This window comes from Lewinella sp. (genome assembly GCF_050633125.1).
GTDB lineage: Bacteria > Bacteroidota > Bacteroidia > Chitinophagales > Saprospiraceae > Lewinella.
Window position 1 is genome coordinate 1 of the sequence record NZ_JBOEFX010000102.1, and the last position, 57,671, is coordinate 57,671.

A 57,671-nucleotide genomic window follows, 5' to 3' on the forward strand; every position below is an offset into this window, starting at 1 on the left:
TGATCGTTTCGGTGTTGCCACAACCAGGTACGGAACTGTCGCTGAAGGTGATCGCTACCGTGCCGCATATGTCCGAACCAGTGGCCATGCCCGTAGCTGATGGATCAGTAGCATCACCACACTCTACCGTAGCGTCTGCCGGGCAGGTGATGTTCGGTGGCGTCGTATCTACGATCGTGATGATCTGCGTGCAATTCGATGGGTTGCCTGCTTCATCCGTAGCTGTCCAGATTCGGGTAAGTACCCCCGTATTGCCACAAGCTGTAGCAAAATTATCAACCCAGGAAATAGTGGTCATCCCACAGTTGTCGATACCAGTAGCCACGCCGGTGGCTGAGGGCAATGTAGATTCATCACACTCCACGGTGGCGTCCGCCGGACAATCAACGCTAGGTGGTGTGGCATCAATTACCGTCACCGTAGTCATACACTGGCTCGAAAGTATTCCGTCGCTTACCGTTAGGGTGACGTTGGTGGGACCCAGCCCATAAGGGCCCTCCGGGCTGGCGGTAAAAGTCAGTATATCCATATCTGGATCGGTAGAACCGTCATCGAATTCCATGGCGACGACCTCGGCCTGGCAGTTGGCGTCGGCGTTAACGGTTACGGGTTGGCAAACAGCGACAGGGGGCCGATTACAAGCCATCAACGGGTCTTCGATGGTAATCGTAATATCACAGGTTCCCTGGTTACCGTTGACGTCGTTTGAAATGATCGTGTATGCATTATCCCCGAGATCATCGCAGGTAAACTCAAACTTTACCGGCTGTATGCCTATTCCTCCTTGTCCGGTAATCACGTCACAATTATCTGTCCTACTTTGAATAATAATATTTTCAATCACACCAAGGAATAACATATAGCGACCGCTTGTATCCAAGTTGAACGTTATATCCTGGCAGACGAGCACCGGGCTAATCGTGTCGCGCACAGTGACCTGGGCCATGCAGGAAGCCCAATTGCCCACACCGTCAAAAACGGTCAGGGTAACCTCGTTGGGGTTGTTGGCTGTATCGTCGCAATCGAAGGTATTAGGCTCAACCGTCATGGAAGCTACACCACAATTGTCATCAGAGCCGCCGTCTACGTCGGCAGCAACAATACTGGCATCGCCATTGGTGTCCAGGAACACTTCAATATTTTGGCAGACAGCCGAAGGTGCTACGGCGTCAACAACAACTATTACCTGTGTGCAGGCTTCGTCGACCAAACAACCACCCTCAGCGCGGACAAAATAGGTGGTAGAAAACGATGGGGTTACCATGACACTTACTCCTGTGCCTACGATTGTAGGTGGAGAAGGAGCCCCAAGTGGACATTCCCCTTCGTACCATACCCAAGTGGTACCATCCCCCAAGTCACCAACGACACTCAGTGTTACCTCATCACCGGGGCAAATGCTAGCAGGGCTAAACATGGTGCTGGTAATACTGGATGCTGTACAACAAACATTGTTATCATCCGCTACCGTGAAGCTACAAGTAACAGTCTCTGTATTCATAAACTGGTCGGTCACTTCTAGCGTCACCGTTTGCGGACCTACGTCATCGCAGTCAAAAGAGAGACTGCTTTCACCGTCGATCAGGAAAGAGAGCGGGCCACAGCCGTCGCTAGAATCCACTATTTGTGCTACTGTGACGGTAGCGGTGAGGTTCGCGTCGAGCTGTACGGTCAAGTTGCTGGCACAAACTGCTGTAGGATCAGGTGTAGCACCTTGGAATTCGTAGGCACCTATATCGAAATTGCCTGGCTGGCCAGGAGCAGCATCTACGGGGCGGGAGTTGCCGTATAAATCGTCATTGGGAGCCCCCGCAGCCGTTCCGGCATCAATAGCCGGTGAACATTCTTGCAAGTAAAAATCGGCACCACTGACAAAGAGCGGGTCGATGTCACCATTGCCATTCGGGCAATCGATACAAGCAGCATAACCGCCTTGTACGATAGATCGGGTGACTGCTGGGCTCGTTCCGCTATTGATAATACTTCCTCCCGTGTTAGACCATACAATACAGTTGGTAAAACTAGGGTTGCCGTTTTCATTAAAAACGCCACCACCCTGACTAGCAGAATTCCCTGAGAAAGTGCAATTGATTACAGCTGTAGTATTGTTGAGGAGGCTCATTCCACCACCATCACCAGTCGCCGAGTTTCCGAAAAAGAGACAATTGCTGATCGATAAACTACCATTGCTAAACACTCCACCTCCTTCATTTGCCGTATTCGTGATAAAACGACAACTGCTGATCGTGGCATTACTGCTAAAGCTATTGTAAACAGCACCACCAATTCCAGCTTGATTGCCGGAGAAGGTACAGTTGGTAACGGAGGGGTTCGCACCAGCAGAATTGTTCATTCCGCCACCAAAGGCAGCGGTATTTCCCATAATAAAGCAATAGTTAATCACCGGAGAGGAGCCGTTATCATTAAACATTCCTCCGCCGTAGCTCGCAAGATTGTTTGTAAAAGCACAATTAGTAATGGTCGGAGAAGAAGCCTGATTAAGCATTCCTCCCCCCCTAGTGTTGATGCCGGAACCACTATCATTAGCGTTTCCTTCCGAGATGGTAAAGCCATCCAAACGGGCCGTAGCGTTTAATCCAATATTATTTACTACATGGTAACTATTATCGAAATTGCTACTGCCATTTCCAATGTTTCCACTGAGTAGAGTACCGTTTGCAGCAGGATTAGGATTACGATCACCCAATCCAGGGTTTCCTAAATTTGGAAAACCACCGTAGATAGCGAGGTTGTTTTTCATCACAAAGGCATCGGTGCGGGCGGTCCCGGGGTAGTAAGTACCTTCCGCTACCCAAATTTCGGTGATGCCAGGGCAGGTAAGTGCTAGCGCATCCTGCAAATCGGTAAAGGCATCCGCCCAGGAGGAGCCATCATTGTTTCCAGAAGCATCATCGTTCACGTAAAGGATATTACCGCTAGGGCAACAAATGTCGTTTTCGTCAATCCCATCAATACAGTTATTGTCTACGCCGTCGCAGACTTCCGGGGCGTCGGGGTTGATATCAGGATCATTGTCGTCACAATCACCGGCTTGCAGTGCCCAGCCGGGGCCGGGGTCTTCGCAGAAATCTTGTCCGGTGCCAGTGCCGTAGTCGTCGCCATCGGTGTCTGTGTAGTAAGTGGTGATCGTAAGTGTCGCCTGGTATTCGTAAGCCCCCACATCGATGGTTGGTGCACCTGGAATAGCTTCGAAGGTACGGTCGTTGCCGTCGAGATCGGTAGAGGTTGTATTGGCACTGTCATCACCAGCGTCAATAGCGGGGGAGCATTCCTGGAGCTGAAGGTCACCATTTGCCTGGTCAACGAAGAGGGGATCAACATCCAGCACATTGGTACAGGTATAAGCGAGTGAGCCAGTAGGACACCCCCCTTGCACGATGGAATTAGTAATGTCGGCACTGCCGCCAATGATTAAAAATTCACTTCCCCCATCACCCCAGAAGATGCAATTTTTTACGATTGGATAGACACCGATAAATCCGCTCAAACCACCAGCATTGTTTCCAGAATAAGTGCAATTGACCAACGTTGGATTAGAACCGGAAGAGAACGCTGTTCCAACATTTCCGTTTCCGAAGAACGTACAGTTGGTATAAATGGATTCGTCTCCATAGGTGTTCAAGCCATTTTCAACATTATTGGTGAATGCACAATTCGTTACTTCCATGCCCGCACCACCATCTATTCCGTCGCTGCCATTTTCGGTAAAAACACAATTAGCGATTGTTGGTGAGACAAAATATACAGACATGCCATCAGCATTGGCGTCCCTGATGGTAAATCCATCTAATACTGCTGTTGCACCAATGATGACGTTGGTGCAATTATCACCCAATCCCGCCGTGCCGATTTCACCACTTAAGGTGGACACATTGGTCACCCAGTCCCTTACGCCAAAGTCTCCTTCTTGCCCTGGTGACCCCGGGAAGCCGCCGTAGATGTCGACGCCGTCTTTCATCTCAAACTGATCCGCTTGGTTGGTGCCGGGTACGTAGGTGCCTTCCGCCACCCAAATTTGGTTAATACCCGGACAAGTACTTGTCAGTGCATCCTGCAAATCCGTGAAGGCGTCGGTCCAGGAGGAGCCATCATTATTACCCGTCGCGTCGTCGTTTACGTAGAGGATACTGCTACAAGGTGGGGCGGCTATCGACTGATCATTGGAATACAGGATCGTGCCATTTGCGCCCGTTACCCAGACGTTATCGGCATTGCTACCCCATATGCTCACCAGGATTTGCGTCGTTCCCGAGGTTTGCGGCGTCCAGGTGATTCCGTCCCATTTATGGACATTACCATTTTCACCCACTGCCCAAACGTTGTAGGGGTCAATTCCCCAAACGCCACGGAAGAATTGATTGGGAGGGGTTGGCTGCACCGTCCAAGCGTTGCCATCCCATTTCAGGATGGCCGCACCGGTCGCAGCCCAGACATTGCTGGCGTCGCTGCCCCAAATATCATAAAATGCTCCCCCAGCGCCCAGTGGTTGTGTCTGTGTTGCCCAGGTGCTGCCATCCCATTTGGCGATAGTGCCGAACGCGCCCCCCGCCCAAATGTTATTGGCGTCAGCTCCCCATATAGAATTAAAATTCTGCGTGGTGCCAGAAGCCTGGGGCGTCCAGCTGCTCCCATTCCATTTCAAGATGGTGCCGTTGCCGCCCACAGCCCAGATGTTGTTGGCGTCGCTGCCCCAGATATCCAAAAGGGACTCTGTAGTACCTGATACTTGGGTCGTCCAGCTGCTGCCATCCCACTTCAGGATGGTACCGTTGGACCCCACTGCCCAGACGTTGTTGGCATCAATGCCCCAGACATCCCAGAGCAATGCAGTGGTACCTGAGTTTTGGCCCGTCCAACTACTGCCATCCCATTTTAGGATAGTCCCCCCCCAGCCCGCAATCCACACATTGTTGGCATCAATACCCCAACTGGAAGGGAGGTATTGTGTGGACCCCGAGGCCTGGGGCGTCCAGGTTTGCGTGGTACCGAAGAAAGGAAATAGCAGTAGAACTGCCCATAACAGTGCAATGCGGCCAAAGAGGCTGCCAGCTTTTTTTGTGGTGGATAGTAATATCATTTGGATGAATTTTTTAAGATTAGTGTTTGTTAGTATCCAGTATCAAGACCGTAGGGTTTCCGGTTACCCCGGCCGCTCGCATGACTTTTTCTGTTTCGGGATCGGTGAAATAGGCTTGGAAGGCTTCCAAGGAAATCCATTCACTGAGGACGTACACCGTTTTAGGGTCATCGTATAGCGTGCCGAATTCAACGTCGATTTCTCCGGCAGCGGAACGCCTGGACGCTCCGGCAGCAAAGTCAGACTTCCAGGTAGCAAAATCGGCTACCTGATGATGCACAAGCACTTTGACGAGTGGACTAAACGCCGACCTGGCAATTTTCCATTCGCCATTGTATTCCACCATCGTATGGGCATAAACTCCGGTGGAGTAGATGTTGATGTCATAGACATTCGTTCTGCCATAAATTTCATAGGTGCCCATAGCAATTAAGGCCTCTTCAATATCCGACCAGACGATCTGGGTTTGCCGGAGTAGCAGTGTGACATTATTGGCTTTGAATTGCTCGCCAAAAGCGGCAGCGATTTGCTCAGGACCATAGAATTCTTCACCGTCGGTAGCTACGTAGGTCGCAGCATCCGTATACATTTTTTGAAGTTCGGCTAGGTCTTGCTTATTATAAGCTGCCATGAAATTTCGGGTAAAGACCTGTATCCCGAATTCATCCGATGCCGTTTGGGCCTGTAGACCAATGAAAGAGAAAGCACAGCATAGCACTGTGCAGAAAAAATAATTCCTCATAGGTGAATGTTGAGTGGTCAAACCTGGAATATTTCCAACCTCCCAAAGGTCAGCGTAAGCGAGGAAAAAGCCTTTCACTTATTTTTCAAAAGCCCGGACTTATTTTACAAAAAGGAATAAACGACTAGGACTTATTTTACATACCCTTGTAATATAAGTGCCAAAACACTGATTTTTATCGGTTTACTTAGATCGCTTTGGATCAATCCTTACGTCAATGAAACACCATAAACTCTTGCACCATCGGTTCCCTGCGCTTCGAGCGCCCAGGACATATTTTATAAACGTTAGGACATTTCCTGCACAGGTAGTGCTTTTTGTACACGGGGCTTATTTTTAGAAATAAATAGTGATACCTTTCTTCTATCATGAAGGCATCTACCACAACATGGGCGGTTATATTTGGTCTGTTGCTCCTTTTTCCTTTAGCGTCAATGGCGCAAAAAGATTTATTTGTAGAGCACATCTCTACCGAGCAAGGTCTTTCTCAGGGGCTGATCTTCGATATTCTCCAGGATAGAGAAGGTTTCCTTTGGTTGGCGACCAAGGATGGGTTGAACCGCTACGATGGCTATCAATTCAAAGTTTTTACGAATGACCCCGACGACCCTTCATCTATTGCAGGGAATACCGTGACCTCGTTATTCGAAGATGCTGCGGGTAGAATTTGGGCGGCAGTAGACAACGCCGGACTCAGCATTTATGATAAGGCAAGTGGACGCTTCCATCACATCAAGCACGCCCCGGAAGACCCCCAAAGCTTATCGGCTAATTTCGTCTCTACCATTATTGAGGACACATTGGGCTATTTTGTTCTGGGAATAGAAGAAAGCGAGATCAACATTCTCCGGTTAAACGAAGAATTCTTTCGCTCTGAGAAAGCCCCTTCGGTCGTACGTTTATCCATGCCTACTTCCGATGAAGAACAACGTGGGTTGCATACCGAACTTAAAGGCATCGCACGGGATGCCAAAGGACGCGTCTGGGTGGGTGGAGAGAATGCCCTTTTTCAATTAAATGTACAAACAGCCACTTTAACGCCAGCCTTTTCAGGGTACTCTATTGGCACGGTCTTTTCTCCACCGGATGGCTCATTATGGTCTTGTGGATTTCGTCAGCCATTGTTTCATTGGGATGGAACGAATGCCCATCGCTTTCCCATTCCCTTTAGGAAGGCCGTAACTATCACAATGGACGACCAAGCAAACATGTGGCTCGTGACACCCGACACTTTATTCCTCCTGCAACTTACAGATTGGCAAGCTGAGGAATCTGCAGAACAAGCGACCGAGCGTATCCTTTACCAATGGAAACTCAATACTCCTTCTAACGACGATTACCCCATACGGTCAATGATCATCGATCAGTCCGGTCTCATTTGGTTAGGCACCAACGGTCATGGCTTGTACAAGATTAATCCGAACCGGATGCTTTTTAAGCATTACCTGTCGGGAATTTCGATTCGCCAAATCACCCAAATGCTCGATGACGACATCTACGCATTGAGCTATGATGCTGCGTGGTATCAGGAAAATGGTACGAAACTAGGAGGTAATCCCTTCCAGCCAGAGAATGAATCTCTTTTTGTTGACTTTTTAATTCTTACCAAATCAGGGCACTACTGGCTCCGACAACCCTCCCCTGAGCTGGATGATTTTAGCATAAAAAGCTACGACCCCGGCACCGGAGCTACGCATATTTATGAATTGGACTGGCACCACTATGACACCCAGCCGATGATAGAAGGCCAGGATGGCATGATCTGGATGGCTGGCTACAATGGAGTACTCACGAGTATTGATCCTCAAACGAAAAAGATCGAATCTTATCAGCTAACGGATGGCAAAAATCACGGCCCTAGAGTCATGGACAAAAAGATTTTCTCGCAAGAAAGCTCTAGTGCACTTTACGAGGATGCCCAGGGAGTTCTATGGGTGGGCACCAAACAGGGAATTACGAAATGTGTCCGTTCTTTACCGTCTGGAGGCGACCTCCAGGTAACCAGGTACGCTAACCTTCCCGGAGATAAAAGCTCTCTAAGCTACAATCACGTCACCTGTTTTTTAGCCGATCCCCACCAGCCCGATCGTTACCTTTGGGTAGCAACCAAAGGGGGAGGGCTTAATCGTTTAGATAAAAAATCCGGCACCTTTTTACGCTTATCTCAAGAAGATGGCTTACCAAACAATGTGATCTATGGCCTCCTGTCTGATGATGAGGGTAATTTGTGGGGAAGTACCAACAATGGTATTTTTTGCCTGAGTTTCGACACTGCCTCACCTAAAGGTGATGAGTTAGCAGGAAATAAGCACCTTTCCCCCGAAGCATCCACCTATGTTTTTCGCAATTTCTCCACTACTGATGGTTTACAAGCGCTCGAGTTCAACATCGGTGCCTATGCACGTCTCGCGAATGGTGACTTGGCATTTGGAGGGGTCAATGGAATCACTATTTTCAATCCTAGCGAGGTCGTAGCTGGTGATTTTAACCCACCAGTTTACATTACCGATATTCTGATCAACAATAACCCTATCAGTCCCAAGGATAAGGTGGAGATCATAAAAAACACGCCGGAAACCACGCAAAAAATTACGCTTACCCATTTACAAAACATCCTAACTATTGAATTCGCTGCCCTCGACTTTAATACTCCAGCCCTCAATCGCTATCGCTATCAACTGGTCGGTGTAGATGATAGCTGGGTAGAGTCTTCTACTCACCGTTCGGCCACCTTTCTTAATCTTTCGCCCGGTAGTTACACTTTCCGGGTTCAGGGCACCAATAGTCGCGGGATCTGGAGTGACAAAACAGCCACCTTATCCATTATCGTCTTACCGCCCTGGTGGAAAACCTGGTGGGCCTATGCCTCCTATTTGTTAATCTTAGGAACGATTATCTGGAAGTATTTTCAGTTTTCTATTAATCGTGCCCGCTTGCACCAACAGCTTACTTACGAAAAAAAAGAGGCTGAGCGGATGAAAGATTTAGATGCGCTCAAGACCCAGCTTTATACTAACATGACACACGAGTTCCGTACCCCACTGACGATCATCCTGGGCATGGCCCAACAGATCAAAGAGCAGGCACCCTCAAAAAGAGAAAACGGGCTGGATCTCATTATTCGTAATGGTCAAAACCTCTTGGGATTGGTCAACAAAATGCTCAACTTATCCAAGTTGGAGAACGGAAAGATGACCCTCGAATTAGTACAAGGGGACGTCATCACTTTTTTACGAAACCTTATCGAATCCTTCCTCTCATTAGCAGATAATAAAGATATTCAACTGCATTTTCTACCCGAAGTAGATATATTAATGATGGACTTCGATGCGGATAAATTGCAGCAGGTGATCTCTAACTTAATCTCTAATGCGTTTAAGTTTACGCCGGAAGGCGGACACATTTATTTTAGCATCAGAAAGGAAGAAGCCGTGGTCACCATCAGGATCAAGGATACGGGGCGGGGCATCCCTCAGGAGGAATTAGATCAGGTCTTTGAACGTTTTTATCAAGTGGACAATACCATCACCCGCGCATACGAGGGCACAGGCATCGGGTTGGCGTTGGTGAAAGAGCTGGTTACGTTAATGAAAGGAAAAATCACCGTGCAAAGTCCGCCAATAGGCTCTAATCGGGGTGCAGAATTTATCCTGGAGTTTCCCTACGACCAGCCATCAGAGGAGAGTAGCAAAGAACGACTTTCTACACCAGCGAATAAGGGGGTAGCAAAGGCTGTGGGGACTACTCAACCAACCGAGTCCCGTGTTGCAGCATTAACCATTACGCCCGCCACGCCACGGCAGTCCCCAAAGCCCGCTCAAATCTTACTGGTAGAAGACAATATTGATGTGGTGGCCTACGTGGCCTCTTGCTTGCCAGACCACAAGCTCGCAGTTGCCGAAAATGGGCAAGAAGGCCTCGAAGTCGCTATGGAAATGATCCCTGACCTCATCATCAGCGACGTAATGATGCCAGTTATGGACGGTTTTGAGCTTTGTCGTCGCCTTAAAGCAAATCAGCTTACGGATCACATTCCCGTAATTCTCCTTACGGCCAAAACAGATTTTAGCAGTAAAATAGAAGGCCTTGAATTAGGTGCCAGCGCTTACCTGCCCAAACCATTTGATAAGCAAGAGCTACTCTTGCTCATCAATAATCTTCTGGATCTTAGAAATAAACTACGCCGGCATCACCAACAACAAGCAGGTTTGGCACCCCCAGAAACATCTATTGAAAGTGCTTCCGTTGAAAACACTCCAAATGCCCCCTTTGTAAACAAGGTAATAGCCATCGTTGAAGAACACATCGGAGACTTGGACTTTACCGTAGAACAGCTGGCCAGAGAACTGCACCTCAGCCACTCCCAACTAAGAAGAAAACTAGATGCGCTAACAGGCGTTTCTCCCAATCATTTCATTCGCTTTCTGCGCTTAAAAAAGGCAAGGAAACTACTCCTTACATCAGATCTGAGTATAACCGCTATTTCCTATGACTGTGGATTCAATGACCCCAGTTATTTTTCCCGAGTCTTCAAAAAAGAATATGGCACAACGCCGATGGCCTGGAGGTCGGCAGAAACCCGATAGGTGATAACCTCATAGTAGGGGTCGGCCATTTTTCCTCGTCCAGCTCCGCTGGCATGTAACTCAAATCGGAATGCTTATAAAGCGGTTGGGCAGGCTCTTCTATCACCATGCTACGCACGGTTTCCAGTTCGGTATAATAACCAGTAATAACACTGGTTGGGCAATACTGTTCTGCAAGCGGCAGCTGTAGTAGGTGTTGTTCAGGTCGATCACGGTGCCTTCCAGAAAAGTATTGATCGTCCAGTTTTTGGTTACTTCAACCGGGTAGCTGAGCGATGTTCATGACTTTTATAATTTAATAGGGGTTCTAGGTTGACTAAGAAGGGCAGCACACCTACTCCCAGCCTGATTTTTGTTCTTCTACGATACTATTAAGCTGTTCATCACGAGCGGCGGCGGCGCGCTCTTGTGCCCGCTCCATGCCCAATGCGGTAGCTTGATCAAAGTATTGAGCAGCTTTGTCATACTCTTTGGTCACCAGATAGTACTCGCCCATACTGTAGTAAGCGTAGGGATCTTGGGCGGCCATCGTCAGGTAGATTGAAAAAGCCTGCTTGGCTTCTTCCAACTGCTGGTTTTCCAGGTAGTAGTAACCCATGCTGTTGAAATCGGGATAAAAGTCAGAACTAGTTTCTATCAGCTTGGAATTCAACTCAATCGGAGCGATATATCCAGTTTCGGTCAGCGTTAATCGTTCTTCCAAGGCGGCATCTATATTGCCTTCCATATAAGCCTGGTGCAATTCTGCCCTCGAGGCAGCAGAGGGATGAGACTGAGAAAAGCGAACTTGTTGGGCAACTAGTGTAGTAGTAAGGCCCAGAAAAAGAAGCATTGATGATAATAGGAGTTTCATAATAATAGGTTTTTAATAGTTAAAGATTATTGACGATCTAGGATCAGAACCGTCGGCTTTCCGGTCACACCAGCTTGCTGCATGGCTTTCCCCATTTCCGGGTTAGCCATCAGGGCCTGAAAATTCTCAAGGGAGGACCATTCACTAAGGATGTACACCATATTAGGATCATCGCGCAGGGTACCGATTTCGGAGCTGATTTCACCAGCTTCTATCCGGGAAGCTTCCCCGGCTTCGAAGCCCGACTTCCATTTGTAAAAGTCTTCTACCTCATGATGGACAAGCGTTTTGACGAGAGGGGCGAGTACGGATTTAGCAATTTGCCAGCGGCCATCGTACTTTACCATGGTATTGGTGTAGGTGCCTATGGTGTGAATATCTATGTCATAAACAATTGTCTTTCCGACAATCTCGTAAGTCCCACGAACGACATAGCCACTCTGGCCCTGCACCCTAATGACCATTGTTGGCCGCAACCGTAAGTTGACATTCTTGGGCTGCCCTGGATCCATCAGGTGGGAGACAATCTGGTTACCTCCAACCATTTCCTTGCCGTCTCTATCTATCCGGACAGCGTATTCATTGTACATTTTTCTCAGACTAGCAGCATCTTGCTCATTGAAAGCAGATACATAGCCCTGGGAAAAGATTTCCAGCTCTTTTATAGCCGAGATTGTCTCCGGTTTTACCCCATGTATGGTCGTATAATTCAGTAAGTTGGCGGGATAATCTAGGTTGTTCATTATTATGATATTTATATGGTTGTTTATAAAATTTTTTGGTCTTTAATGCCAATGGTTGTCGCTCATGACTTGGTGTTTGTTCATTTCAGGAGAGCAACTATTTACTGGCGGCATCTGCCAACTGCTTGGTATCGACGTATTGCTGAAAAGCCGTAACCTTGCCATTCTGGAGTGTCCACAGGTGAGCCACCTGAGCGTCGATGAGCGCTCCGTTGCTTTTGCGTTTGGCATCATAGCGGAGGGTAGCGAGTACCTGATTGCCGACCATTTCGTGCAGCTGGATATCTTTGAGGTTGAAGTACTCGTGTTCCGCACCAATCTTTGCAAAAACACCGTTCAGAACGGCATCGGGGCCTACGTAGGGGTTACCCACTGCTAAGGCATTGCCCTCCGCCTCGTTCCATACTACCTGAGCATCCAGTACTCCGAGTACCCCCGGTATATCTCCACTTGCGAATGAGTTATACAAGCCCTCGACAACAGCTACATTGCCGGGGTCAGACAGGATACCCAGCTGCTGCATGAAAGCCATATTATCGAAAAAGTCCTGCTCCTGAGTAATCTTCCCGTCTTTCATGATGGCCAGCGTGGTGCCTTCCAAATCAACCATTCTGCCTGTGGCAGGAATACCGAAGAAATCCCCCGTATGCCTACCTTTAAAAGTCCAGTGCTTGACGATTTTATCGCCCTCTCCAAAGGCATCTACAACCTTAAATCTGACTTCAGAGAAGCCCGTTACAAAGTTGCTGTAGTATGCTTTGAAAGCGGCAACACCCACCACATTCTCCGGGCTGGCTATCATCACAATGTTCTCATCAAAGTTGTCGGCATTGATCTCGTCTATTTGGCCGCCGTTCACAATTCTGTCCCAAAGGGCTTCGTAGTATTCTATATTTCCTTCCATTTCGGTTTGGCCCGTTTCCTCGGTCTCCAGTGGCAGGTGCACAGATTTGGCGATCAGCCAGCGGCCTTTATCTTCAATCATAGAATTGTAATATCTACCAGTGAAATGGATGGCACTACCATCTGATTTAAGGTTGCCGAAAACCTCGTAAGTACCACTGGCTACAAAGGCGTGTTCCCGATCAGACCAACTAATTTGTGAATGCCGGACGAATACGGTAGCGTCGTTCTGCTTGAATTGTTCGGCAAAGAAAGCAGCAATTTGGTTGGCCCCCACCAGCTTTTCTCCCTCCTGATCAATCCGGGTCGCAAATTCGGTGTAGAGCTTTTGCAGGGCGGTAGCATCTTGCTGGTTGTAGGCCCGCATAAAATCGTAGGCAACGGTCGCCATCGCAGCTTCATCCGCCATTGATTGAGCTTGTAGATGGGTGTAGAAGGTGGTGCATAGCAGCAGCAGGAAAAATGAGCCCTTTTTCATTAGAATATTTTTTAAAGATTTCATAGGTGAGGCTTTAGTAAAATCGTGTTGAGTAATATGGAAGAAATCGTATTCCTTCCTGACACTACAAAGGTGTAGGCCAGACAGTGAGATGCCTTTCACCTATCTTACAAAAGCAGGGACTTATCTTACGAGAAGGAAAAAAAGAGATGGACTTATCTTACAAGAGTTCGCAAAATAAGTGCTAAACAAATGACTATCAAGTATTTAAAAAACCACTAGGATTTTTCCTGAACTCCTTCTGAAAGGTTCTGGAAAAGTAGCTGGGGTCGGAAAAACCTACCTCGTAAGCCACTTCGGAAACGGTTAACTGGCCTTCTTTTAGCAATTCAAGACCTTGATTCAGGCGATAAGAACGGATAAATTGAGAAGGTGTCTTGCCCGTCAGCGCTTTGAGTTTGCGGTAGAGTTGCATTTGGCTGAGATGGCTGGCAGCTGCCAATTGGGGCACTCCAAACTCAGAATTATTAAGCTGAGCATGAATGTGCTCATGCAACTTTTGCAGAAAGGTGTCTTCTATGGAAGGAGCTGCAGCATTGGCAGCTATACTTGCGGCACTCTCGCCATAGCGTCGTTGCAACTGTTGGCGTACTGCTACTAAAGTTTTCAGCCGGATAATCAGTTCTTCTTTGTCGAAAGGTTTAGTCAAGTAGGCATCCGCGCCGAAGGATAGGCCCTGCACTTTGTCTTGTTGGGTAGATTTTGCGGTCAGCAAAATGATTGGGATGTGACTGGTGCGTTCGTCCTTTTTTAATGTTTCGCACACCTCATAACCATTTTTTTCGGGCATCATCACATCGCTGATAATGATGTCTGGAATAATTTCACGTGCTTGTTCGATGCCCAATACTCCATTCTTGGCTGTATGGAAAATATACTGCCCTCCCAAAATGGTTTTAATGTAGGTAATGATATCCTTATTGTCTTCGATGATCAACAACTCAGGAAGTTCCGAAGTACCGGCTCCTGGTGTTTCGTCTGGCAGCTCAACTGAAATAGCTAAATCCAGGGTCTCCTCTCCCGGTAGCAGAGAAGCTGCTTTAGGCGCGCGCGTTGGTGTAGCTGCTATTTTAGCTTCAATGGGCAGATAAAGGACAAATTCGGTACCAACACCTTGCTCACTCTCTACGGTTATCCAGCCGTTCAGCAACTCCACCAACTCTTTGGTCAAGGCCAGGCCAATACCCGTTCCTTCCGCTTCCCGGTTGTCAGCATGATTCACTTGATAGAAACGGTCGAAAACATGGTCGATATTTTCGGGAGAAATCCCCAGCCCCGTATCCTTGACTTTCAATTTAAGCAAAGGCTGCCCTTTATGCTCGATTTTACTAGCGTGGAAGATGATCCTACCGCCTTCAGGCGTAAACTTCAACGCATTGGAAAGTAGGTTATAAACGATTTGCTGGATGATCCCCTCGTCGTAATCCATCCTTGCCTCGTTTTCTTCTGAATGAAAAACCAGACGAATTTTTTTCTGAGCAGCGTTGGAATAAAAAGATTCGGTCAAATATTGCAGATATACAATGATATCCTGATGTACCGGGTTCAATGTCAGGCTACCGGACTCTAGTTTCGATAAGTCCAACAATTGATTGATGAGCCGCAAGAGATTAGCACTATTACGCTTGATCAGTGTTTTTTCTTTTGGATGGCCTTGGATATTCTCACTCATCCCCATGATTACCGTTAGCGGAGTGCGAAATTCGTGAGTAATATTCGTATAAAAGCGGGCTTTGAACTCGTTGAGTTCTTTCAGGCGATCAGCCTCCAGTTGCTTTTTCTCCTGGATGAGTTGGCTCTCCTTGAGCGCAAAATTGGCTTGCTCCCCCGCTTGAACCTGCTGTCGTTGACGATAAGCTAAACCCAATGAAAAGACGATCACCTCAATAATTGCTCCTATTTGTAAATAGAAAATAGAATAAGGTGTGGGCAGCAATCGCGAGAGCAGCGTCAGGAAGAAACCTAAGGTGATGATCGCAATTCCCACCACCACAAACCGGCCTTTTGTATCCCTGGTTTTGTACAAAGGAAAAAGAAATAACAAACAAGAAAGTGTCACTAAGGCGATGTAGAACATACTCACCTTATCTTCCACTTTATAGCTAAAATTAGAATAAAAAGATAGCACCACAGACAGTACTATTAGCGGAGCTCCTAAATAAACAAGGCCTTTAAAATAACGATCCCACCGGGGTAATAACTGCTCCAAATCCAAAAAAGTACGTATAAACGCGAGATAACACATCAACCCCAAAAACAAGACCAGCTTGAATAAACTGTAATACGCCGGATACTCGGTAAATAAGACATTTTCCAACCAATCGGTTAGGTCACTGGACGAGAAACTGACGTATAACACCACCGCCAGGATATAACCAGAATAGAAGATAAAACTGCGGTCGCGGTCAAAGAAATAGACAATCAGGTTATAAAACAGCATCATCAATAAAAACCCAATAAAAATCGAGTTGCCCGTTTTGTCGACCACCAGTTTATCATAAAAATCATCAAGCGGTTGAGCAAAGAGATAAAAAGAAGGGATAATTTCTTCCTGTTTACTGATACCGCGAAAATACACGGTCACGATCTCTCCGGGCGGTAAGATTATTTTGACCAAATTGCCTCTTGTTGTAGGCACAAATTCTTTTTGTGAGTAAGGCGTAAAAGCACCACTAGGTTGTCGTTCCCAAGAACCGTCATTGGTGGGGAGGTAAACATCCAGAACAGACCAGGTATCGGAAAAAGAAAAAACCCATTCAGCATATTGATCCGCTTCTGACAGACGGTTTTCCACCTGAATTTTTCCCCAGTAGTACTGGTAATTCTGCATGGGAAGAGGATAGTCCTCATAAAGCAAGAATTCACTTTGTCGGGCGGGCTGCAATACATCGTCCAACGTATACTTCCCCGTGCTATCGGCTAAGACCTGAGTGAATGTTCGTAGCTTGTAATTCGTCTGATCCTGCTCCAGCAACGCCACTGGCGGGATACTACTAGGTACAGCCAGCGAAAAATCAGTCTTCTGGCAGCTGACCAGTAGTAACAACAGCGTCCCAAAAAAAATAGCATATTTATGCTTGTGCATACCAGTGTTTTGTGCAATCCTTTCGTAAAATACAACATTCTGAGAGAGAACGAATAATTTATTTGTGGATCAACGTTAGTAGCTGGCAAGCTAAAATTATTATTGCCTCTTAATTTTTTTTAACATTTTAAGCTACTGGTGCAACCTTCGCATAAGACCTCTGTCATTACCCATGTAAGTAAAACAGAATCACCCCTCTGTAATTTAAAAAAGGCCGGGGGCATTTGTTCCCCGGCAATTTTTAGAGCTTATTGAAAACCAGAAAGCATCAAGTTTTTCTTTCTTTAATTTAGGGGAATTAGTTTTTACCAAATGAAATTCCCCAACAAGCTCTTAACTTTAGAGCGACGGCAACATTGGTCATGAAAAGCAATAAGGCCACTTTGGACTATGTGAATACGCATCGAGAAATTATCCAGGAATGTCAGCACGGTAACCGGCAGGCACAGTTTGAGCTATACAAGCACTACAACCGTGCTATGTTTAACGTGTGCTTACGGATGCTCGGAAATGAACACGACGCTGAAGATATCCTACAAGTGTCTTTTGTTCAGATTTTCAAGAAAATTGACACTTTCCGTTTTGAGAGCGCTATAGGTGCCTGGATAAAAAGGATAGTGGTCAACAATTGCATCAATTTTCATAAAAAGCGAAAGCTTCAGTTTTCTGAATGGGATGCTAAAATTGACCCTGTTGATGAATCATCCGAGCCACCTGTTCCTGATGGGCTGAAAGTTCAGCAAATCAAACAGGCTATGACCCAGTTATCTGATGGTTATCGTACCGTTTTCAGCCTTTATGCGATTGAAGGATACGATCATCAGGAAATAGCAAACATTTTGGGTATTAGCGAAGCGACCTCTAAGTCGCAGTACTGTCGTGCCCGGAAAAGATTAAAAGAAATTTTGCAAACACAAAAGATTGATTAACATCAATTGGGAACAGCACGAAAATAAAAAGCGATTTTGTTTTCTGCGCAATACTTGGAGGTGTTTGGTTTGAATAAGATTATCTCTGTCTGGTCTAGAAATATTTTCTACATCAGCGGATGTAAAGCGAGTGAAAAATGCAACAGAACGATTTAGAAAAATTCATCCTTGACAACAGGGATGCTTTCGACGACGCACGTCCTAGTCTTAAACTCTGGGCTGCTATTGAGAAGGACCTCAACGAAGAGGAGGCTCCCTCGCACGCTATGCGTAATCGTCGCCCCTGGTACCAGGTAGCAGCTACTGTACTAATCCTCCTCACGGCAGGAGGTTTTGGAGGTGCTTTCCTTACGCAACAGACACAACAACCCACCGCACAAACTCTGATTGAGGACGTTGCTCCCGAGTTCGCAGAAATGGAGCAATACTACAATCAACGCATCAAAGAGAACTACGCCCGTTTAACAACCCACACACAAGATCCTGAAATTGACGCAGACCTACAGCAACTAGACAATGCGATGGCTGAACTTCGGGAAGATTTAACAAATGCACCCTCCGGGCGCGAAGAAATGATCGTACAGCAACTTATTGAAAGTTACCGTCTCAAACTTCAAATCCTGGAGCGCATTCTGGAGCGCATCGAAAATATTGACAACAGTATTACTACACCAGACAACAACAGCAATGAAACCAGTATTTAAACTACTCCGGGCGGGCAGCCTTATTTTTGCAGCCCTGCTTACCATCGGTAGCCTGATGGCCGGGACCAACCCTACAAGGGAGTTTTCAAAAACCATTAACAAGCAGTTCAACATGGCATCAAATGGCCTTGTAGAACTCTCTAACCGACACGGAAAAATCGATATTAAAACATGGGACCAGAGTAATGTCCGCGTTTCTGTAAAAATTTTGGTCGACGCCAAAAGCGAAGAAGACGCCCAAGAGGTCTTCGAACGCATTAGTATCAATTTTTCTAACAACAGCAACAGTGTTTCTGCTATTACAGAAATTCAAGACAAAAAATCCAGCTGGTGGGGATGGGGCGATAACAATGACGAATTCTCCATCAACTACGAAGTATTCATGCCGGCAGCCGGCAGCCTTGATGTAACCGCCAAATATTGTGATGTTTACGCAGCATCGATTGCTGGCTCAGGTAAATTTCAAGTAAAATACGGCAACTTCAAGTTGGATGGCCTTGGAGAAGACAGCGACATCACACTTGCCTATGGCAACGGTTCACTTAACCGTGTTCGTGACCTAAAGGTAGACCTCGCTTATGGTAATCTTGATATAGAGGAAGCCAGTGACCTTAGTATCGATGTTCGCTATGGCAACATTGATGTTGCCCAGGCCGGAGACATTATCAGTGATTCCCGCTACTCCAACTTTAAGCTTGGCGAAATTCGTGAGTTCCGTAATAACGGAAAGTACGATAATGTTGAAATTGGCTTTGCAGAAGAAGTTGTTTGCGAAACCCACTACACCAGTGTTCAGGTCGGGCGCCTATCCCGCCGAATGAACCTTGACATGGCTTATGGGTCTGCAAAAACAGGAAAGGTCGACGCGAGTTTCGACGAAATCAACCTCAATGGTCGATACACCGATTTTAAAATCAGCGTAGACCCTGGTATTAATTGCTCTCTAGATCTTTCCGGGACTTATGCCGATATTCGCTTACCATCTTCAGGGGTAAGAACCAGCTATGACGCCCAAGATGGCAACTCTCACGAAGTGCGTGGCACCATGGGCAGTGGAGGAAACAGCAATATTAAGGCTAGAATGAGCTACGGAGGAATCGTCGTAAGGACGAACTAAAACAAGCNNAGCGATCAATGATCACTCCGCCCTCTGTCTTTTTATTTTCGTACTCTTCTTAAGCATTGATTTTTTGAAAAATCAACAGGCCCCAATCAAGTGCATCCTGCTTTACTGCATTTTCCCAAGAAGATAGCTCTTGCTCTAAGCTCTTTAAGAATGCCGAAGTAGGCTTTTTAAGGCCACTTGGAAGCGGTGCAGTAATAGCACCTCTTAATTCTGCTAAATGCTGTGGCAAGTATTGAGACAGCATTGCCGTATAGACTTTAAGCAGTAAAGCCCGATCAGCAAATTTTTGATAATTAGCAACCTCTGGAAAAGCATCCAATTCCAATAAATCAGCAACGGTAGCTAAAGCATCCTCAGAGGCGCCTTCTTTTTTTACGAGGCTCGTGAAAACAAAGCGACCTTTAGGAGTCAGTACACGTTGCACTTCTCGAAAAAGTTTAGCTTTTTTCTCAACACCAAGCATCGTATCCTGGGCCCAAACGATATCAAAGCTCTCGCGGTCAAATGGGAAAGAACTTAGAACGCCTTCAGAAACGCCTACCTTTTTCTCCATTCCTTCCGCTGCGATCTTCTTTTCCAGCAACCGATTGTAGTCAGTATTTGGGTCTAGACATTCGATTTTGCAGCCGAATTCTGTTTCCAAAGCCATTACCGTAGCTCCTAACTGCGAGCCAATCACCAACATTTTAGTGCTCTTCGCAATTTTAGGGATCAAACGCACCATTTTAGCGGTCGTTTGCTCACAAGCCTCCGTTAAAGTCAAGGATTCAGGGCGATAAATACCCAAATGGAAATAGCCCCCAAGAAGTTCTTCAAAAAAAGCGGTAGCGGCAGGGTCTCCGCTAAATTTATTAATCGTATTGCTAAATATCATAGGCTATCAAAGATAGGAAAAATTTCGGCGCAAAAAAAAAGGAACCTGCTGAAGCAGATTCCTAATTTTGTGGGCGATGAGAGACTCGAACTCCCGANNGACCCCCTCGGTGTAAACGAGGTGCTCTAAACCAACTGAGCTAATCGCCCTTTGCGTTAAGCGAATGCAAATATAAGGGGTCTTTTTTTTATGTGCAAGACCTTCTCGAAAAAAAATAAAATTATTTTTCTCTTCGACTTCCGTATTTTTACCTGTATATCCACTTCAACATTATGAAACGCTTCTTCAAACGCTTGCTAATTGTCCTTAGCATTCTTTTTTTACTCCTCTGCGGAGTCGTATTTGTGATATCCAGTCTCTTTTCCGATCAAATCGGAGAACGGGTCGTTAGCGAATTGAACCAACAACTCAAAAGCGAGCTAGAGGTAGAGGGTTTCGAGCTTTCTTTTCTAAGAACCTTCCCTAATATTGGAGCAAACCTAAGAGGTGTCAGCCTAAAAGGAACAGACCAGGAAGATCTTCTTGTAGCAGATGAACTTTCCTTTCGTGCCGGCTTGTGGAGCTTGCTCGGTTCGGATATTCAACTCAAGTCGGTAGTTCTTAGCGATGGCATTTTACGAATTGCTGTAGATAGGGACGGCAATGCCAATTACGATATTTTCAAAACGGAAGAAACTGAACCAGCTCCTGAAGAAAACACTGCGTCTGCCAGTATAAATCTGGAAAAAGCGGTCGTTAGTAACATGAAGCTTTTTTACAGTGACGCACAGAGTAAGCAACGTCTGACGATGGATGTTGAAGAAGCCATATTTGCCGGAAACTTTGGGAGTACTCAGTACAAATTAAATAGTGAAGCCCAATTATTCATTAAATACCTCGAATCCGACGGCGAAAGCCTTCTCAATAATCGGCCTTTCACTTATGACACGGAGATAGCCGTGAATACCGAAGAAGGGCAATATCAAATTGATGAATTGCGCCTACAAGTAGGAGAGCTTCCGCTAGAAGCTTCAGGAAACTTTAGGGTTCAAGAAGATGAAACCTTCATCAACCTGAGTTTCAGCAGCGAAGACGGACAACTGGAAGATGTCCTCAGTTTGCTTCCTGATGAGTATAAAAACCAGTTAAATGGTTTAGAAACCGACGGTGATTTTAGCCTCAATGCCACGATTGAAGGTGTGCAAAACAAGCAACAACAGCCCAAAATAACAGCTGAATTGCGTTTTGCCGACGGCCGTATTTCTGGCGACCGTGTCAATGCTCGAGTGCGTGACCTTGGCTTTCTGGCTTATTACACCAATGGCACCCAGCAAAACGATAAAACATCGAAAATCGTTATTGAAAACCTTCATGGAGAATTCGAGCGAGAGCCTTTCGCTCTTGATCTTACCATCGAGAATTTTAGCGAACCCAGTATCGTATTCGCAGCAGATGGCACCCTAGCACCAGGAGCCTTAATGGCTTTTATTCCCGATGAAAGAATCTCTTCCGGCAACGGGAAAATACACCTCAACCGGCTTCGGATAAGAGGTAAATACGAAGATATGCTTCGCAGTAGCCGAATCGGCAGCGTAGACATGGGGGGCTCTGTAAGCTTTGAAAACGCAGGCTTTACGGTAAACGATGAAGACATAAGCCTGAGCAGTGGGGAGATCGTTCTTGAGCAAAACACCCTGACCGCCAAAGCGGTCACCCTGGATGCACCAGGCACAAAGATGGTTTTTGATGGTCGGGCAACCAATATTCTCCCAGTAATATTCGCCGATTCGGTGAATTCTCAGGGCGCAACGCTGGTCTTTGATGCACGCCTTCAGGCCACCGAGTTAGACATTGATCAATTAATGGCGCTCGGAGCCCCTTCCGAAATAGCCCAAGAAGCAGCAGAAGCCACAGGAACAACGGATTCACTTGCCCAGGCAGAAGTAGAAAAACGAGAATTTTTCACTCAGTTTCTAGACGGCACTTTTGCTGCCGAAATTCAAACCTTCAATTACGGTCTAGTCGAAGGAGAAGACTTCAAGGGAAACCTTACCTTCAAAGATGGTACGATGACCATTGCGGGGAACACTAAAACCATGGATGGCGAATTCCTCCTCGACGGCGAAATGCAGTTTAGCGAAGAGCCTGTACTAACGGCAAAACTCAGCGGAAACAGGATTAATATCTATGAGTTTTTCAGGCAATCAGAAAACTTTGGACAAGATTTCCTGGTCGCAGACAACCTGGAAGGTCAGCTTGATACCCGAATTTTTATTGAAGCGCATTTTGATAATGCCGGCAACTTTCAAGAGGATCAGCTTAGAGTACTTGCTGGCGTAGGCCTCAAAGATGGCGTACTGAAAGACTTCGCGATGCTAGAGGATTTTTCCACTTTTGTGAATATTCGCGACCTACGAGAAATTCGCTTTACCAGTCTCCAAAACTTCTTTGAGGTTAGAAATAGCAAGCTCTACCTCCCTGTCATGTTTATCCAAAGTAACGCCTTGAACATGACCATTAGCGGTGAGCATACTTTCGATCAGGACATCAACTACTTCGTTAAAGTCAATGCAGGACAGGTTATGGCCGATCGGTTTCGCCGGCACAATGCTAAGCTGAAGCCTAAACCAGCCAGACGAAAGGGGTTCTTTAACCTTTACTATGCCATCTTAGGTAACCTGGATGATTATAACTTCGTATCGGATAAACGACGGGTAGAAAACGATTTCCACGAAAGCGATAGACGCAAACGCGACATCCACTTTGAGCTGGAACGCTTGTTTGGCACCATTATAGAACTCGTTGATGAACCTCTCGACTGGCGCGATATCCCCGAATACGAAGAAGACCCGGATAGCGACGAACCAGAGTTTTTAGATATGGAAATTGAGGGTGGGGAGTAGTACTGTTTGGTTGGTCAACACGGATTTTGATGAGAATCAAAATTCGGGATGACTCATGTTATAATCTGACAAGCCAAGAATTAGCTTCGCTGCTACTGCGTGCTGTGAATCCTGACTTGTCAGACTATAGCTTAAAATTTCCACCCGATGTAAATATTTGGCTCAAAGAGAAAGACGTTTCCATATTTATCGTCAAACTCCTTAAACCCTTCAGGGGAATTGTTATCAAACATCCACTGGTTGATATGAACCTGAGGTTCTATGAAAAATCGTTTTTTCTTCCCAAATGCAACATGGTAGCCCAAATGAAGCGAGTTGTAAAGCTTAAATCCATTTTTAATTTTATTACCATCTAAATCCGTGTAGGTTTGAATTTGCGGAAGGACTTCAACAGAAGCAAATAACCCTTTCCAAAGCATGCGTTGGTAGGTGATACCTATTCCTGTTTCCCTTAAATATCCATCGTAATATTCAGTTCCAGACTCTATTTTATCTACCACGCCATCCCACCAGGTGATTCCCATGGGTTGAAATAATCGCCAGGTGGCAAACTTTACCCCAACGATGTTCTTATTATCTAGGTTGCGTTTTACATGTAATTCTACCATTTGAGTACTTGTTCGACTGCTCCAACCATAGATAATCTCATCTGGAACAAGATAAGGTATACTTACCCTCCACTTATGGGCTACTTCCGTTTCTTGATCTACTGACGAGTTGCTTTGAGCAAAAGCACTAAGTGTGCAAAAAGATAGAAGAATTAAAAATAGATTTTTCATAACAGTATTTTTTTTGGAAAACTCCGATTGCTACCAAGCACCTCCCATTATCGTTAGTTCATTTAATAAAGGGGAAAGGAATCATCATCCGATGATTATTTGCTCTGCTTTATCGAATTGATAATGCAAAGATGGAGTGGAAAAGAGGGTGAGTCGTTCCAAAATGTAATTCCGAACTTAGTAGTGAGATTAAAAACCTTTTAAACAGGCTTAGCGCATGCTTGGGAGGGGCAATTCGTCTTTGTTTTTCGGGACCAGGTGGTAATAGTTCCATATGGAAAATGGCCTGCCGTAAATCCTGGAACCCGAGTTATTGTTTAGGGGCTGTTAAGTACTTGGACAAAAGAACTTTACTCAGATTTGATATTCCTTCTTTTTACCATTCGATTAATCACATACATCAGCCCGCCAGTTAGAATCATCAATGATATTACCACAACGCCTAAGGTGGGGAAATTATTTATCATCCCATCTTCAGATTGAAATACTATCAATCCTGCTATCATGGCTGCCACACCTCCAATTGCCAGTTGCATTGCTGCATCAACAGCCATGAATGCACCTCGGTCTTCCACCTCAGGAACAACTGTTCCTAAAGCTGAAGATGAGATACTTCGAGCATTAATTCCAAGGAAGAGTAGGGTATGAACAATGATAACTGTCCAAAAAGGATTTATTCCCAAGTTCGTAAATACCGCTACCATCATTATTGTTATGATAGTCCCTGCCCAAAAAATATTTAGTGTTCCATATTTATCTGTCAAACGACCAATAATGGGAGCAAATATGAAAGTAGCAACCCCTGCAACTCCATAAAGTAAAGGGAGGTCGTCAAGATCTACTCCAAGATTGTTAGTGCAAAATGCAGAGCTAAAGGTCATCAAAATAATATCTCCTGACACCAAAATTGTGTTGTTAAAAAATACTATTAAATAATTTCTATTGCTGATTATTTTTACAGAATGATGTAACGGGTTGACTTTTGCTGGTATTTGTAGATGTTTATCTACGGGCCTTATTTTCCAAAAAACAAGAAAAATTGCATTGATTCCTAAAAACAAAACCAACCCAAAGGCTAAATGCCAATCCAACTCTGAAGCTAAGTAGAGAGCAAGTGGCAAACCCAAAATTTGACTCCCTGCAGAAGCCATTTGTAGAATCCCCATAGCCCTTCCTCTTTGGGTTGTTTCAAATAAATCAGCTACGATGGCAAAACAAATAGGACCTACGACACCTCCGAATATACCTGTTATAACCCTGGCAACAACCAATGCTTGGAATGAAGGTGCATTTGCACAAAATAAAACACCTAGCAAAAAGCCTGAGTAAAAAAATAAAAGCAATTTTCTCCGATCAACTTTGTCAGCATAACCTGATAATAAAACAGCAGCTATTCCTGCACTAATTGGATATGCAGACACAAGTAAACCAAACTGTTTGGTAGTGATTTCAAGTTTAGGAAGAAGAATTGCTGACAAGGCGGACATAAGCATGAAGTCCAAAACTATAGTCAATAAAACTAATGCAATGATCGATACTAAAAGAAATTGATAGTGCGTAAATTTGGGCTTAGTCTCGCCTTTCATAACTATTCTATTTGATTCTCTGACATTTTTTGTGTTTAGCGTCAAGCGAAAACAAAAATCACGTTCCTTAACAGTCGCTTACGATTTTTGCTTTAGCTTGACCACAAAAATTGTCAGAGAAGGTTCTATTTTTTCTGAGAATTCACCCACATTCTTGGAGTTATTCCTTCCATTTTCTTAAAAAAAACATTGAATACTGTTTTGGAATTAAAGCCACTTTCATAAGCTAAACCCAAAAGAGTAAGGTGACTGTTATTTGGGTTTAATGCTTTTTCTTTGAAAGTTATTAATCGGAAGGTATTAATATATTCATTAAAATTCTTACCAATTTGTTCATTAAGTAGCCATGATAATTTATTAGGAAGCAATTCCAGTTTTTCTGCTAAATGCCTTAATGAAATTGATGGGTCTTTATATATTTCATCTACTTTCATTAGCTCATCTAATTTTTCTAAATAGTTTTCTATTTCATTTTTGCTTAATAATGAAGTACTAATGAAAGGGGTTGGAGCTATGGTTATAGGTTCAAGAATCTGCTTGTTTTTTATAGATGGGGGGAAATTCATTTGGGCATAAATTTCTTTAAACCGAGCATTATCCCGAAGGTTATCCCAGACCCAATAATTCTTTAAGGTTACCATCGTTACCGAGCGTTCTTCGTAAGCTTTGTCTAACCAGTAAATGGCTTCATTAGGCATATTTAAAAGAGAAAATAACAAGGCTGGATCTGAGGAGTCCATGTATTTCGATTTTTCTATAATAGCTAAGACCTCTTCTTTCTTGCCCATAAGTATTTTCACCACCAATAAATCTAAATTAGCAAGTCCTTGACCACCTGTAAGTCCAAGTGCCTTATTGATGTCAATTAATGCTTCGTTATATTTTCCTAAATACCCCAAGGCTAAACCTCGAAAACGAATTGCCTCTGCAAAAGTAGCGTCAACTTCCAAGGCTTTATTAAATGCTGCAATTGCCTCTTCAAAACTACGCGCAAAATAATAGATCAAGCCCAGTTGCCAATGTGTATGAACATCAAGAGGGTCCGTTTCAGCCACCCTTTTGGATACTTGAACGGCCCGTTCAAAATCCTCCTTGATAAATATATAGTAATAGGTAATGAATTCATTTTGGTCAGATAGGCCATATTTTATTGCCTTATCGTATTCTATTAGGGCCGCGTCCCAATTCCAATCCGAGAACAGTTTGATATAAGCAAGCATCATATGTGCCTTTGCATTTTCTGCATCTAACTCGATGGCTTTTTCAGCGGTATTTCTTGCTAAGTCATTCCCTTCTTTACTGGGTATCATATTGTAGCTCGCCGCGTGAATATATGCTTCTCCCAAAAATGCATGGGCGTCTGCATAGTTCGGGTCAATTTTAATTGCACCTTTGAAGAAATCCATTGCTTTTTTAACGTCATCAAAGTCTTTCCTTTTTAGATGATAACTCCCTTTCAACCATAAATCATAAGCCTTGATATTTTGAGTTGGGATAGCGTTGGAAAAAGACGGAATTTCGAAATGCCCAAAGTTTTCACGGATTTGGTCTGCAATGAGCAAACTGATTTCATCTTGCAAGGCAAAAATATCCTCCATCTCCCGATCAAAATTCCTTGACCAGAAGTGAGTGCCGTCATTAGTACTGATTAATTGCGCTGTAATGCGAACCCTGTTTTTGGCTTTCCGGACGCTCCCCTCCAAAACAGTACTTACCCCTAACTGATCACCAATGGTTCGCACATCTATATTTTTATTCTTAAATGCAAAAGAAGATGTGCGGGCAATGACTTTCAAGCCCTTCACAGTAGTTAAGGCGTTGATTATTTCTTCCGTAATACCATCGCTGAAGTATTCGTTCTCAGGGTCGGCACTCATATTAACAAAAGGGAGAACCGCAATGGATTTGTTGGATGATGATATGGGTAAATGGTTGCTCATTCTTTACGATACTTTATCAGGGCTTCTACGAACTGACATTGAAATTTCTTTAATTGCCTGCAACTCGGGGCTGGGCGCACAAGCTTTGTTATGTTCAGCTCCTATTCTATTTTTTCACTCTTCCTAAGAAACTGACAACCAAAGCTAATACCACTATTACTACAAACCAGATCAGTATTCCATAAAAGTTTCCTATTTGATAAATAGTCGTATGCCAACCTGGTATAATTGAAGTCGCATAACCATAAGGTTTATAACCATATATAATGACGCATCCCAAAATATAAATACAAATAATCACAAACTGGAATTTACGAAATGTATTATTCTTTCTAATACTCGCTATTATATTCATCGAAGCCATAATACTGACCGAAAATTCAAATAACATAAAAAATGGTGCATACCCATTCCGGGTACTTATAGAAGCAAATTGCTCATAGATATAACCACTGCTCCAAGCTATTCCATATTCAATTAATAGCGGTATCAAAAATATCAGGTTCACAATGCCTAAAAGAAACCAAGAATTTTCTTTTTGATCACTATCCTTTGATAAAAAAAATATAATCCCAGCATATATCAACCATGCTGAGATAATATAATATCCTTGAAATAAGTCTATTGCATTCATTAATATCCTAAATAGATCAAATAATTAGAAGGCTATCTATTAAACCAATACTGAGTAACAACCAACTCCATTTCAAGATCTCCCATAAGCCTCATCAACTTTGGCGGAATAGATAATTGAACAGAAAGGTTATTTTCATCTCTAAACTCAGAATCGATACCAATATCTATGCACCTTTTAATATTTTTCATATTTGTCAACTTTTTCAAATCAACATAATTATTTGAAAGAAAAGTAATTGTATCCTCGAATTGCTTTTCTACTTCATCAAAACCTAACTTATTTACATCAAATTTGCACGTGGTTGCCGCATAGGGCTTTTTGCCTTTTCTCTTATTCGTATCTCCTTTTCTATTGACTTCATAGGGTTTAGCATTAAGCAAACTTAATACTTCATCTACATCATAGTCTCCAGTTAATTTTAGTACGGCTGGCATCTTGTTTTTTTGACCTTATTAAATATCTCTTTCTTTTTTCAAACTCGAAATGACTCATGACTAGAACTAAATGCATCTGGTTACACACAACGGTCTGTACTCACGACCTGCCGACCAGATGGGAGGCATCGACGTCAAGTACTTTGTTGTGACCAGTATTTATTTGATTCTTGAACTTGACAATTCTATATCAGCAGTTGCCCAAATTTCATTTAGTTTATCTTCTAATTCAGAAGCTTTATCTTTTTCATTTAACTCAGAATAAGCTAATCTTAAGCCATGTAAAGCCCATCCATTTTTTGGCAACCTATTTAAATCTTCTTTGTATGTTTTAATTGCATCTTGATATCTTCCTGCTTCGATTTGTATTGCCCCTAAATGATGTCGAACAGAGAAAAACCAATCTGGTGGTTCTTGATAAACCAATGCATCTTCCATACTTACGGCTTCAATTAACAGGTTGATACTTTCTTTATAGTTTTTTTCACTCGCTAATATCTCTCCTTTCAATACTCTCTTAGCAATTTGCAGCAATTGATGAGTATTATTAAAATCCCAGATGGTAACTTCTTTGAGGCTTTCATCCGATGCAAAACTTTCTATGGCTTTCAATTCGTTTTTCGCGTTTTCAATTTCTCCTAAACCGTTGAACGCCATTCCTCTTGCATAATGCCTTACAGCATCAGGATATTTTAATGAAATATCATCATTCTCCAATTTCAAGATTTCTTCCCACTTACCAAATTTTACATTTACGTAGTAAGGTATTGTATAGTAGTGCTGAATGGTTCCCCAACCTGGCTCTTTCATCAATTGCCGATTTGAGTGTTCTGCTACTTTATTTGCAGCCATGATTCCTAATTCACTATTTCCTTCAAGCGTGGCAGTTGCAGCCATGAAATGATAATTATGTGGATATAAAGTCAATGGATAAGAACCTTGTGCATGGCAAGAGGTGAGGTAAGCACTATCTGCTTCAACTGCCCTGATATTTGACATAGTTCCTTTATGATAATCTCCTGTGCGGATATAAATATGAGAAGGCATATGGATTAAATGCCCTGCATTAGGGACAAGTCCCTCGTCATATAATTGGGCGCTGTACAATCCTCTTTCAGGTTTTGAAGAAGCCTCTACCGCATGAATGTAAAAATGATGAGCACCAGGGTGCTTTGGAGAAATAGAAAAAACCTTTTCAAATACATCCAAAATTTGGGGTGTCCATTCCTTGGCCTCGCCTTCATGAGTCCATAAATCCCATGGGTGAAGATTCATCAATGATTCTACGTATAAAGCACCTATATCCGCATCCTGTGGGAATTCTTTAAATACTGACTCCATGGCATTAGAAAAAGCTATATCCAATGAACTTCTGTCTTCAACCGGTTCTTTAACATACCTTTTTGACAATGCGTTTATTAATGCTATTTCTTTTTGAGTACAACCTTTAATTGATAAATCCATAGCCATTTGGATTGCATCAAATGCTCTCTTATAATTGTCATCCTCCATGCCAGCATTATAATTAGGCCCCAAAACAAAAGCATAACCCCAATATGCCATAGCACAAGTTGAATCCAGTTTAGTGGCAAAGTAAAAAGACCTTGCTGCCTCGGCATGATTAAAACCATAAGCTAAAATCAGCCCTTGATTAAAATATTTCTGAACTAATTCATTTTTAGTAGAAATTGGAAAATTCAAAACATCAAGTCCTTCAAATAATGGCGCCACATTATCTGACTTGTACCATTCTTTGTCATTTGTCACGGGAGAGCACATTACTGATGGGGTTGGAATAATGTCTTTTGTGGTTTTTTCTTCTTTTTCAGTACAACCAAATACCAAAATTATTATGATGCTAAAAAGAGTAAATTGATTCTTCATTTGTTTATTTTATTATTGGTCACAACTCGGGCCTATACGCAATTCCCCCACTAATTCTTCCAATCCTTCTTCTCCTGCTCTATATGGTGCAACACTACTTTGATTCCATACTTATTCTTGATATGTCGCGCCAGGCAATCTGCTGCGTAAACAGAGCGGTGCTGGCCACCGGTACAGCCAAAATTCACTTGTAAGTTGGTAAAACTACGATCAATATAGTCTTCAACGGCGTTGTCTACGATGCGATAGACATCTTGCAGATACGTCCCTATTTCGCTATGGTGCTGCAAAAAGTTGATAACAGATTCGTCCCGGCCAGTGAGTTTTTTGTAGGGTTCGTAGCGGCCGGGGTTGTGGATAAACCGACAATCAAAAACAAATCCGCCACCATTGCCACTGTTATCTTCTGGCACACCGGTCTTTTTATAGCTAAAACTATTAACACCTACCGTCAGTAAGCTGGAGCTCGCTTTAATTTTATCAAAAGGCTCAAATTTTTTGGAGGCAATCAGTTCTTCCAATGCCCGCCTGAGTTCAGGGATGGCTACCGGAATTTTATCGTTATCAAACAGCCACTTTATATTTCGCAAAGCGAAAGGGATACTTTGCAAAAAATGCTCTTTCCGCTCGTAAAGTCCTCGGAACCCATAAGCTCCTAATACTTGTACACAGCGCATAAATACGTATCCGTAATAATAGGGCACAAAAGCCTTTCGATCAATGGGGCAGATGGGTTCCAGCGCGTCCAGGTAATGCTCTAATAATTCTTCTCGAATATCTTCCGGAATATTGGCTTTCGCTTGATAAAGCAAGCTGGCCAAGTCGTATTGTAATGCCCCTCGGCGGCCGCCCTGGTAATCAATAAAGATCGGCTCACCATTCTTTATCATGATGTTACGGGTCTGAAAATCCCTAAACATGAAATGATCCGTATTCGTCTCTAGCAAGAAATCAGCCAGGGTATGCGCATCTTCTTCCAGCGCCTGTTCGTCAAATGGAATATAAGCCAGTCTTAAAAAATAATACTTGAAGTAATTGAAGTCCCACAACATTGATTGTTTATCAAAGTTAGTGCGGGGGAAGCATTTTTCGTAATCCAGACCATCGCCGCCCAGTACTTGCAAGCGAGCAAGCTGTTCGACAACTCTTCGATAGATTTTCACCAAATAGTCAGGGAAATAATCACCTTTTTGCAAAAGGTAGCTGTATAAGGTTGTTGCTCCCAGATCTTCCTGCAAGTAGATATGCTGCGCTAGGTTTTCAGCAAATATTTCCGGTACCGGTAATCCCTTTTCTCGAAAATGGCGAGAAAAACTGATAAAAGCTTCATTTTCCTGAAGATGCGGATTATATGCGCCTACGGCCAATTTATTCTTACTCTGTAAACGATAGTAAATACGATCAGACCCAGAGGGAGCTAAAGGAAGTACCAGCGTTGGGATTTCGCCGGCCCATTCTTCAAAAAGAGCACTCAGGCGTTGTTCAATTGCGATGGAAGCCATTAATTATAGGGGATTTTTGTGCGCAATACTTATACAAAACAAAGGTAAAAAAGAAAAAGCCTTGTTAGCGGTCAAAAACCACTAACAAGGCTGAAGGAGTAAACTATCTTCAAAACAGTTACTCCAATTGGTAACCTCTCTATTTTACTCTAAGATCGTGTTTAGGACTTGTTCCTTCTACGATCTAAACTGCTGCTGCACGACGATGTCCACGGTGCACCTCTAAATAAGCGCTAGCTCCGGGGCGGCTCAATAAATCCAAAAGTAACTCCTTGGCCCGAAACAACTGAGCCTTTACCGTACCTAATGGAATATTGAGTTCGGTCGCAATTTCGTCATAACTCAACTCCTGAAAATAGCGCAACTCAATCATTACGCGATACTTATCACTCAATCGCCCTAATACTTGCCTCATCAAGCCAATCCTTTGCTCCCGAATAACGGCTTCTTCAGGATTGAGTCCTGTTGCATGGAGGGTGCTGGAATAATCTTGCTGGCTTTCTTCATCCATGCGTTCGTCGATGGACAAAACGGTTAGTCTTTTCTTGCGAACATGATCGATGCAGTTATTGACCGCGATCTTGTACAACCAAGTACTAAAGGCATAGTTGGGTACATAAGACCCCATGCGGGTAAAAGCTTTACCAAAAGCTTCTATTGTTAAATCATAAGCATCTTCACGATCGTTGGTCATTCTCAGCATTAAATGAAAAATGCTGGATTCGTGACGCGCCATCAGCTGCGTGTACGATTGCTGGCACCCTGCTTTTGCTCGTTCTACGAGTTCAAAGTCATTGAGTGCTTTCTGCGTAAGTCTGGGATTTTTAACTGCTACTTCCATTGTTGTATTCGGCTACCGGTTAATAATGTCGGTACGAATAAGAAGTAATAACCAAGGTATAGGAAATCCAGTAAGGGGAGATAGGGCAGCAAATTGCGCTCGCCCAAATGTTTACTGGCTCCTAGTGATACTCGGAGGACTACTCCCATCCGCACCATGTAATTTAGTGTCAGATAGTACCACACTTCGGGAAGCAGTATCAATAGCAGGAAAGTAGCCGCGTAAAAGGTAAAATGGCTTAAAGCCAAAGCACCTAGTGCGATCTGATCTTGCCAGCGATAATAACTGCCTACACTAAGGTGGCGTCGTTTTTGGATGTAGTAGCCTCGCCAAGAGGAATGGGGACGAGAATAAACTCTCGCCTCTGGAAAAACATTAATCGTTGTATTCTCAGCGTGCGCAGCCTGATTTACCAGAAGATCATCGTCTCCTGATATTAGGTGAGCATGCTTGCTAAAACCATTTGCTTGCCAAAATATAGATCGGTGGTAGGCTAAATTACGCCCAACACCCATATAGGGATGGCCTGCTAATGAAAATGAGAAATATTGTATGGCAGTGTAGAAAGCCTCGAAGCGAATAAAGCGGTTAAGCCATCCTCTTCGTTTTTGGTAGGGACCATAACCAAGAACAATTTTCGTGTTCTTTTGAAATGATCGTTGAGTTATCTTCAGCCACTGCCTACTTATAGGTTGACAGTCAGCATCTGATAGGAAAAGTAATTCAAAGCTCGATTGTTGTATGCCGTAGCTCAAAGCTGCTTTCTTGCCCGGAAAAGTTTCCTTCTCCATCGAAAGCAGGCGTAAGATCGAATATTTTTTTTGAAATTCCAAAACAACTTCCTCAGTTTTATCTGAAGAATTATCATTTACCACTAAAATTTCAAAATTGGGATAGTCTTGTTCCAGGAAAAAAGGTAGATTCTGGCGCAGATTATCAGCTTCATTATGGGCACATATAATAATAGAAACCGGGGGAAGCTCGTATTGGGGTACTTCTGGAGATACTGGCAATTCATACCTAGCAAATCGTCGGAAGCGAATTCCCCAAAAAAAGAATTGCACCAGTGAAGCTAATGCTAATGCTCCAACAATGATATTAATAAACATAAGGCTAAGGATGAGCTGCTACCCAAACCTCTCCATCTGCAAAAATCTCCTTTTTCCAGATCGGCACCGTTTGTTTTAAAGTATCAATAGCGTATTGGCAAGCGGCAAAGGCAGCAGCACGATGTGCAGTTCCCACCGCTATAATAACGGCAATATCTCCAATAGCTAACTGGCCTACTCTATGATGAATAGCGATACGGCTTCCTGGCCACCTTTCAGTTATAGTCATCGCTATTTTACGCATTTCACTTATGGCCATTGGTTCGTAAGCTTCAAAATCCAGACGCAATACTTCTTTGCCCTGTGTATGATTACGTACTGTACCAACAAATAGCACCAAGCCTCCTTTATCAGGTGCTTCTACCCACTTCTGGCAAACAGTTGTATCCAATGGTGTTGTAAGGAGCTGTATATCAATCATCATAGTCATCAATATTACGCAAAAGATTTACCCTCCTGCTACCGGTGGGATAATTGCGATTTCATCACCAGCAGAAATAGCCTGGTTTTCATTGGCATATTCAGCATTTACCGCTATTGCCAAAGACGTCAAACCAGCAAAAGCGGGGTAACGCTCCTTAAGCAATTCTAACAGGCGACCAACCGTCAGATTTTCCGGGCCAGATATTTTCAATTCTGAACCTCCAAGAATATCTCTCGCTATACCAAATGCCAGTATTTTTATCTCCATCAACACTTTAAATTAAAAATTAATCTGAAGTAATAAACAGCCCCTTAGCGTTAATTTTTTATTTTTTTAACAAAACTTTAACCTTTTCCTTTATTCACATCTGATTTCGTGCCAAGATCGCTATTTTATTCTGTAGCCCCTTTTCCTACCGGGGGTTTATATGGAGAGAGTCTATCCAAAGAATAGAAACAAAGGAGAAATTTTCACTCCAATAGTACTCCAACATGCTGAAATATAAGAAACTAAGGCATTTTCTAGCGTGGTGAGCCTAAAAACTTGCTATGCGTTAAAAAAGGGGATAATTTTGCACCCAAGTTGTTACACAGTGTAATAACATCACTTGCGTGAGTTACGATGACAAGTAACGTTTTATCCTCTTAAAGGATAAACCAAGTGAAAACCGGCTTACCCCAGTTAGAAATATTTATCCCCAATCATTGTATCCCCAATGATTAATATTTCAAAACTACGGCCGGACTTTGTTTGACGAAACTGAAAAGAATGAAATTCCCGTGGACAATACTTGTCACGGCCCTCTTATTTGCGGCCGTGGTAACAGGTAACACTACGTCTTATCCCAAAGCTACTGAAAAGTCTCCTTACGCTTTCACTCGCCTTTCGGATGAGCTTATGAATGAGCGGATCGACCAAATGGATCTTCCTTTTGCCGCTCAAAACACCCCACAGATCAAATCTGTTATCCGCCGTTTCACGGTGGAGGGCCAGCGTGACTCAGAATACATCTTGGGTCGTGCCAAAATTTACTTCCCCATCTTCGAGCACTATCTGCGGTTGTACAAGCTTCCAGAAACGCTCAAGTATTTACCGATCATTGAATCTTCCTTACGGCCTAGCGTCACCTCACCAGTAGGTGCAGCAGGTTTGTGGCAGTTTGTGGCCAGTACTGGCCGCATTTATGGCCTAACTGTAAATGGGCAGGTTGATGAACGACTAGACCCACACAAAGCTACCGAGGCCGCCGTCAGGATGCTTGCGACTTTGTATGAGCAATTTGAAGACTGGGGACTTGTATTAGCAGCCTACAATTGCGGCCCTGGCCGAGTAAGAAAAGCAATGCGAGCAGCGAACAGCTCTGACTATTGGGTGGTCCGCCCGTACCTTCCATCTGAATCACAGCACTATGTTCCTCGCTTTATCGCCGCTGCCTACCTCATGAATTACCACGCAGCACATGGTATTACACCACGTATGCCTGACTACGATATGCTTGACACGCGTACATTCAAAGTAACTCGTGCGCTGCATTTAGGAACACTCGCCCGACAGCTAGAGCTTAGCTACCGCACATTAACTTCGCTCAATCCTTCTTATTTGCAGGGTTTAGTTGCTGCCAGTGCAAAAGGTCAGTACATCACCGTTCCTACCCGAGTAGCCGCCAGCTTTAAAGAAAGATATATTGATACCAATGCCGTAGCAATACCGGCTAATCACCAGAAAAGTGAATACACTACCGTATCAGGTGATAAGTTGGAAACTTTGGCGATCCTATTCCAGTGTACTCCACAAGAGTTAATCAACTGGAATGGCTTAATCAATAACAAAATCACCGTTAACCAGCCACTTACTGTTTATCTACCAAGACGCGTAGCTAAGCCTTAATACCTGGTCAACTATTTTAAAAAGCCCTTTTCTGTTGTTACGGAAAAGGGCTTTTTTTTTCACCAGATGAAACCTTCCTTCGTTCATTCCGTAAACAGTTAATAATAAGAGTTTTGAGAGGTTTCTACACACATGGTAAATTGCTTTATTCAAGCAATTAGCAACTAACTACACAACACACACGCTTTTGTATTTTGCTTTGAGCACCGTCTTTTTCGGTGCTCCCCTATGAGAAAACCATACCGTTGAGCATTATCCTGCACTGACTAACAAGTCGGAGCAAGACAATTCTTTATCGGTACACAATGCCCTATGTCCATGAGAAACCCACTCAAAAAAGTACTGCTGTGCCTGATTGGCACCTTTACTTTCTCCCCCCTTTTGAGGTCGGATTGTCTTGCTGATTTAACCTATCTAAAAGATTGCTTAGCTCCTAGAGATGCGCCTTACTTAGATAAAGCGCAATACCGCTACACCGTTAGTGGCCAGCAGGAAACCATTAAGATGCTAAAAAAACTTCCTTTGTACGAAGCTACAATGGAAAAAGCACTCGCAGATGCCGACGTCCCCGATTGGCTGAAATTTATTCCCTTAGCAGAATCTCGTTTAAAACCTCGTGCAGTATCCTCTGCAGGTGCAGCTGGATTATGGCAAATCATGCCCCGAACAGGCCGCAGTCTTGGCTTGACGATCAACAAGCAGGTGGATGAACGCCTAGATACTTATAAATCAAGCGTAGCCGCAGCTAAATACTTAAAACAGCTTCATCATCAGTTTGATGATTGGCTTTTGGCCTTAGCCGCATACAATTGTGGACCAGGCAATGTCCGAAAAGCACAACGAAAATCCGGCGGCTATTTTTATCATGAAATAAGTCGTTATTTACCCCGGCAAACCAAGCGGTATATCCCCAGAGTACTCACAATTGCTCAAATTGCTCGAAACCCACGGTCTTTCGGTTTATCTGTAACTCACAAGGTTGTTCCTCCAGTAACGATTACGGTAACCACCCCTACTAACTTAGAAGTAATAGCTCGCTACTATTGCATGCAGATAGGGCCGTTAACCTCTTTAAATCCGTCATATTTAGAGGGGCGAATTAACGCTACACAACTACCTGCTAAGGTGGTTATCCCTGCCATCGTTTATCATAGTAATGAGCGGATAAGTGTAATAAAAATCGCTCAACATCTTCAACACAATGATATCCTCTTGAGCACTGCTCTGCAAAAACAACCGCTTGGATCACCTCTTGCACTCCACAAAACGTCAACTACTTCAAATCCTTTTGGCATTGACTATTTACTTGCTTTCTCTATGTCGCTTCCTGCATAAGCGCTTGTGCGAAAATCCTGCGAGTAAACACAAAAAAGCCCCTCTTCGTAAAATTACGAAGAGGGGCTTTCTCATAAACAATTAATTGAGCTTATCGAACCAGGCGAATTTGCTTGGAGTGTTGCTGGTTGCCAACTCTTAAGTTAACAACATAAACACCTGCAGCCCAACCGATATCAGATAATGGCAGACTGAATTGTTGATTACCACTCATCTGGTAACCTTGAAAAACCGTCTTCATTGGTTGCCCAAGCATATTATACAAGGTAATATTTACCGGACTGGCCGTGGCGAGATCATAGCTCAAGAACAATTGGCCTGCATGGTAATACGCTTCAAGGTTAACGTTACTTAACTCCTGTGGTGACCACGTGCTTACAGGGGTACAACTCAAGCCAAGGCCGCTAAGTCGCTCGTATGTTTCTCCCATTACCTGATCTACCAAGTTGCCATCAATGCAAAGCCATTGCTCTAATACCGTAGCATAAATTTGACGAAAATCCGTCGTATACTGTAGGTTTCCATTGTTATCAACCTCTTCCAGGTCAGGCAATCCGCCCAAGCTACCATTACCATTCAGGCCTTCTCCAAACATTAACAATGGAGCTGCCGCTCCGTGATCAGTACCGTCAGAAGCATTTTGTTCGATACGACGGCCAAACTCTGAGAACGTCATGGATAAAGCCCGTTCGCCATGCCCTCCATTACTGAGGTCTTCATGAAAATGCTGAACAGCTCTTGATAATTGATTCATTAAACCTGGATGGTTATTCCCTTGATTTGCATGCGTATCAAAACCATCATGCACCACCATATACAGGCGTGTGCCCAGGCCTCCACGAATCATGCGTGCGACCAGTGCTAGTTGCTCTGCCAGGCTATTATTATCATACTCTACACTATTACTACCCTCTCCGTAGGCATCCGCAACTACCTCTGCGTACCGAAAAGTATTATTAGCAACAGAACGCAAGTAGCTAAGCTGTTCCCCATAATGGCAATCCGGCACAGCCAATGGATCATGCAGCTGCCCTGTTTGAGCAATCGTATACAATTGCTCAGGGTTGGCCACATTCAAAGACATGTCAAAGCCATCCGTGTTATTAAAAACCAGATTACCCGCACTCCCCATTTGAATCGCAGGAGGTGTCAATGGTGGATTATTCAAGAAGTCGGGATATTCCTGCTCTAATAAGCGCCCCAACCAACCAGAGTCGGCTACTTCATTGGCATCCGCGCCGGAGGCCCAAAGGTCTGTAGACCGGAAGTGCGACAGGCTATGGTCTTCGTAGCCTACATTGTTTACGATTTTCATCTGGCCGTCCTGCCACATATTCTCAAGCGCGCCCATTGAATTGGGCATTCCTAATTCTCCTGTAAGGTTAATCACCTCATTTTCAGGGATTGCAATGTTTGGTCGGCCAGACTGATAGGTGCCATAATCAAACAGAGGGATAATCGTATTTAGGCCATCGTTTCCACCTTTTAGGCGAATTAGAACCAGTATTCTATCTTCTGTGGTCGCACCAGAAAGTGCCATTGCAAGTGGAGAGCTGGTAATCGCCGTAAGTGGCATTTTTCCCAAAAGGAAAGAAGCGGTACCTGCTACTCCTAATTGGCGTAAAAATGTTCGCCGGCTCCAATTTTGATGATCCTGCTGGTGGGCCTGACCATGCTCTAGCGCAATACCGCGCTTTGTTTTTTTATTATTGTTATGCTTATCGTGATTACACATAGTTGGTCAAGTTTTAGGATAATTGAAATTCAGGTAGGCGAGAAATATGTTGCATGAGCAACCCGACCTGCACTGGAACGGTTTCCCAAAACAGGTTCCATTCCCCACTATCGTAATAATTCTGAGGAACTTCCCATTTGAAAACATCTGTCGCCGCAGCGTAAGCTTCTGGAGTGGCAAGCCCCCCTGGCACCAGGTAATCAATAATAGCCTGCGTGACCAATGCCGGATCGTTGGCATTGTCTGTCGTTAGCGCTTGTGCTAAAGTCACCAACCGCTGAGGCTCCTCTTGGTAATTAGCAAAGATGAAAAAGTCGGAAGTCTGCCAGCGGCCTGTAATAGTATTGGTATTCACCCAGTCACGGTCGCCGGGCCAACCAGCTACATCAATAGGGTTAAACAAGCCTTGGTTAAGCTGATATCCTGCGTAGAGGATATAGCTATGTACATCTTCATTGATGATAAAATCACTTTCGATGACCGTATTGATCATTAGCTCCAATGGGCTTTTAATTTGGACGCCCATTACTTTTTCATCAAAAAAATGTTCGCTTTTGAATAGCTGGCGAAAAACGGGTTCCAGTTCCCAGTCATTTGCTCTCAGTGTTTCTGCTAGCCCAGCCACAATATCCTCAGCAATTTCCGGGTGTACAAAGTGGCGGTAAATCTTTCCACAGATATATTCTGAAATTTCGGTTGCCCTTTCAGTAAACAAGATATCGTGCAGCTCATCGTAACCCCAGTTGCCCGTTTGCCCGAAAATGGTTTTACTATCCGGATCATGTAGGAATTCCGTAAAAGTGATCGGAGCGCAAGCTGATGTAAAACCGTTCCAACCAGTAAGTGCGCGAGCAGTTTCTACAATATCCTGCTGGGTGTAACCATTGTCTTGCCCAAGCGTAAAAAGCTCGAATAATTCACGGGCATAATTTTCATTAGGCTCGAAACGGTTATTCTGTACGCCATTGAGGAATACCAGCATGGCAGGTGTTTTGCCCATTTCGTAGACAAATTCCCGGAAATTCCCCAGCGCGTGCGTTTGCAGCAGTTGGTGGTAAGTATACATCCAGGAGGGGCAGAAATAATCTTCAAACCTAGTCACAAAATGATTGTGCCAAAAGAGGGTAATGCGCTCCTTGGCACCATTATCCAACATAGTACCAATCCAGTCATTGGCGTATTCGATCAGTTGCACACTACTTTCAGCACCAAAATCACTGTAGTCATCAATCGTCCAGTTCGACCAGGTAGGCTCTGGCAAACTTGGTGCATTGAGGGCATCATCAATCAATTGATCAACGAGCGCATCAGGAGTGAGTTGTTCTGCGGCAGCAATTGTGCCTTGAGTAGCGCCATAACCCAGGCGACGAAAAAGGTGTTGAACGCGTGCACGGTTCCAGGGAGCCGCCGCGCTGTCGGCATAGGGCACCAAAGTACCCGTTGCACAATTAGGAGGTGGGACAGTTAACATAATAGAATGGAATTAGGGGGTCAACAATTATTAGCCTTAACGTAAAGTTAGGCAAAAGCTTGTTCCAGTGCAAAACCTACTGACAGTGAGGAGTTGAGGGTTTCAAAAAACGAGGCTTAGACCTTAAAAACAGAAGATGGTTTAAAAGGAGTTTTGTGTTTAATACACCAAGGCTCTCCCCCTCTTTTTGCTTGGTATAGTTATATTTGGGGAATCTTATTATCTTTCCACTGATCAAATCAACCCCAAATATGAGGTTTCTGGCATTTTTGCTTTTCGTAGCCTTCGTGCTCTTCGCGATTTTTGCCCGGTGGTTCTTTATTTGCGACATTTTGAACCTCTGCGAAGAGGCTCCTGTCGAAGTAGAAATAGCTCCCAGGTTACAAACTTTACAGCTTACTGAAAACGACTCTGTCTTATTGAGTGGTTACGATCAGTTTGCCTTCTCTGAAGGGGGAGACCAGCCCGAAATGAACGCCAACAATGATCAATTCCTTGATACGCTTGCTCAAATGCTGGCTGCTGATTCAACAAAATCATTAGAGATAACGGGCCGTTTCACTCCACAAGAAAAGGATATCATGGCTGGCTTCTACGAAAACATGGGGCTAGCTCGTGCTGCAACTATCCGAGATTTGATGACTTCCCGAGGAATTGATGAGGATCGGATTAGTTTAAAACACGCGATTACCACCGACAGCTTACTACAGGAGCCGCTTTTGTTCGCTTTTGCATTAAACGACCTGCCTAGTGAATACGCTACCGCATCGTATCGTTTTACGAACATGACCTATTCTGACGCTAATTTCCCTAGTAACAGTGCTATTTTTGACCCTGGTGAGGCTTTTCGCAATTATGCCGATTCTGTCAAAGTATACATGGAAGCCCATCCTGAAAAGACCATTCGTATTGTCGGCCATACCGATAATATCGACTCTGAAAAATACAACCTTAAATTGGGAATGCGTCGCGCAGAAAGCGCCAAGGAATACCTCGAAAACCTGGGGATTACCTCCGCCATTAAAACAGAATCCAAAGGAGAAACGGAACACGTCGCCTCGAATGATACACCAGAAGGACGGCAGGAAAATCGCCGGGTTAACTTCATCATTGAATAAAAAGGCCCGCAACTAAGTATTGCGCAGAAAATAAACTTCCATTTTTCTCAAGTTTTTCAAATAGCTAAAACGCTTAAAATGAATCGCTTATTCAACTATTCTGAAAAACAAACCACGAAGTAGCCGCAAAGCGAATCGCTTTTTATTTTCGTGCTGTTCCTAAAAATCAACTATAATGACTGATCAAACACTTATAAATTACTTCACTCAGATTGATTCCCGTGAGGGTTTGTTTTTGTGGATGTGTATGCTTGTTGCTTTTCTTATTGGCTTTATTATTGCGTATTTGCTACGCTCTGGCAAAGTTCGTCGACTAAAAAAAGAGCTGGCCGAAGCCCGACAACAACTGGAAGCGAATCAAACACTTCTTACCAGTGCACAAGACCAACTGAAGCAGCGTAACGCAGAGCTTCAGGAGGAAAGCCGGGAAAAAGTAGATTTGATGGAGCGAGTAAGAGGTGTTGATCATCAAAAAGATCAACAGCTTCAAGAAGTCGTAACACTCAATCAACGACTGGAAGAAATACAAGCCACTAATCGTACCTACAGCCTCACCATTGATGATCTCAACAACCAGATTGCCAAGCTAAAAACGCAGAACGCGCAATTATTGGAGACTCCTCAAAATTTTGTTGATACCAAAACAACGACCATTGCTCCTTCTAAAGAAGTAGCCGAATTGCGCGAACGTTTAAATACTTTTGAAACCTCTTTAAGCCGCCTATCCGGAGAGAACCAAGCCCTAAGATCAGACTTGGCAATGCTGAAAACGCAGCCTGCTGTTGAAACAGCCGCCAAAGCGGAAGATGGGGAACTGGTACTGGGGAATGACAAAACTGTTCTTTACGACAAGATTATTGTTTCAGACCGAGACAAAGATGCGCTTACTAACATAGAAGGGATAGGTGATTTTTTGGAGAAAAAGCTCAATAGTATTGGTGTTTTCTCTTACGAAGATATCGCCAACTGGACGCCAGGACGGATCGATGAGGTTACTGGAAAAATCGGCTACATTCCCGGGCGAATAGAAAAAGACAATTGGGTTGGGCAAGCAGCTTTACTCCTACAAAAAGAACTTCAAACACCTGCTCCAGCAGCAACCGCTGAAGCGCCTAAAGGGAAAAAAGCTACTGATCTTAAAATCATTGAAGGCATAGGCCCCAAAATAGAAGAAGTCCTCAAAGATGCTGGCATTGAAGACTGGTCCGCTTTAGCCGCGGCAGAACCAGGAAATCTGAAGGATATACTCGAAGAAGCTGGTGATCAATACAGAATGCACAACCCTTATACCTGGCCACTACAAGCAAGGCTTGCTGCTGCTGGCCGCTGGGACGAGTTTAAAACTTATCAAGAAGAACTAAAAGGCGGGAAAGAGTAGTACGCCCTTCAAAGTAGGAGAAGAAAGAGCAGTATAACGATCCGTCTCTGCGGTTTCAAACGCAGTAGAGGCACGACCGAAAGTGCTCTTCTCTCCGTACAATTGGCTAATGCAAATGAGAAAAATGAGATATTCCGAGGGCGCGTATACGCGTAAAAACTATGGTATATCTCATTTTCATCAAGTACCTGACAAAAGCTAAGCAGCCACTAAATGCTTTTCCAGCGGCTCTTTAAGGCGGTGAACTAATTCTGGATCAACTGCTTCTGTAAATAGATCAATCTTACGGTGATCATCAATTAACTGTAGCTCCATGCGCTCGGCTAAATCTTTTGCTAAATCACCCATGCGCACCGCATAATCCTGAGCTTTCCCAACAGCCATAAAGAGGTCAATAACTCCAGCACGAATCAAGTCCAATGGATTAAGTTGCGCCAATAATTCTCTTTGATTACCATTGACCTCCACAGTTCCTCTTCGGCGAAGTTTATCGCGAAGTCCTTCTGAGGTGTAGCCCAAAACCTCGGCCCGATATTGCCACCAATTGGTAGCCATACCCTTATTTCGCTCACGATATACCCGCAAGTGGCGTCGTTCACATTCTTCCTGGCAGGAAATTAAGGTCATGGCTTTCGTGATATCAATCAAATGCTTGAACTGAGAAGAGCTTAGTCCGGCTATATCGACCCCTTCGGTTAGCATAGCTAGCTGGCGAGCATATTTTTGCTTGACCTTACTGCGAGACCTTAACACTATTTGCTTAGCGAAGTCTACAGAAAGGTAATAGTCGGACCACAACACAGGGCCCTCCACTTTCCTTGCTGCAAATTCTTGCATTTTCAAGGGCTTACGAATACCATCAGAGAATTCATAATAATCCTTCAGCCAACGCTTCACATTAACAGGGTAATGTTGAGCTGGCAACTGAAGTGCCTGGTAAAGATTCGTGGCCAAAACCACTTTTGTACCTTTTTTGCTTACAAATATATCGAGATCCATACTATTACCTATTTGATCCGATACAAATATACACCTTATTGTTTTAATAAACAAAATATTTAAAACAATAAATTATTCAAACAACACACAAGTAAAACACCCCGCTAGACACAAAAAACTAGTAATCAGCCACTAAAAAACAAATCACTCGCAATCCTATCTGCCAACAATCTTCCTTCTTTTGTTAAAACAAAAACACTTTTTTCTTCAAAAACTAACCCTTTGTTAACAAATTGATGAATACTATCAATAAAATACGCCTTAAAAGGTGCAGCCATTTTATCCGTTGTCACGCCCCAACTTGTGCGCAAGCCCGTTAGGATATACTCATTATATTGGTCTACCGGACTAAGTTTTTCTATTTCATACAAACCCTCCGTAGCTTCTTCTTGATCCTCCTTTAGTGCAGCTATCGATTTTAGATACTTGGCATTGTTAGCAATATTCCACTGCCGAGAATGGCCATTAAAACTATGAGCCGAGGGGCCAACGCCTAAATAATGGCTTGCCAACCAATAATTACTATTATGAACTGCTCGGTGCCCCGGCAATGCAAAGTTACTGATCTCGTAATGTTCATAACCCGCATCTCCTAACCAGCGCATTAGCATTTCAAATTGGCGAGCTGCTTGCTCTTCTTCTACCTCTTGACTTTTTCCTGTCTTAATTTGATAAGCCAGGGCCGTCTTTGGTTCTACCGTGAGCGCATAACACGACAAATGCGGCACCCCTGCATCAATAAGGGTCCGCACGTTATTTTCCCAAGTAAGATCTGGCATTGTAGGCGTTCCATAAATAAGGTCAACCGTCAGGTTTTTAAAACCAAAACTTTGGGCCATCGCAATACAACGGCGAGCCTCGACAGCATTGTGTGCGCGATTCATGTAGGTAAGATCCGCATCAGCAAAAGATTGAATACCAATACTGAGTCGATTGATGGGAGAAGCCTGCCAACGCGCCAAGTTCTCTTCTGTAATGTCATCCGGGTTGGCCTCCAGGGTAATCTCAGCATCAGCGTCCAACACAAAACACGCTTTTATCGTTTCAAAAAGAACAGCTAATTCCTCCTCATCAAGCAATGACGGGGTGCCCCCTCCGAAATAGACGGAACTCAGGTGCTTGTTTTCCAGGTAGTCCTTTCGTAAAATCAATTCCTGCACGATAGCTTGTGTCACTTCCCCTTTGTACTTCATTGAAGTGGAAAAATGAAAATCACAGTAGTGGCAAGCTTGCTTGCAAAAAGGAATATGCAGATAGAGACCCGACATAAAAGGCTATTTTTGAACTGTAAACATAACGAATGACCGCTTAAGGCGTTTTAGCATTGGTAAGATTTCTAACAAGTTCTTCGCAAATCACCTGTTCTCACTACATGCGATTGTTATTCGTAATAGGCTGGCTTTTCTTATGCTCCACTTCAGGTACCGGGCAGGTGACCACCCTTCATATACTTACAGCTGACGCGAATAACGAAGAGCTACAGGGTTTCAAATCTTTCCCCGACAGTACTTTTGCAGACAGTCTTCAGTTGAACAACAGCCTCAACACCTTTATAAAGGAGCTGCACGAGCAAGGCTACTTAGAAGCCTCGGTAGATACATTACTCCAAGCACAAAACAAGTACACCGCGATTTTGCATCGCGGCCCTCTTTACCGCTGGGTGACGCTTTCAGGCAATAACATCCCCAAAGCCTGGTTAAGCAAGGCTGGCTTTCGCAGCCGCTTGTACAGTGACAAACCGCTTGATATTAATCGTTGGTTGCAATTGCAAGAGCAACTAGCCGGTATTGCTGCAAACAATGGCTTTCCTTTCGCGCAAGTAATGCTGGATAGTATTCGCTGGCAAGCGCCTGGCAGCATGGATGCAAAAATAACAATCCAAAGAGGTCCTTTGATTTTCTTTGAAAAAATAGACCTTACCGGTGAAGCTCAGATCAGTAAAACTTATCTACAAAGTCATTTGGGGCTATTTCCTGGGCAGATCTATAACGAGGCCTTGATCAAGAAAGTTCAGCAACGTATTCAAGAGCTTCCGTTTGTACAACTACAAGAAACACCGCGGGTACAATTCATTGGCGATCAAGCGAGGTTGATTCTAAAACTTGCTCCAAAAAAAGCGAGTCGTTTTGATTTTATCGTTGGTGTACTTCCGCAAAGTCAACAAACCGGACGCTTATTGGTGACTGCGCAATTGGATGGCGCACTCCAAAATGCGCTAGGCAAGGGAGAACGCGTAGCAGTAGCTTTTGAACAGCTACGGCCGCAAACCCAAGAATTGGACCTGGCCTTTAATTATCCTTATTTACTTAATCTTCCTTTTGGTGTAGATGCGCAACTGAACTTATACCGGCGTGACACCAATTTTATCAACCTCAATTGGCAGCTTGGCGTTGACTACCTACTCGGTGGCGGGCGGAGCGTCCAAGCTTTTTGGTCACAAAACCAAACCAACCTCCTGAGTGTCGACAGCATACAAATCCGGCAATTTGATCGTTTGCCAGACACGCTGGATGTACGACGGCGCACCTTTGGACTACGGTTCAACCTCAGTCAACTAGACTATCGCACAAACCCTACCAAAGGCTGGGAATGGCAACTATCTGCTGGTGCCGGTCAGAAAATTATTCGACGCAACGCAGAGATTGAAGCCGTAGGGCTAGACAACCTTTACGACAGTCTCACTTTGCGCAGTGGCCAGTATCGCGTAGAGACCTACCTGGCCCGCTATCAAAGCACTGGACAGCGGGGCGTGATCAAAACAGCCTTTACGGGCGCTGGTATTTTGGCACCAGAACCCGTGCTCGCTAATGAGCAGTTTCGCATTGGTGGCAATCAACTTCTTCGTGGCTTTGACGAAGAGGGCATCTTCGCTACCAACTTTGGTTTACTTACACTGGAATATCGCTTTCTTCTTACGACAAACTCCTACCTCTACAGTTTTTTTGATTGGGCCAGGGTTGACAATACCTCCCTCAACAGCCCACCAGGTATTGATACCGTTTTGTGGTATCAGGGACTGGGGGCTGGCATTACTTTTGAGACTAGAGCGGGGCTATTTGGCCTTAGTCTTGCTTTTGGCAGACAAGACCAGCAGCCTTTTGACTTTGGGGCACCCAAGGTGCATTTTGGGTACGTGAGTTTGTTTTAGTCTAAAAATAAATATCGAAGTAGTCTACGACATTTCCTTCTTCACAATTATCTTTTTCCTGCAAACGCCAATACTTACGCTTACCCGTTGCCCGAAAATGTACGGGGCCTTTCTTCACACAGGTTTCGCCGCCATTGACGTAAGAAACACGGGAGATGATCTCTCCATCAAACTGAAAAGTTTGGTTGCCTTCCCAGATTAGGACACCATCGATAGAAGCAAAATCGTCGTTTTCCGTGCCTTTTTGTTCACCCTTCACACTGTACTTGTTATCGGATAAAAATTCGACTTCTACTTGACCTGGGGTATCCCAACCGATCCACTGAAGGGTAAAACTATGCTTCCCTGGTTGGATGGGATGATCAATAATCTTGCTATCGGCACTTGTTTCTTCGTCTTGATCAGCGTCGCTTTCTGTCTCCTCTTTTTCTCCTACAGTAGGCGTATTTAATGTTGCGGGAGGTTCTGGATCAGCAGCCTCTGTTGTTTGTTCGGTCTGGGATGCTTCTTGCTCTACAGTATCTTCCGTACTTGGTTTATCACTAGCGCAATTGCTCAGCACAACAAAACAAAAGGGCAATAGGAGAGTGGTGAATTTGTACATGTTTTTTCGTTTTTTATTCTTGTAAAGGTAAGGGAGTTCGCAAAAAAAAATCGACACACTTTGCTACAGACTTTTCTGTACTCTTTCCACATATTATTTATTTCCTTATCCCAAACTAGCTAAAACAACTGATCCCGAACCTTGCAAAAGCAAAATTCGGGATCAGTGAAAATATTTCATGCAAAAATCAACCGTTCTTAAACGTCAATCTTAGCGTATTTAGCATTTGCTTCAATGAAGGCACGACGAGGAGGTACTTCGTCTCCCATCAACATGGAGAATACATCGTCAGCACCGCGTGCATCTTCGATCGTAACCTGCTCCAAGATACGTGTATCCGGATCCATGGTAGTTTCCCACAGTTGCTCCGCGTTCATCTCACCAAGCCCCTTATAACGCTGTATTTTAATACTGTTCTCTGAAGCACCAGCTTCGGTGTAATGATCAACAGACGCTTGGCGCTCTTCTTCCGACCAGCAATATTGAAACTGCTTGCCTTTGCGCACCTGATAAAGCGGCGGCTTGGCAATATAGATGTAGCCGTTCTGAATGAGGCGATGCATGTAGCGGAAGAAGAAAGTAAGAATCAGTGTTACAATGTGGCTACCGTCGACGTCGGCATCACACATGATAATTACTTTATGGTAACGTAGTTTTTCGATATTTAAAACCCGCTCTCCATTTTCGTTTTCCTCGATACGTACCCCAAGGGCCGTAAACATGTTCTTGATTTCCTCGTTTTCGTAGATTCTGTATTCAAGTGCTTTCTCTACGTTGAGGATTTTACCGCGTAGCGGCAGGATCGCTTGGAAAGTACGATCTCGACCTTGCTTGGCTGTACCACCGGCCGAATCACCCTCCACGAGGTATAACTCCGAGGCCTCTGGTGAACGAGAAGAGCAATCCGCCAACTTACCCGGCAACCCACTACCGGTAAGCACATTCTTGCGCTGAACCATTTCGCGGGCTTTACGCGCCGCGTGGCGAGCCGTAGCCGCAAGGATTACCTTATCAACGATTCGCTTAGCTTCGTTAGGGTTTTCTTCAAGAAAAACGCCAATAGCGTTCCCTACAGCTCGCGATACAATACCAGTGACTTCACTGTTACCAAGCTCGCCTTTGGTCTGGCCTTTAAACTGAGGCTCAGGTACTTTAACAGAAACGATCGCCGTAAGTCCTTCCCGGAAATCTTCTCCGGTGACCTTGAACTTCAGCTTTTTAAACATCCCATTGTCTTCCCCATACTTGGCAAAGATTCGGTTGACGGCCCGACGGAATCCGTTTACGTGAGTACCTCCTTCTCGCGTGTTGATATTATTCACAAAGGAATAAATATTCTCACTGTACGAAGTATTATACTGCATCGCTACTTCCACCTCTACGTTATCTTCCTTTCCGGTAACGTGGATTGGATTTTCTGTGATTGGCTGCTTGCTTTGGTCGAGAAACAGAACAAACTCCTTCAAACCACCTTCAGAGTAGAAGGTTTCATTTCGGTGCTCGCCATTCTCATCCTTAGACCGCATATCTATAAGGGTCAAAGTCAAGCCAGAATTCAGGTAAGCCAACTCCTGCAAGCGATGGGCTAAAGTCTCGTATTTATAAATCCGATCTTCCCGGAAAATTTCCGGATCAGGCAAGAAGGTAACACGTGTACCACGCTCGGTCGTATCCCCAATCACTTTTACATCCTCGGCAGGTTTACCCTGATGGTATACTTGCTCATATACTTTTCCTTCTCGATGTACTTCTGCACGTAGCATACTGGAGAGTGCATTTACACAACTCACCCCCACACCGTGCAAACCACCAGAAACTTTATAAGTATCCTTATCGAATTTACCACCCGCGTGAAGTACGGTCATTACCACCTCCAAGGCTGATTTTTTCAGCTTGGCATGCATACCAGTAGGAATGCCTCGGCCATCATCTTTAACCGTGATTGAATTATCTTCTTCGATGATAACATCAATCTGGCTACAATACCCGGCAAGGTGTTCATCGATCGAGTTATCTACGACCTCCCATACAAGGTGGTGAAGGCCTTTACTATCGGTACTACCGATGTACATCCCGGGTCTTTTACGTACTGCTTCCAACCCTTCGAGGGCGGTAATATTATCAGCACCGTAATTCATTTGCTGACCCTTGCTGTCTCTTTGATTTTCCTTTGTACTCATTCTTGCAAAAGTACGAAAATTCGACCTATTTTCAGACTATTATTAAACTTCAAAGTGGTAAATATTTTCACATTCCTGAATTCCTCGAATATGCTTTCTTTTTGAAGCAAAAATCCAGCTATTTGGTACAAGTTTATTCATGCGAAAAAAATAAGTTGAGTCTTCCCTTGCCATTATCCTGTAGGAAAATCCTATTTTTGAAACATGAGTGATAAGGAGAAAAAAATCCCCCTGCCAAAAGAGTTTACCGAAGGCCAGTTAATGACCCAATCGGAGACTTTACAACGCAGTACCAGGCAACGGCATTTATATATTGGGCTTCCCAAAGAAATTACTTTGCAGGAAAACCGAGTAGCCTTGGTTCCTTCCTCTGTCAGTACCTTGGTCGCTCATGGCCATCGGGTTGTTATGGAAGCTGGCGCAGGGGAGAAATCTAAATTCTCTGACCATGATTACTCTGAGGCCGGTGCAGAAATCGCCTATAGCCCTGAGGTTGTTTACAAAGCGGATGTCATCATCAAGGTAGCTCCTCCTACACTTGATGAGATCGACTTTATGCGGCCAAACCAGCTATTGATTTCCCCTTTACAGCTTCCTATCATCAATGCGGAATATATCTATCGCCTGAAAAGCAAGCGGGTAATCGCCCTGGCGATGGAGTATATCAAAGATGATTCCGGCTACTTCCCTATTGTTCGCATCATGAGCGAGATGGCAGGCATCAGCGCGATGCTTACCGCTGGCGAATTATTAACCAATACCAGCGGCGGGGCGGGCGTTTTGTTAGGTGGTATATCAGGTGTTCCCAGCGCAAAAGTCGTTATACTAGGTGCTGGCATTGTCGCAGAATATGCGACCCGAACTGCGTTGGGATTAGGAGCAGAAGTACGCATTTTTGATGACAACATTTACAAGCTCAAAAGAATTCAAAACCAGGTTGGGCGGCCTTTGTATACCAGCGCACTCAATCCGGTTTACCTGGAACGTGAGTTGATTTCAGCAGAAGTCGTCATTGGTGCCATGCACTCCGAAAGCGGGCGTACTCCTATTGTTGTAAGCGAAGGGATGGTCGAAAAAATGAAAGATGGTGCCGTTATTATCGATGTCAGCATCGACCAAGGAGGATGCTTTGCAACTTCGCGGGTAACATCGCTGGATCGCCCTACTTTTATCAAGCACGGGGTAATTCATTACTGTGTCCCCAACCTGGCTTCTCGAATTGCCCGAACAGCATCCATTGCCACCAGTAATATCCTGACCCCTATTCTACAAAGAGCTGGCGACATTCAAAGCATTGAAAAAGTCCTTTTCGGAGATTATGGCCTACGCCACGGCGTATATACTTACAAAGGTTGTTTGACAAACGAATACCTTGGCAAACGCTTTTCCATAAAATCTACTGACCTGGACCTTTTGATAACTTCGTCACTCTAGGAGGGTAAAACACTCGCTTTTCCGGATTACTTTAAAAAAAACACCCCACAATTCATGTCTGCAAAAAACACCTACTCCGACGTCATCGCTGCTGAAGACGAGCTTTTGCGAGAAAGACGTAGAAAAATAATGGGGGATGATTTCGCCGCCGATCTCAACAACAATCGTTTTGGTTTGGCGCTATCCGGCGGCGGTATCCGTTCTGCTACTATCAACCTTGGGATTTTAAAAACGCTTCACAAGTTTGGCATTCTCAAACAAGCTGATTATCTGAGTACCGTTTCAGGAGGTGGGTATACCGGGGCTTATATTCAAGCTACCACCAAAGAAAGAGGTCAAGATGGAAAGCTGTTTGCGACCGAGCACTTGGCCTACATGCGCTCTCATGGAGAATACCTTTTTCCTGGTACTGGCCTGGAAAAAATATGGAACCAACTCACCCTGGTCGTTGCTTTTCTGATCAGCTTTTTAATGAGCCTGCTGAGCCCTGCTATCCTGGTAACACTGGTCGTAGGGTCGTACTTTTTCTGTGATTATTATGATTTGATTACCGTCAACTTCATGGATGCGCTCCAGCATCATTGGCAGTGGTTGATGCCCGAACTTCTTTATGGCGGCATTGTCATATTCGTACTTCACTACCTGCTTAATATTGCACAAGTATACAAGCTAGATAGCTCCAATCTCTTCAACCACCTAGAGACTTTGGTTGTTGTCGGCATTCTAAGCACCTTTGGTTGGCCGTTGGTTAAAAGTTTTCAATCAGTAAAATCACCCAACGCTGAGCAGCTTCTCTTTTTTGTAACAGCTGGCTTTATCTTGGTACTAATGGGGTTATTCACCAACCCTAACGCAACCAGCTTTCATCGTTTTTACCGCAAGCAACTGGCGGATGCTTACCTTCATTTTGCCACCAACAATAAGAATATCTTTCTGCATCAATTGTGTCAACCACAGAGTGATGAAGCTAAAGACTACCTCGCCCCTTACCCTTTGATCAATACTTGCTTGAACCTACAATCAAGTAAAGATCCTAATTTCCAGGGGGCAAAAGCCAGCGATTATTTCCTGCTTTCTCCGCTTTACTGCGGGGCCAAACTAGTAGGCTATGTACCGACGGAGAAAACTATTGGTTACAGGCAGATGACCTTGCCCGCCGCGGTCACCATTTCAGCGGCAGCCGTCAACCCGGGGCTTGGTGCTTACTCCAACAAACTCCTTAGTATTCTCCTTACCGTTTTCAACCTACGGCTTGGTTTCTGGACCTGGAATCCTCTCAAAATAAAAACAAGCTGGCCCTTGGTCTGGTGGCCTTTCTACTTTTTCTACGAGCTATTTGGTCGTATCGGAACTGATAAAAAGATGATCAACATCAGTGACGGAGGGCATATTGAAAATCTTGGTGTCATGGAGTTGCTCCGTCGCCAATGCAAACTCATCGTCTCGGTGGATGCTGGTGCTGACCCCAAATTTACTTTTGCCGACTTGGAAAACCTAGCGGTCAGAGCTCGTAACGAATTAGGTATAGACATCCGTTTTCGCCCCGATAATATACCAGAAGACATCATGCGGGTAAACCCCAGTCATGGCTATTCCCGCAAACGATTTGCCGTAGCTGATTTGTACCAACTATGGGAAAAAGTATGTACTGACGAAGGCGAAGAAAAGATTGTACACTATCCCGGCGGAAAGAAAACAGGTGTTTTTGTTTACGTAAAAAGTACCGTTACAGCACCTACCGGCCGGCCTGATGACGCTGCCTTTAAGGACGCTTTCCAGTATGGTACGTACAAGTACAAAATTTACAATCCCGATTTTCCTCATGAGTCTACTGCTGATCAATTTTTTGATCCAATTCAATGGGAGTCTTATTTTCAGCTAGGGCAGTTCATTGCTGGTGATATCCTAGGGGTAGATAACCTCAATGACTTTGATGTAGAAGAAGCTTTCACGATCCCACTGGATGAACTTTACCGCCATTTTGATGAAGACATGCAGCTGTTTGGAGCAATGGCATTGCCTACGCCAAGTGTTCGTGGAAGGGGGATGGACGACCTCATGATCGACGCTGCCCAGCAGGGACCAGATCAGGAAATGGAGGGGACACCTACGGAGTATAAAATGTAGAAAAATTTATCTAAGCAAGACCTTGCCGGAGTAAATCGAATAAAGCGGTGTTGATATAATAATTGCTCCGGCCAAGTCTCACTTTTTCAGTTAACCCCAGCGCTGTTAAGGTATTGAGGTATGTTGAAGCTGTATTACGATGAATATTTAGCGCCTTCTCCATAATCTGGATTTTGGTATAAGGGTGTTGAAAAAGGTGCTCCAGCAATTCTTTTCGATAAAAAGTAGTTTCCTCCCTCATTCTTGTTTTATAGCGCAACATCAATTCTCTTATTTCCTTGATGAGATAAATCGTTTGATAGGCTGTTTCTTCTACCCCTTTAAGTAGATAAACAACCCAGGCCTCCCATTCATTATTTTCACGTACAGCCTGCAAATGATGGTAATAGAGAAGTTTATTTTGAATGATGTAATGACTTAAATATAAAACGGGGATATCCAACAAACCTTCTTTTACCAAATACAAAATATTGATAATACGCCCAGTACGTCCATTGCCATCATAGAAAGGGTGGATACTCTCAAACTGATGATGAATAATCGCCATTTTTATTAATGGATCAAGCGTATCCAGGTTATTATCGTTAATATACTTTTCTAGATTCCCCATGAGGTCTTTGATCTCCTCTCGATCTTGAGGAGGCTCATAAACCGTTTCTCCTAAATTATTCTTCAGCGTCGTACCGGGAATGACACGGAAGCCTGCATTATTATTTTCTAACTCACTTTGGATAGCTAAGATGGTACGATTGAGCAGTAAGCCTGTTTCTCGAACCATCTGAAACCCCGTATTTAAGGCAGATATATAGTTTTGTACTTCTTTTGCAGCAAGATTTTGGTAACTATCGTCTATTCCTGCTCGAAATATCTCATCATTGGTCGTAATAATATTTTCTACAGCAGAACTATCTTTAGCTTCTCCCAATCCCAATGTATTGATAAGAATATGCTCGTTAGGAATAGTTTTTGCTTCTCCTTTCAACTCAGCTAGTGCTCTACTCGCACTGTTAAGTTGCAACAGGACAGGAATAGTCAGTAGATTAAGGTCGCGGGGTAAAGGTATAATTGAAGAAGCCATAAGTGCGCATTATACGCACAAAATAATGCTTTTTTTGTGCATATATACATTGACGTGCACAAAAACAACACCTTTTTGTGCACGTTAATAATTCGCGCACAAAATCACGTCCGTTTCGTGCACATCATAAAACGCTGTTTCACCTACCCCCCCCATCATCCTTATCCTTGCCAAAGAGCACTTTACCCCAATGTTCTCGGCGCTCATCCCGGCGTTCGTATCGCTCACTCTTTCGGCGTATTCTTTGGGCGTATTCCGCCAGCGTTTCGTTTTCGCGACGGGGATTCTTATCAAGGAGCTCTTGCAGAAGCGCAGCGTCCATTGATTCAATGGTGCGGTTCCATTCTACCATCTGATCAACGGGGGCGTCTTCGTAACCCACAATCGGCATTTCTGGCAAATAAGGTGGGCATTCCAATAAGGCGAGCACCATCTCCGGCGGTTCAGGGTAGGTAGCCCTTCGGATCGCTTTGAAGTTGCTGTCTTTGATTACGCGTACGGTATAGGAGCCAAAAACTGGCAGTGCCGTACGTGATGCTTGTCCCCTTGAGAGGCTGCGAAAATGAATACCGGGATGGTCCGTACCTACCCATACACCTGTTACCATTTTGGGGTTAAACCCAACAAACCAACCATCAGCTTGATCTTGAGTGGTACCTGTTTTTCCCATTAGTGTACCGCCAATACCAAACTCGGTACGCAGGCGTTTTGCTGTGCCACTGTCTACCACGCTTTGCATAATATTCAGGATCATATCTGCGTGGCCGGGTTCTAGTACTTTCTTAAAACGATTGCCATCGGGACGATCAAAGGTTAATAAAACCTCACCTTCGGCCGTCTCTATCCGATCTAGGTAATGGAGGCGATCCGGGCGATAACCTCGATTGGCAAAGGTCGCATAAGTCGTCACCATGTCCAACAAGTTGGCCTCCACTGCCCCCAGTGCGATTGCAGGCACTTCTGGGATATTGCTACTGATCCCCATATCGTGTGCCAGCTTCACTACATTCTTGACGCCCGCCCGGAGGAGAAGTTCTACCGCAATGGTATTGACCGAATTACTGAGCGCACCCGCCAAGGAGTAAGCTCCACCGTATTTCCCATCGCTATTATGGGGCTGCCAGCCTTTGAACTGGTCATAAGTACGTAGCTCATTCGAGGTATACTCACAGGGCATCATCCCACTCTGCAAGGCGGCCGTGTAAACAATTGGCTTGAAGGTAGACCCTACTGGCCGCCGTGATTTTACGTGATCATACTGGATAAAACGATGATCACCACCGCCTACCCAAGCCCTGACTAGCCCGGTCTGTGGCTCAACAGAAAGCAAGCCGACATTCAGTAATGTCAAATAATGTTTGAGCGAATCCATCGGGCTGAGCAGCGTATCCACCGCGCCTTCTCCCCAAACGAAGATGGTCATCGGCATTGGCTTATCAAAACTCTTCTGAATCCGCGCTTCATTGGCCCCCTTTTGCTTTAAGTCTTGGTAACGCTGCGTTTTTTCCAATGCACTTTGCAGTGTTCTTTCCGACCAAGGGGTGCGCTTTTTCCAGTCGTCTTCAAACCGACGCTGCACCAATGGCAACTGGTAGGCCACTGCTGCCTCGGCGTGCCGTTGCATTCTGCTATTGATGGTAGTATGAATTTTCAGGCCATCGGTATAAAGGTTATAAGCGCTGCCATCAGGTTTCTTGAGGTCCTTTATCAGGCTGGTGACTTCCTGGCGGAGTTGCTCGCGGAAATAGGTAGCCATTCCTTCATTGTGGCCTTCTTGTTGGTAGTCTAGCTCAAGTGGCAAAGCTTGCAGGCTGTCCAAAACACTGGCCTCCAGGTGACCAGCGCGGGCCATTTGGCTCAACACTACGTTGCGGCGCTCCGTAGCAGCTTCCGGATGGCGACGAGGATTGTAAGCCGTCGTTGCTTTGAGCATTCCCACCAATACAGCCGCTTCTTCCGTACTCAGGTTTTCGGGCGACTCGTTGAAATACCGAAAAGCCGCCACTTTGATACCAAACGCATTTTCTCCGAATGGGACGGTATTGAGATACAGGCGCAGGAGTTCTTCTTTGTTGTAAATACTTTCCAACCTACGGGCTGTAAACATTTCCCGTAGCTTGTTGATAGGCATCCCTAAAAAAGCATACCCTCGCCGAGGAAACAGATTTTTAGCCAACTGTTGGCTCAATGTGCTTCCCCCGCCAGAGGATTCATCACGCATTAATATTGACTTCACCAGTACACGGCCCCAGGATCGTAAATCAATACCACTGTGTTCAAAAAAGCGGGAATCTTCCGTAGCGACCAGCGCATTGATGACCTCGGGAGAAATCTCATCCAATCGCGCGTCGGTTCGGTTTTCTATGTAATACTTGCCCAGGAGCACACCGTCTTCGCTGTAAATTTCTGATGACTGGTTGTTCTCCACATTCTGCAACTCACCATACGTAGGCAGTGCGCCGAAAGCACCCTGCCACACCAAAAAAGCCAACACTAATACAGCTACTACACCAGCGATTATTGGCCCACCTATTCCATAGATAGCAAGTCGCAATTTTGACTGCTCCTTGAACCAGGCTCCAAACCGTTGGCCTTTCTTCCCAAGGTACTGCTGAAAGCTAGTGGTGATTTTCTGAAATTCTTTTTGCCAATTCATACTGCTGTGTTGGACGGAGGTTATTTATCGCTTTTTTTCTTTGCCGCAGAGACACGGAGACACGGAGGTTATTTTTGCTTTTTTTCTTGCCACTAAGACACGAAACCACAGAATAACACAAAAAAATATTTCGTGAATTTTAGTGCCTTGGTGCTTTCGCGGCTACTTTTTTCTCTCGCAAGAAAACGAACCGACGACAAAGATAGTGTTAATATAAAATGTTTTTTATTTTTTAATCATGCAATTTTTTAATTTAAAAAAACTGCCGTGCCTCTTCTGTGGCCAATTATTTTCAACGTGAGAACTTTTGCTAAAACTCGCAAATCCCCATTAGAATGTCCGATTTCGTCAAATTGCTTTC

General features: G+C 44.3%; 38 protein-coding genes and 1 tRNA gene. 12 read left to right on the plus strand and 27 right to left on the minus strand.

The features are described 5' to 3' along the window. On the minus strand, positions 1-5,098 hold a 5,098-nt coding region (locus ACRBG0_RS20905), incomplete at its 3' end, for a right-handed parallel beta-helix repeat-containing protein (RefSeq protein ID WP_431488795.1). A gap of 19 nt (positions 5,099-5,117) precedes the next feature. Beyond that, positions 5,118-5,840 carry a YybH family protein gene (locus tag ACRBG0_RS20910; protein WP_431488796.1) on the minus strand — a complete coding sequence of 241 codons (723 nt, stop codon included), beginning with the start codon at positions 5,838-5,840 and terminating at the stop codon, positions 5,118-5,120. 368 nt (positions 5,841-6,208) lie between these two features. On the opposite strand from ACRBG0_RS20910, the gene ACRBG0_RS20915 reads away from it, so the two are divergent. Then, positions 6,209-10,426 carry a hybrid sensor histidine kinase/response regulator transcription factor gene (locus ACRBG0_RS20915; RefSeq protein ID WP_431488797.1) on the plus strand — a complete coding sequence of 1,406 codons (4,218 nt, stop codon included), beginning with the start codon at positions 6,209-6,211 and terminating at the stop codon, positions 10,424-10,426. Between the two features lie 334 nt (positions 10,427-10,760). Here ACRBG0_RS20915 and ACRBG0_RS20920 read toward each other — a convergent pair whose 3' ends face one another. The 4 genes from ACRBG0_RS20920 to ACRBG0_RS20935 all read right to left on the minus strand — a co-directional run bounded on the left by ACRBG0_RS20920 (position 10,761) and on the right by ACRBG0_RS20935 (position 16,509). Continuing rightward, complete coding sequence (locus tag ACRBG0_RS20920) at positions 10,761-11,279, minus strand: tetratricopeptide repeat protein (protein ID WP_431488798.1); 519 nt, start codon at positions 11,277-11,279, stop codon at positions 10,761-10,763. A 26-nt stretch (positions 11,280-11,305) separates the two neighbouring features. Then, positions 11,306-12,022, minus strand: a complete 717-nt coding sequence (locus ACRBG0_RS20925; protein WP_431488799.1) for a DUF4440 domain-containing protein — start codon at positions 12,020-12,022, stop codon at positions 11,306-11,308. Between the two features lie 97 nt (positions 12,023-12,119). After that, a complete protein-coding gene (locus ACRBG0_RS20930) occupies positions 12,120-13,403 on the minus strand; it encodes an ester cyclase (protein WP_431488800.1) in 1,284 nt (427 codons plus the stop codon). A 220-nt stretch (positions 13,404-13,623) separates the two neighbouring features. After that, the gene (locus tag ACRBG0_RS20935) at positions 13,624-16,509 is read right to left on the minus strand and encodes an ATP-binding protein (RefSeq protein ID WP_431488801.1); all 2,886 of its coding nucleotides are present in this window, start codon (positions 16,507-16,509) and stop codon (positions 13,624-13,626) included. Between the two features lie 362 nt (positions 16,510-16,871). On the opposite strand from ACRBG0_RS20935, the gene ACRBG0_RS20940 reads away from it, so the two are divergent. The 3 genes from ACRBG0_RS20940 (at position 16,872) to ACRBG0_RS20950 (ending at position 19,259) form a co-directional block, all read left to right on the plus strand. After that, on the plus strand, positions 16,872-17,438 hold the full coding sequence (locus ACRBG0_RS20940) for an RNA polymerase sigma factor (RefSeq protein ID WP_431488802.1): 567 nt from the start codon (positions 16,872-16,874) through the stop codon (positions 17,436-17,438). Between the two features lie 137 nt (positions 17,439-17,575). Beyond that, positions 17,576-18,142, plus strand: a complete 567-nt coding sequence (locus tag ACRBG0_RS20945) for a hypothetical protein (protein ID WP_431488803.1) — start codon at positions 17,576-17,578, stop codon at positions 18,140-18,142. Beyond that, positions 18,126-19,259: a hypothetical protein gene (locus tag ACRBG0_RS20950; RefSeq protein WP_431488804.1), complete on the plus strand. Its 1,134-nt coding sequence runs from the start codon at positions 18,126-18,128 to the stop codon at positions 19,257-19,259. Before ACRBG0_RS20945 ends, ACRBG0_RS20950 begins: the two co-directional genes overlap by 17 nt. A 58-nt stretch (positions 19,260-19,317) precedes the next feature. Here ACRBG0_RS20950 and ACRBG0_RS20955 read toward each other — a convergent pair whose 3' ends face one another. Beyond that, positions 19,318-20,142, minus strand: a complete 825-nt coding sequence (locus tag ACRBG0_RS20955) for an SAM-dependent methyltransferase (protein WP_431488805.1) — start codon at positions 20,140-20,142, stop codon at positions 19,318-19,320. A 70-nt stretch (positions 20,143-20,212) separates the two neighbouring features. Continuing rightward, positions 20,213-20,291: transfer RNA gene (locus ACRBG0_RS20960), tRNA-Val, on the minus strand. A 123-nt stretch (positions 20,292-20,414) separates the two neighbouring features. On the opposite strand from ACRBG0_RS20960, the gene ACRBG0_RS20965 reads away from it, so the two are divergent. Beyond that, on the plus strand, positions 20,415-23,024 hold the full coding sequence (locus ACRBG0_RS20965; RefSeq protein WP_431488806.1) for an AsmA family protein: 2,610 nt from the start codon (positions 20,415-20,417) through the stop codon (positions 23,022-23,024). 131 nt (positions 23,025-23,155) lie between these two features. Here ACRBG0_RS20965 and ACRBG0_RS20970 read toward each other — a convergent pair whose 3' ends face one another. The 11 genes from ACRBG0_RS20970 to ACRBG0_RS21020 form a co-directional block, all read right to left on the minus strand. Further along, positions 23,156-23,803 (minus strand): hypothetical protein, encoded by a 648-nt coding sequence (locus ACRBG0_RS20970; RefSeq protein WP_431488807.1) that lies wholly within the window; start codon positions 23,801-23,803, stop codon positions 23,156-23,158. Between the two features lie 350 nt (positions 23,804-24,153). Then, positions 24,154-25,389: an MFS transporter gene (locus ACRBG0_RS20975; protein ID WP_431488808.1), complete on the minus strand. Its 1,236-nt coding sequence runs from the start codon at positions 25,387-25,389 to the stop codon at positions 24,154-24,156. A 125-nt stretch (positions 25,390-25,514) separates the two neighbouring features. After that, positions 25,515-27,266: a helix-turn-helix domain-containing protein gene (locus ACRBG0_RS20980; RefSeq protein WP_431488874.1), complete on the minus strand. Its 1,752-nt coding sequence runs from the start codon at positions 27,264-27,266 to the stop codon at positions 25,515-25,517. 169 nt (positions 27,267-27,435) lie between these two features. Then, positions 27,436-27,963: a hypothetical protein gene (locus ACRBG0_RS20985; protein WP_431488809.1), complete on the minus strand. Its 528-nt coding sequence runs from the start codon at positions 27,961-27,963 to the stop codon at positions 27,436-27,438. Positions 27,964-27,995: 32 nt separating this feature from the next. Continuing rightward, on the minus strand, positions 27,996-28,400 hold the full coding sequence (locus ACRBG0_RS20990) for a DUF4279 domain-containing protein (protein WP_431488810.1): 405 nt from the start codon (positions 28,398-28,400) through the stop codon (positions 27,996-27,998). 159 nt (positions 28,401-28,559) lie between these two features. Further along, positions 28,560-30,284: a tetratricopeptide repeat protein gene (locus ACRBG0_RS20995; protein WP_431488811.1), complete on the minus strand. Its 1,725-nt coding sequence runs from the start codon at positions 30,282-30,284 to the stop codon at positions 28,560-28,562. A gap of 50 nt (positions 30,285-30,334) precedes the next feature. Then, positions 30,335-31,786 (minus strand): RapZ C-terminal domain-containing protein, encoded by a 1,452-nt coding sequence (locus tag ACRBG0_RS21000; protein ID WP_431488812.1) that lies wholly within the window; start codon positions 31,784-31,786, stop codon positions 30,335-30,337. Positions 31,787-31,970: 184 nt separating this feature from the next. Continuing rightward, positions 31,971-32,627 carry an RNA polymerase sigma factor gene (locus ACRBG0_RS21005; protein WP_431488813.1) on the minus strand — a complete coding sequence of 219 codons (657 nt, stop codon included), beginning with the start codon at positions 32,625-32,627 and terminating at the stop codon, positions 31,971-31,973. After that, a complete protein-coding gene (locus ACRBG0_RS21010) occupies positions 32,618-33,736 on the minus strand; it encodes a glycosyltransferase (protein WP_431488814.1) in 1,119 nt (372 codons plus the stop codon). The genes ACRBG0_RS21005 and ACRBG0_RS21010 overlap by 10 nt, the downstream gene beginning before the upstream one ends. Positions 33,737-33,740: 4 nt before the next feature. Then, a complete protein-coding gene (locus ACRBG0_RS21015) occupies positions 33,741-34,160 on the minus strand; it encodes a molybdenum cofactor biosynthesis protein MoaE (RefSeq protein WP_431488815.1) in 420 nt (139 codons plus the stop codon). A gap of 24 nt (positions 34,161-34,184) precedes the next feature. Beyond that, a complete protein-coding gene (locus tag ACRBG0_RS21020; protein ID WP_431488816.1) occupies positions 34,185-34,427 on the minus strand; it encodes a MoaD/ThiS family protein in 243 nt (80 codons plus the stop codon). Positions 34,428-34,928: 501 nt separating this feature from the next. Between ACRBG0_RS21020 and ACRBG0_RS21025 the strand changes: the two genes are divergently transcribed. Further along, positions 34,929-36,047, plus strand: a complete 1,119-nt coding sequence (locus ACRBG0_RS21025; RefSeq protein WP_431488817.1) for a transglycosylase SLT domain-containing protein — start codon at positions 34,929-34,931, stop codon at positions 36,045-36,047. A gap of 318 nt (positions 36,048-36,365) precedes the next feature. After that, entirely contained in the window at positions 36,366-37,382 is a 1,017-nt protein-coding gene (locus ACRBG0_RS21030; protein WP_431488818.1) for a lytic transglycosylase domain-containing protein, read from the plus strand. Between the two features lie 91 nt (positions 37,383-37,473). On the opposite strand, the gene ACRBG0_RS21035 is transcribed toward ACRBG0_RS21030, so the two are convergent. Further along, positions 37,474-39,117, minus strand: coding sequence for a DUF1501 domain-containing protein (locus ACRBG0_RS21035; RefSeq protein WP_431488819.1), 1,644 nt, complete (start codon positions 39,115-39,117; stop codon positions 37,474-37,476). Between the two features lie 13 nt (positions 39,118-39,130). Further along, on the minus strand, positions 39,131-40,588 hold the full coding sequence (locus ACRBG0_RS21040; RefSeq protein WP_431488820.1) for a DUF1800 domain-containing protein: 1,458 nt from the start codon (positions 40,586-40,588) through the stop codon (positions 39,131-39,133). A 251-nt stretch (positions 40,589-40,839) separates the two neighbouring features. Here ACRBG0_RS21040 and ACRBG0_RS21045 point away from each other — a divergent pair, with 251 nt between their 5' ends. Continuing rightward, positions 40,840-41,706, plus strand: a complete 867-nt coding sequence (locus tag ACRBG0_RS21045) for an OmpA family protein (protein WP_431488821.1) — start codon at positions 40,840-40,842, stop codon at positions 41,704-41,706. Positions 41,707-41,881: 175 nt separating this feature from the next. Then, positions 41,882-43,084, plus strand: a complete 1,203-nt coding sequence (locus ACRBG0_RS21050; RefSeq protein WP_431488822.1) for a helix-hairpin-helix domain-containing protein — start codon at positions 41,882-41,884, stop codon at positions 43,082-43,084. A gap of 198 nt (positions 43,085-43,282) precedes the next feature. Here the strand turns inward: ACRBG0_RS21050 and ACRBG0_RS21055 are convergent, their stop codons facing one another. Continuing rightward, positions 43,283-44,083 carry a hypothetical protein gene (locus ACRBG0_RS21055; protein WP_431488823.1) on the minus strand — a complete coding sequence of 267 codons (801 nt, stop codon included), beginning with the start codon at positions 44,081-44,083 and terminating at the stop codon, positions 43,283-43,285. Positions 44,084-44,208: 125 nt separating this feature from the next. Beyond that, a complete protein-coding gene (gene hemW / locus ACRBG0_RS21060; RefSeq protein ID WP_431488824.1) occupies positions 44,209-45,351 on the minus strand; it encodes a radical SAM family heme chaperone HemW in 1,143 nt (380 codons plus the stop codon). A 104-nt stretch (positions 45,352-45,455) separates the two neighbouring features. Between hemW and ACRBG0_RS21065 the strand changes: the two genes are divergently transcribed. After that, positions 45,456-47,231, plus strand: coding sequence for a BamA/TamA family outer membrane protein (locus ACRBG0_RS21065; protein ID WP_431488825.1), 1,776 nt, complete (start codon positions 45,456-45,458; stop codon positions 47,229-47,231). Position 47,232: 1 nt separating this feature from the next. Here the strand turns inward: ACRBG0_RS21065 and ACRBG0_RS21070 are convergent, their stop codons facing one another. Together ACRBG0_RS21070 and gyrB are read right to left on the minus strand one after the other, a co-directional pair. Further along, complete coding sequence (locus tag ACRBG0_RS21070; protein ID WP_431488826.1) at positions 47,233-47,835, minus strand: hypothetical protein; 603 nt, start codon at positions 47,833-47,835, stop codon at positions 47,233-47,235. Between the two features lie 197 nt (positions 47,836-48,032). After that, positions 48,033-50,015, minus strand: a complete 1,983-nt coding sequence (gyrB, locus tag ACRBG0_RS21075) for a DNA topoisomerase (ATP-hydrolyzing) subunit B (protein WP_431488827.1) — start codon at positions 50,013-50,015, stop codon at positions 48,033-48,035. 204 nt (positions 50,016-50,219) lie between these two features. Here gyrB and ACRBG0_RS21080 point away from each other — a divergent pair, with 204 nt between their 5' ends. Further along, positions 50,220-51,449, plus strand: coding sequence for an alanine dehydrogenase (locus ACRBG0_RS21080; protein ID WP_431488828.1), 1,230 nt, complete (start codon positions 50,220-50,222; stop codon positions 51,447-51,449). A 54-nt stretch (positions 51,450-51,503) separates the two neighbouring features. Continuing rightward, positions 51,504-53,576: a hypothetical protein gene (locus ACRBG0_RS21085; protein ID WP_431488829.1), complete on the plus strand. Its 2,073-nt coding sequence runs from the start codon at positions 51,504-51,506 to the stop codon at positions 53,574-53,576. 10 nt (positions 53,577-53,586) lie between these two features. Here ACRBG0_RS21085 and ACRBG0_RS21090 read toward each other — a convergent pair whose 3' ends face one another. Both ACRBG0_RS21090 and ACRBG0_RS21095 read right to left on the minus strand, forming a co-directional pair. Further along, entirely contained in the window at positions 53,587-54,654 is a 1,068-nt protein-coding gene (locus ACRBG0_RS21090; protein ID WP_431488830.1) for a Fic family protein, read from the minus strand. A gap of 139 nt (positions 54,655-54,793) precedes the next feature. Next, positions 54,794-57,310, minus strand: a complete 2,517-nt coding sequence (locus ACRBG0_RS21095) for a transglycosylase domain-containing protein (protein WP_431488831.1) — start codon at positions 57,308-57,310, stop codon at positions 54,794-54,796. Positions 57,311-57,671 lie beyond the last annotated feature (361 nt).

Excerpts from the sequence above, each read along its gene's own strand:
- ACRBG0_RS20910 (WP_431488796.1), bottom strand. The coding sequence starts at position 5,840 with ATGAGGAATTATTTTTTCTGCACAGTGCTATGCTGTGCTTTCTCTTTC.
- ACRBG0_RS20915 (WP_431488797.1), top strand. The coding sequence starts at position 6,209 with ATGAAGGCATCTACCACAACATGGGCGGTTATATTTGGTCTGTTGCTC.
- ACRBG0_RS20920 (WP_431488798.1), bottom strand. The coding sequence starts at position 11,279 with ATGAAACTCCTATTATCATCAATGCTTCTTTTTCTGGGCCTTACTACT.
- ACRBG0_RS20925 (WP_431488799.1), bottom strand. The coding sequence starts at position 12,022 with ATGAACAACCTAGATTATCCCGCCAACTTACTGAATTATACGACCATA.
- ACRBG0_RS20930 (WP_431488800.1), bottom strand. The coding sequence starts at position 13,403 with ATGAAAAAGGGCTCATTTTTCCTGCTGCTGCTATGCACCACCTTCTAC.
- ACRBG0_RS20935 (WP_431488801.1), bottom strand. The coding sequence starts at position 16,509 with ATGCACAAGCATAAATATGCTATTTTTTTTGGGACGCTGTTGTTACTA.
- ACRBG0_RS20940 (WP_431488802.1), top strand. The coding sequence starts at position 16,872 with ATGAAAAGCAATAAGGCCACTTTGGACTATGTGAATACGCATCGAGAA.
- ACRBG0_RS20945 (WP_431488803.1), top strand. The coding sequence starts at position 17,576 with ATGCAACAGAACGATTTAGAAAAATTCATCCTTGACAACAGGGATGCT.
- ACRBG0_RS20950 (WP_431488804.1), top strand. The coding sequence starts at position 18,126 with ATGAAACCAGTATTTAAACTACTCCGGGCGGGCAGCCTTATTTTTGCA.
- ACRBG0_RS20955 (WP_431488805.1), bottom strand. The coding sequence starts at position 20,142 with ATGATATTTAGCAATACGATTAATAAATTTAGCGGAGACCCTGCCGCT.
- ACRBG0_RS20965 (WP_431488806.1), top strand. The coding sequence starts at position 20,415 with ATGAAACGCTTCTTCAAACGCTTGCTAATTGTCCTTAGCATTCTTTTT.
- ACRBG0_RS20970 (WP_431488807.1), bottom strand. The coding sequence starts at position 23,803 with ATGAAAAATCTATTTTTAATTCTTCTATCTTTTTGCACACTTAGTGCT.
- ACRBG0_RS20975 (WP_431488808.1), bottom strand. The coding sequence starts at position 25,389 with ATGAAAGGCGAGACTAAGCCCAAATTTACGCACTATCAATTTCTTTTA.
- ACRBG0_RS20980 (WP_431488874.1), bottom strand. The coding sequence starts at position 27,266 with ATGAGTGCCGACCCTGAGAACGAATACTTCAGCGATGGTATTACGGAA.
- ACRBG0_RS20985 (WP_431488809.1), bottom strand. The coding sequence starts at position 27,963 with ATGAATGCAATAGACTTATTTCAAGGATATTATATTATCTCAGCATGG.
- ACRBG0_RS20990 (WP_431488810.1), bottom strand. The coding sequence starts at position 28,400 with ATGCCAGCCGTACTAAAATTAACTGGAGACTATGATGTAGATGAAGTA.
- ACRBG0_RS20995 (WP_431488811.1), bottom strand. The coding sequence starts at position 30,284 with ATGAAGAATCAATTTACTCTTTTTAGCATCATAATAATTTTGGTATTT.
- ACRBG0_RS21000 (WP_431488812.1), bottom strand. The coding sequence starts at position 31,786 with ATGGCTTCCATCGCAATTGAACAACGCCTGAGTGCTCTTTTTGAAGAA.
- ACRBG0_RS21005 (WP_431488813.1), bottom strand. The coding sequence starts at position 32,627 with ATGGAAGTAGCAGTTAAAAATCCCAGACTTACGCAGAAAGCACTCAAT.
- ACRBG0_RS21010 (WP_431488814.1), bottom strand. The coding sequence starts at position 33,736 with ATGTTTATTAATATCATTGTTGGAGCATTAGCATTAGCTTCACTGGTG.
- ACRBG0_RS21015 (WP_431488815.1), bottom strand. The coding sequence starts at position 34,160 with ATGATGATTGATATACAGCTCCTTACAACACCATTGGATACAACTGTT.
- ACRBG0_RS21020 (WP_431488816.1), bottom strand. The coding sequence starts at position 34,427 with ATGGAGATAAAAATACTGGCATTTGGTATAGCGAGAGATATTCTTGGA.
- ACRBG0_RS21025 (WP_431488817.1), top strand. The coding sequence starts at position 34,929 with ATGAAATTCCCGTGGACAATACTTGTCACGGCCCTCTTATTTGCGGCC.
- ACRBG0_RS21030 (WP_431488818.1), top strand. The coding sequence starts at position 36,366 with ATGAGAAACCCACTCAAAAAAGTACTGCTGTGCCTGATTGGCACCTTT.
- ACRBG0_RS21035 (WP_431488819.1), bottom strand. The coding sequence starts at position 39,117 with ATGTGTAATCACGATAAGCATAACAATAATAAAAAAACAAAGCGCGGT.
- ACRBG0_RS21040 (WP_431488820.1), bottom strand. The coding sequence starts at position 40,588 with ATGTTAACTGTCCCACCTCCTAATTGTGCAACGGGTACTTTGGTGCCC.
- ACRBG0_RS21045 (WP_431488821.1), top strand. The coding sequence starts at position 40,840 with ATGAGGTTTCTGGCATTTTTGCTTTTCGTAGCCTTCGTGCTCTTCGCG.
- ACRBG0_RS21050 (WP_431488822.1), top strand. The coding sequence starts at position 41,882 with ATGACTGATCAAACACTTATAAATTACTTCACTCAGATTGATTCCCGT.
- ACRBG0_RS21055 (WP_431488823.1), bottom strand. The coding sequence starts at position 44,083 with ATGGATCTCGATATATTTGTAAGCAAAAAAGGTACAAAAGTGGTTTTG.
- hemW (WP_431488824.1), bottom strand. The coding sequence starts at position 45,351 with ATGTCGGGTCTCTATCTGCATATTCCTTTTTGCAAGCAAGCTTGCCAC.
- ACRBG0_RS21065 (WP_431488825.1), top strand. The coding sequence starts at position 45,456 with ATGCGATTGTTATTCGTAATAGGCTGGCTTTTCTTATGCTCCACTTCA.
- ACRBG0_RS21070 (WP_431488826.1), bottom strand. The coding sequence starts at position 47,835 with ATGTACAAATTCACCACTCTCCTATTGCCCTTTTGTTTTGTTGTGCTG.
- gyrB (WP_431488827.1), bottom strand. The coding sequence starts at position 50,015 with ATGAGTACAAAGGAAAATCAAAGAGACAGCAAGGGTCAGCAAATGAAT.
- ACRBG0_RS21080 (WP_431488828.1), top strand. The coding sequence starts at position 50,220 with ATGAGTGATAAGGAGAAAAAAATCCCCCTGCCAAAAGAGTTTACCGAA.
- ACRBG0_RS21085 (WP_431488829.1), top strand. The coding sequence starts at position 51,504 with ATGTCTGCAAAAAACACCTACTCCGACGTCATCGCTGCTGAAGACGAG.
- ACRBG0_RS21090 (WP_431488830.1), bottom strand. The coding sequence starts at position 54,654 with ATGGCTTCTTCAATTATACCTTTACCCCGCGACCTTAATCTACTGACT.
- ACRBG0_RS21095 (WP_431488831.1), bottom strand. The coding sequence starts at position 57,310 with ATGAATTGGCAAAAAGAATTTCAGAAAATCACCACTAGCTTTCAGCAG.